Below are 56237 nucleotides of genomic sequence, written 5' to 3'. Positions count from 1 at the left end.
AGGCCGGTCGCCACGCGTAGCATTCCTGCCATGAACACTGTGGCGTGCGTCGTGCAACCGGGGTTCGCCCCGTTCGAGTTCGGCGTGGCGTGCGAAGCCTTCGGGCTGGATCGCACCGACGATGGCATCCCCAAGTTCGACTTCCGGGTCGTCACGGCGGAGCCGGGCGCGATCCCGTCGAAGCTGGGCTTCTCGATCAACGTCGATGCGGACCTGGCGTTCGCCGACGAGGCGGACCTCGTGGTGATCTCGCCGGTGCCGCGGGAGTGGTGGCATCGCAGCGACCCGCGCGTGCTCGATGTCGTGCGCCGAGCGGTCGCGCGCGGCGCGTGGGTGCTCAGCGTCTGCAGCGGCTCGTTCGTGCTGGCCGATGCCGGCGTGCTGGACGGGCGGCGCGCGACGACGCACTGGATGTACGCCGACGACATGGCGCGCATGTACCCGCTCGTCGAGGTCGACCCGGACGTGCTCTACGTGCAGGACGGGCGCATCATCACCAGCGCCGGCACGGCGGCGGGGTTGGATGCCTGTCTGCATCTGCTGCGGCAGGAGCTCGGGGCAGAGATGACCAACACGATCGCGCGCCGCATGGTGGTGCCGCCCCAGCGCGACGGTGGTCAGGCCCAGTTCATCTCCCGGCCGCTGCCGGTGGCCGCCGGTGACTCGCTGGCGCCGGTGAGCGACTGGATGGTGGCGAACCTGCGCGAGGACCTCACGGTCGAGCAGCTCGCCGCCCGCGCGCACATGTCGCCGCGCACCTTCGCCCGCCGCTTCAAGGCCGACTTCGGAGCGACCCCTGCCGCGTGGCTGGGCCGACAGCGGCTGATCCACGCGCAGCGGCTGCTGGAGAAGACCGACTTCGGCCTGGACCGCATCGCCGACGAGTCGGGGTTCGGGTCGGCCGCGGTGCTGCGGCAGAACTTCGCCCGCACCCTGGGTATGACGCCGACGGCGTATCGCCGGCGGTTCAGCTGTGCGCGCTCCGAGGCTGCGCCCGCCGCCTGAGCCGCGCGTCCGCGGCGGGCCGGTGCCCCGTTGCCGTTGCCGTTGCCGGGGCCCTTGCGCTGCCGTTGCCGTTGCCGGTGCCGGGGCCCCGTTGCCGTTGCCGGGGCAAGGGGATCTGCCCGGATGCGGTGATTTCTCGGCATCCGGCTCCTCGTTCCGGCAGATCTCCTTTTTTCGGGCGACCGAGGGGATACATTTCGGGCGACCGAGGGATGCCGGTTCGCCCGCCTCCCCTCGACCTATCGACCCCCGGATGATAAACTTGAGTCACGCAGGCTCAAGTTTGGGCCCCACGGATTTCAGGAGAACGAATGAACGCGACGCAACAGCCCGGTCAGGAGGAGCAGCAGAGCGCCCTCGAGCAGTTCGGCATCAACCTCACCGACCGCGCCCGCCAGGGCAAGCTCGACCCGGTCATCGGCCGTGACAGCGAGATCCGCCGCATCAGCCAGGTGCTCACCCGCCGCACGAAGAACAACCCCGTGCTCATCGGCGAGCCCGGCGTCGGCAAGACCGCCGTCGTGGAGGGGCTCGCCCAGCGAATCGTCGCCGGTGACGTCGCCGACTCGCTCAAGGGCAAGGAGCTCGTCGCCCTCGACATCTCCGCGCTCGTGGCCGGGGCGATGTACCGCGGCCAGTTCGAGGAGCGCCTCAAGAGCGTGCTCAAGGAGATCACCGAGTCCGAGGGTCGCGTCATCACCTTCATCGACGAGCTGCACGTGCTGATGGGCGCCGGCGGCGGGGAAGGCTCCGTCGCGGCATCCAACATGCTCAAGCCCATGCTCGCCCGCGGCGAGCTGCGCCTCATCGGCGCCACGACGCTCAACGAGTACCGGGAGTTCATCGAGAAGGATGCCGCGCTCGAGCGCCGTTTCCAGCAGGTGTACGTCGGCGAGCCGAGCGTCGAGGACACCATCGCGATCCTCCGCGGCCTCAAGGAGCGCTACGAGGCGCACCACAAGGTGGCCATCGCGGATGCCGCGCTGGTGGCGGCGGCATCGCTGTCGAACCGGTACATCCCCTCGCGACAGCTGCCGGACAAGGCGATCGACCTGATCGACGAGGCCGCGTCGCGCCTGCGCATGGAGATCGACTCCGCCCCGCTCGAGATCGACGAGCTCCGTCGGCATGTCGACCGGTTGGGGCTTGAGGAGCTGGCGCTGAAGAAGGAGAAGGATGCCGCCTCGAAGGAGCGCCTCGCGGCCCTGCGCGAAACCCTCGCCGCCGAGCGTGAGAAGCTCGCCGAGCTGCAGGCGCGGTGGGAGCGCGAGCGTGCCTCGCTCAACCGCGTCGGCGACCTCAAGACCCGGCTGGACGCCGCCCGCGTCGAGGCCGAGCGCGCACAGCGCGAGGGGAACCTCGAGCGTGCGTCGCGGCTGCTGTACGCCGAGATCCCGGCGCTCGAGCGTCAGGTGATGGAGGCCGAGCGCGCCGAAGGTGCCGAGGGCGAGCGCATGGTCGGCGACCAGGTGACCGACGAGGACATCGCCGCCGTCATCTCGGCGTGGACCGGCATTCCGCTCGGCCGCCTGCTGCAGGGCGAGACCGAGAAGCTGCTGCACCTCGAGCGGGAGCTGGGCAAGCGCATCATCGGTCAGCGGGATGCCGTCAAGGCGGTGTCCGACGCCGTACGTCGCTCGCGCGCAGGCATCAGCGACCCGAACCGGCCGACCGGGTCGTTCCTGTTCCTGGGTCCCACCGGTGTGGGAAAGACGGAGCTCGCCAAGGCGCTGGCGGAGTTCCTCTTCGACGACGAGCACGCCATGGTGCGCATCGACATGTCGGAGTACGGCGAGAAGCACTCCGTCTCGCGGCTGGTCGGTGCCCCTCCCGGGTACATCGGCTACGAGCAGGGCGGGCAGCTGACCGAAGCGGTGCGCCGGCGCCCGTACTCGGTGGTGCTGCTGGACGAGGTGGAGAAGGCGCACCCCGAGGTCTTCGACGTGCTGCTGCAGGTGATGGACGACGGGCGCCTGACCGACGGCCAGGGACGCACGGTCGACTTCAAGAACGTGATCCTCATCCTCACCTCGAACCTCGGCTCGCCGATCCTCATCGACCCGACCCTGTCGTTCGAACAGAAGAAGGAGCAGGTGCTGGCGCTCGTGCGCCAGGCGTTCCGGCCCGAGTTCGTCAACCGTCTCGACGACGTCGTGGTGTTCCAGGCGCTGACCGAGGACGACCTGTCGCAGATCGTCGAGCTGTCGGTCGACGCGCTGCAGCGCCGCCTGAAGGACCGCCGCCTGACCCTCGCCGTCACCCCCGACGCCCGGGCCTGGCTCGCCGAACGGGGCTACGACCCGCTGTTCGGGGCGCGGCCGCTGCGCCGGCTCATCCAGTCCGAGATCCAGGACCGCCTGGCGATGGCGATCCTCGGCGGCGGGGTGCGCGACGGCGACCTGGTGCGCGTGGACGTCGCCGCGGACGGCTCGTCTCTCGTGTTGACCAGTGCGGGGCCGGCGGACACGCCCACCGCTGACGACGACGTGATCGAGGCCGAGCTGCTCGACGACTGACACGACGACCGGCACATCGGATGCCGCGCCTCCCGGCCAGGGCGGGCGCGGCATGCGGTCGTCGTCGTGAGAGCATCGACGGGTGATCACGCTTCGGGCGCTGTGGGGCGCCTCGCACCCCGGCCCCTCCGTCGTGGTCACGGTGCTCGCGGTGGCGCTCGGAGTCGCTGCGGGACTGGAGCCGTGGCGCATCGCGGTGCTCGGGCTCGCGGTGCTGTGCGGACAGCTCTCGGTGGGGATCTCGAACGACGCGATCGACCGGGACCGCGACCGCGAGGTGGGGCGCACCGACAAGCCCCTCGTGCGGGGCGACGTCTCAGCCCGCACGGCATGGACCGTGGCGGTCGTGGCGGTCGTGGCGGCGCTGGTGCTCTCGGCCCTGCTCGGCGTCGGCATGCTGGCCGCCCACGCCGTCGCGCTCGCGTCGGCCTGGGCCTACAACGCCGGCCTCAAGGCGACACCGCTGTCGATCGCCCCCTTCGTGCTGAGCTTCGGGATCTTCCCATCACTCGCCACGCTCTCCGCCCAGCCGCCCGCGGTCGCCGCCTGGTGGGCGTGGGTCGCCGGCGGCGCGCTCGGCGCCGCCGTGCACCTGACCAACGTGCTGCCCGACCTCGACGACGACCGCCGCACCGGCGTGCGCGGGCTCGCTCACCGCATGGGCGCGCGCCCGGCCGCGGCGCTCGCCGGCATCGCGGTGCTCGCCGGTGCCGGCGCGGTGCTGTGGGGAGCGGCGGATGCCGGGGCGCTCGGCCCGCTCTCGTGGATGCTGTTCGCCGCGGTCGCCGTGCTCGCCCTCGCGACGGTCGCGCGCGTGATCGTTCGGCCGCCCGACCGCACGGTGTTCCGCCTCGTGATGGCCGCCGCCCTGCTCCTCGCGGTGCAGCTGGTGACGTCGCCCCCCAGCCTGGTCCCCTGACCGCTGCCGAGTGAGTATTCGGTCTGCCGAGTGAGTATTCGTCGCGTCGAGTGAGTATTCGTCGCGTCGAGTGAGTATTCGTCGCGTCGAGTGAGTATTCGTCGCGCCGAGTGAGTATTCGCGGGCCCGGGTGAGAGCTGGCGGGCCGGAGCGTCTACTCGCGGGCTCGTGCGCCTGGGCCTGGCGTCAGCCGGCCGCGTCGAACCCCATGGCGTACGCGCGGGCGAACAGCGTTCCGCCCGCCGCCAGCGCGAGACGCATGGCGCGCGACCGGACAGCGTGCGCCGCAGCTCCGACAGGGCGCCCGAGCCCGGTGTTCGCGGACGCCAGCAGCGCCGCCCGCCCGGCCGATCGCACCCGGTCACGCTCCCACGCGGCCAGCTCGGGCTCCGGCGCCGCCCCCTCCCGCACCCAGCGCGCGAGCAGCGGCGCGAGGCCGGCGGCATCCAGCAGCCCCAGGTTCATGCCCTGCCCGCCGATGGGGCTCACCTCGTGCGCGGTGTCGCCGATCGCGAACAGCCGACCGCGACGCAGGTGGGGCGCCACCACGCGGCGGACGCGGAAGGATGCCGCAGCCGTGATCGCCGCCGCTCCCTCGTGCTCACCGCGGGCGGCCAGCGCCGCGCGCAGTCGCGCGAGGCGGGCTGCGTCGTCATCGTCCACGCCCGCGGCGCCCCCGGTGTCCCACGCCACGAATCGGCGACGGCCGTCGGGCAGCGGGAACGACTCGAGCACGCCGCGCTCGTCGAGGTGCACGACCGCCACGGCGGCGTCGTCGCGCGGGGGGACGGTGGCATCCGACATGAGGTAGCGGTCCGGGTATTCTCCGCCGCGCGGCATGCCGGGGCGGAACACCAGCCCCCGAGCACCGGCGCCGCCGGCGACGACGACGAGGGGCGCCGTCGTCTCGAGCGTGCTGTCGTCGTGGGTGGCCCGCACGCGCAGGCGTTCGCCGTCGACCTGGATGCCGCTGACCGCCATCCCGCGCACCGGCGCGGGAGCGCCGACCGCCAGCGCCGCCTCGGTCTCGGGCTGCGGGAGCGTCGCGACATACGGATGCCGCTGCTGCAGCCGGTCGAACCGCACGACGCCGAGCAGCGTCCCCCCGCCCCGCGCCTCGCCCCGGCGCACCTTCACGGCGCGCTCGAGGATGCGCTCGGTGGCGCCACCGGCTTCCAGCGCGGCGAGCACCGGCGCGTGCAGGCCGATCGCCCGTGTTCCGCCGCCGGCCGCCGTGCGCCGGTCCCACAGCGCCGCCTCGACGCCGTGCCGGGCGAGCTCGGCCGCGAGCAAGGTGCCGACGGGACCCGCACCGACGATGAGGACGTCAGGCATGGCCGGATCCGCGGGCGAGCAGGCGGAAGGGAGCCGGGCTGTCCACGTGCCAGACGCGCGCCGCACCCGCACCCGCGGCCGCGGGTTCAAGGGCCCGCTGCAGCTCATCCGGGCGGTAGCTGCGGCGGATCGACCGCAGCCCGTCGGTGTGAAGGAACGTGCCCGGAGCGAGCGGGGCGATCCCGACGGCGTAGAGACCGTACGCGAGGCGTCCGCGGGCGATGTCGGCGTGCAGCACCGGACCGCTCGAGAGCGCCAGCGAATCGGCCGCGAAACCGGCCAGTTCTTCGGGAGTGAGGTGGTGCAGCACGTGGTTGGAGACGACCGCGTCGAAGCGCTCTCCCTCGGCGCGGAGGGCCGTCGAATCGGTACAGCGGAACCGCACATCGTCGCGTTCCCTCGCGCGGGCGACGGCGTGTGCGCGGGTGTCGGGGTCGACGCCCAGCCACTGCACGCGCAGGCCGTCGCGCCGTGCGAGCCCGGCCAGCCGCCCGATGAGGTCGCCGCCCCCGCAGCCGAGATCCAGCACGCGCGCGGGCCGGCCGAGTCCCGCCAGGTGCGGGCGCAGATGCGCGCGGTAGATCCCGCCCCAGCCCGAGACGAGCCGGTTGACGGTGCCGAAACGGCGGAGCGTGGCATCCAATCGACCCGGATCGCACTGCGGGTCGTCCATGAGTTCCCGCAGGGCCGTGTCGCGCTGCCGAAGGCTCACGGGACTTCTGCCGTGCCGCGGGTGACGAGGGCCGACTCGACGGTGAGCCCGGGGCCGAACGCGAGGGTCGCGATGCGTCGGGCGTCGGGGGTGTCGCCGTCGCCGGTGCCGTTGAGGAACTCGCGAAGGATGAACAGGATGGTCGCGCTGGACATGTTGCCGTAGTCGCGCAGGATGCGCCGCGACACCTCCAGGGTGGATGCCGGCAGCTCCAAGCCCGACTCGACACGGTCCAGCACGCTGCGGCCGCCGGGGTGCACCGCCCAGGCATCCACGTCGTCGTCGCCGAGGAACCGGGCGACGACGCCGCGGATCTCGCGTCCGATGATGCGGGGGACTTCTGCGGACAGGACCATCTCGAATCCCTCGTCGCCGACGGTCCAGGCCATGTCGTGTTCGCCGTCGTCGGTCACCGCGGTGCCGAACCGTTCGAGCTCCAGCCACTGCGCGCCGCGCAGGCCTGGATCGGCGCTGACGACCGCGGCAGCGGCGCCGTCGGCGAACACCGATGACGAGACGATCTGCTGCGGGTCGTCGGAGACCCGGAAGTGCAGCGTGCACAGCTCGGCGCAGACGACCAGCACGACCGCCGCCGGATCACCGGCGCAGATGCGGGCTGCCGTGCGCAGGCCGGGAAGGGCGGCCGCACAGCCGACGAACCCGAGGTGGTATCGCTCGACCGTGACCGGCAGGCCGAGGTCGCGCACGAGGCGGTAGTCCGGCCCGGGCGCGAACACGCCGGTGCACGAGACGGTGACGACATGCGTCACCTGGTCGGGGGTGATGCCGGCGCCGCGGAGCGCGGCATCCGCCGCTGCGGCGAACAGGGGAGGGGCCTGCCGGATGTACTCGGCGTTGCGCGCGCCGGTCGACGGCGACAGGATGCGGCCGGTTTCGTCGATCACCGGGATGCCGGAGGGGGTCTCGGGGACCTCGCCCGAGAACTCGGCCAGCACCGTGTGGCGGCTTTCGATGCCGGATGCGTCGAACGCGGCGCCGATCAGGCGCTGGGTGAGGCGGCTGGCGCCGGGCTGGGCGACGAAGAGATCGCGCACATCCTGCTGCGCCAGCCGCGTCGGCGGGACCGCAGTGCCGATCGACAGGACGCTGGTGACCATGGTTCACGATAACCAGCCCGGGTCCCTGGGGGCCCGCACTGGTGCCTGCGGCGTCGGCCGTCTACAGTGTCCGCCGGTTCGGGCGCCGGCGTGCCTCGGATCCCGCGCTCCGCTCTCGAGTGAGTATTCGCGTTCTCGAGTGAGTATTCGCGTGCTCGAGTGAGTATTCGCGTTCTCGGTGTTCGTGGGAGGGCACGCGGATACGAGGGGCCAGGCGCGCGCCCCGGCCCCTCGCGGCGTGCACTCAGGCGTCGGCAGCCAGCAAGTCCGCCAGCGGCAGGCGCACGCGTGGGGCGTTCTCCCGCTCGCGCAGTGGCTCGGGAGCCGACGCGATGTCGCCGAGCGTGCCGACGGCCATGACGGTGACCGGAGCGAGGTCCGAGCCGAGGTCGAATGCCGCGGCCAGTGCATCGCGGTCGAATCCGCCCATCTGATGCGTGTGCAGGCCCGCGGCATGGGCCTGCACCGTGAAGTGCGCGGCTGCCTGGCCCGTGTCGTAGGCGCCCCAGGCGAGAGGCGTGCCGTCGTGGCTGGTGACGGCGGCGAAGACCACCAGTGCGGATGCCGCGCCGGCCCATGCCTGGTTGAAGCCCATCAGCGTCTCCAGGATTGCGGCGTGCTCGGGGGTGCCCCGCCGCGCGACGATGAACCGCCAGGGCTGCGAGTTGTTGGCCGACGGCGCCCAGCGTGCGGCTTCGAGCGCGCTGGCGAGGGCGGCTTCGTCGATGGGGGCCTCGGCGTCGAAGACGCGCGTGCTCCAGCGGGCGGCGAGGACGTCGAGGATGGGGACCTCGGTGATGGCGGTGCGGTCGAGCGTGTCGGTCATGTGATGGTTCCAGGGGGTCTCGGGTTACGTCAGGGACGCCGTCGGCCCTCTCCCTTCAACGATAAGCGGCCCGCGGAACCGGTTCAGACGCGGGCCCCTGGCGGTCGCCCCGCGAATACTCACTCGGCACCGCGAATACTCACTCGGCACCGCGAATACTCACTCGGCACCGCGAATACTCACTCGGCACCGCGAATACTCACTCGGCGCGCAGGCGCTACGGTGACGGGCATGACCATCGCGACCGCAGACCTCTACGACCAGCGCGGCGACGAACTCGACTCCGTCGCCCTCCAATTCCACGACTTCGGCGGCCATACCGCGTTCGACGGCCCGGTTCGCACCATCCGGTGCCACCGCGACAACGCGCTCGTGAAGCAGACGCTCGCGACCCCCGGCGACGGCGCCGTGCTCGTGATCGACGGAGCCGGCTCCCTCGAGTCGGCGCTCGTGGGCGACCGCATCGCGGCATCCGCCGTCGAGAACGGCTGGGCGGGCCTCATCGTGCACGGTGCAGTGCGCGACCGCGAGGCGCTCGCCGCACTTCCCATCGGCATCAAAGCCCTCGGGTCGAACCCCCGCACGAGCGCCAAGGCGGGCGTCGGCGAGATCGACGTGCACGTGACCATCGCCGGCATCGTCTTCGCCACCGGAAAGCACGTCTGGGCCGACGCCGACGGCGTGCTCGTGGAGCGCTGAGGCTCTCGACATCCGCGCGCAGCGGGAGCATGCTGTCGGCATCACACGACAGGGGGACCCATGCTCGCCGACGTGCGCACCTTCAGCAGCTTCTCGGTCGATGACATCGACGCCGCGCTGACCTTCTACCGCGACACCCTCGGCCTCGACGCCGAGATCACGGCCATGGGGATCGTGCAGCTGAACCTCGCCGGCGGAGCGCGTGCCATCGCCTACCCGAAGCAGGACCACCGGCCGGCGGACTTCACGGTGCTGAACTTCGTCGTCGACGACGTGGATGCCGCGGTCGACGACCTCCGCTCCCGCGGCGTCGAGACGAAGATCTACACCGATCCCGACTTCGGCACCGACGAGCGGGGCATCTCGCGGGGCAACGGCGGGCCGGCGATCGCGTGGTTCCGCGATCCCGCCGGCAACGTGCTGAGCGTGCTGCAGGACGTGTGACGCCACGGATGCCGCGACGTCGACCGTCCGGCCGGGATCGCGGCACCGCGGGGACGTCAGGGTGCGAGTGCTGCAGCAGCTCGTTCCACGGCGCGGGGGACGGCCGCCGTGCCGCCCACGACGATGATGCGCGGGGGCTGGAGCCGGGTGATGGCGGCGGCCGTCGGCGCGGGGAGGTAGTCGGGACGCACGAGGAGGACGGGGCTCGCGGATGCGCCCGCGACCGCTGCGGCGGACAGCGCGTCGGCGAAGTCCAGCCCGCTGGCGAGATAGATCGTCCCGCCCGGTGTGGCAGTCGCCGCGGCGACGGCTTCAGCGGTCGCGAAACGGTCGTCGCCGGCCAGGCGCACCACCTCGTCGGCGTACGCCGCGAGTTCAGCGCGGACGCTGTCGTCCACGGCGGCGGGGCCTCCCACGATGACGATTCGCTGCGGGGCGAGCCGCGCGAGTTCTTCGGCCACCACCTCGGGCAGCTCTGAGCGCCCGGTCAAGAGCACGGGGGCGTCGGCGGCGCCCGCGGCGGCCGCGGCGCTCAGGGCGTCGGCAAAGTCGCCGCCTGCGGCGATGTAGGCGTCGGTGGTGCCGGCCGCGAATGTCGACGATGAGACCATCGCCGATGTGTGGAAGCGCGTTTCCCCGTCGAGTCGGACGACGGGCCCAGCGGTGAGCGCGGCCGCCCTCTCGGCCACGGTGTCGTGGATCGCCGCGGTGCCACCCACGATCACGATCTGCTTCGGCTTCAGCCGCTGCAGCTCTGCGGCGATCGCGGCCGGGATGTCGTGGGGCTCGGTGAGCAGCACCGGAGCGCCGGACGCTCCGGCGGCGGCCGCGGCCGAGAGGGCGTCGGGGAACACCTGGCCGCTCGCGAGGTAGACGATGTCGATGCCGGGGGCGTACGTGGCGGCGGAGACGGCGGCGGACGTCTCGTAGCGTGACGCACCCGCCTGGCGCACGACGGGCGTGGGGATTGTGATCCAGCCGCTGCTGACGGTCGCAGGCCAGTGGCCGGCACGGGTTCCCGTCACGGCCACCGTGATGTTCGCCCCGCGGTCGTCCTTCGTCACCTGGTAGCTCTGCCCCGTGGCCCCCGGAATGGAGGCGCCATCGCGTCGCCACTGGTATTGCAGCGTCGCGGCCGGCTGCCAGGTGCCGGCGGATGCCGTCAGCACCCCGCCCACACCCGAGGATCCGCCGATCGTCGGTACCGGTGTCGAAGTGAAGCGCGCGGGCGCAGGCGTGGTCGAGGTCAGGCAGCATCCGTAGTTGTTGATGACGGTCCGTCCTGACAGGTCCTCCCAGCGGCCCTGGTAGGTGGCAGAGCCGTTACGCACCCGGTAGTTTCCGAAGCGCATGCCGTCCACGGGGTAGTAGGGGCGCTGAACGCCGGCGCCGGGCTGGGGCGGGTCGCCGAAGAGGATCGACAGGTGCACGTGAGGCCCGGTCGAGGACCCGCCGCAGGGGAGGGTGGACGCCGCCTCGCCGAGGTACGTGCCGACCGGGACCCACTGGCCGATGAGGTGTTCCTGGGCATTCGCGAGGTGGTAGTACTCCGAGCGCCAGCCGCCGCCGTGGTCGACGCCCAGGAACCACCCGGCGGGGCAGGTGACACGGTAGACGCGTCCGTCGGCGATGGACACGACGCGCTTGTTCGCGCTGGAGCCGGGGGAGAAGTCCACGGCGCCCCATGCGGCGCCGTCGCTGTCGCGGTGCGGCCCACCGGCCGACCAGCGGACACCGCCTTCGAACGGCAGGTGCCACTCGGGCACCGCCATCGCCCGCATGAGGTTCTGCTGCGGCATCGGCAGCGGCTCGTCCCACGGCTCGACGGTCAGCGGCATGGTCGGCCCGTGCGAGGTGTGATCCTCGGGGTCGGTGTGCTCGTCGGGAGTCGGCGTCTCGTCGCCGTGCGGCTCGGGCGCCGGGGCGGGAGTCGTCGGCGCGGGCGCCGGGGCAGGAGTCGTCGTCTCGGGTTCCGGGGCCGTGGGCTGCTCTGTCGCGTCGGGCGTCGGCGTGGGTTCCGAGGTCTGCGTGGGGCCGGGGATGCCGTCGTCCGAGACTGTCGTCGGCATCGGCATGGCGGAGAGCATCGGCTCGGGGGAAGCCGAGGCCGGAGGAGCCACCATGCCGAGACCCAGCGTCACCACCGCGATCGCTGCCGACCTTTGAATCCACGCACGCATGCGCAACCGCCTCTCACCAGGTTCCCTCACCGTATCGCGGGGCCATCGCGGAGCGAGTGGGTTGCGCCGCCTCTGCGGGCTGTGCAACGAAAGCAGGCGCCTGAAACGACGGATGCCGCGACCCGGCCGGTCGGCCGAGATCGCGGCATCCGCTTCCGCTTCGGAACGGGCCGAGGGTGTCAGCCCTTCAGCGCCTCCTTGAGGTGCACGCGGGCGCCCATCCGCAGGATCGAGTTCTCGTAGATCTTCGCGCCCACCCAGATCGCGCCGACGCACGTGACGAGCAGGATCGCCAGCGAGACGAGGGGCTCCCACCACTGCGCGTCGCCGAAGAAGATGCGCACCGGCATCCCGACCGGGGCCGAGAACGGCACGTACGACATGATCGTCATGACGGTGGGGTTGTCGTTGAAGAAGATCGCCACGAAGTACGGCACCATGACGAGCAGGGTCAGCGGCGTGGTGGTCGAGCCGATGTCCTCCTGGCGGGAGACCATCGCGGCAGCCGCGGCGAACAGCGACGCCAGCAGGACGAAGCCGAAGAGGAAGAACACCGCGAACCACACCAGCGGTGCGCCCAGGCCCGACAGCAGCTCGGCCTGTCCCGTGACCGTGAGTCCGATCACCGCGACGGCGGCCAGGCCGATGATCTGCCCCATCGCGAGCACCGTGTTGCCGATCACCTTGCCCGCCAGCAGCGCCCGGGTGGGGACGGCCGAGATCAGCAGCTCCACGACGCGCGTCGCCTTCTCCTCCACCACGCTCTGCGAGATGGTCGAGCCGAAGGTGGTCGCGGCCATGAGGAACACCGCTCCGAAGAGGAGCGAGATGATGTAGCGCATCAGGCCGTCGTCGTCGGCGGGCTCGGTCTGCAGCAGCTCCACCGGCGGCGACACGCTCAGGGCCGACATCAGAGTGGAGGGCACGGCGTCGTCTCCGACGACCGTGAAGTCGAATCCACCCTCGCCGCCGGGGATGAGGGCCGCGTCGACCTCGCCGTCGCGGACGAGCTCGCGGGCCTTGTCCGCCGAGCCCACTTCGGTGATGTCGAGCATGCCGTCCAGGGGCGCGACGATCTGCGCGGTCTCGCCGGTCACGGCCACGGGAGTGCGGCTGTCCTGCTGAGCGGTGAACCCGCCCCACAGCACGCCGGCGAGGGCGATGACGAACAGGATGCCGGTGGAGATCAGAAACGCCTTGCTGCGCAGCTTCGATCCGATCTCGCGCTCGGCGACGAGCCAGGTGCTCTGGACGAAGGAGGGGGCGGTGTTCACTGGATGACCTCCTTGAAGATCTGGGCGAGGGACGGATGCCGCGGGGCGAAGCTGGCCACGTCGCCGGCGGCGACCGCGCGGCGCAGCACCGTCTGCACGGTGTCGTCGGAATCGGCGTCGAAGAGGGCGTAACCGCCGTCGAACTCCAGCACCGTGATGCCGGGCTCGTCGCGCAGCCATCCCGCGTCGCCGGCGGAGACCAGCTCGAACCGGCGGGTGGAGTGCGCGGCGCGCAGGTCGTCGCGAGAGCCCGCAGCGCGGATCGTGCCGCCGGCGATGATCACGAGGTCGTCGCAGAGGCGCTCGACCACGTCGAGCTGGTGCGAGGAGAACAGCACCGCGGCGCCCTGGGCGGCGCGGGCCTGCAGCACGCTGGCGACGACGTCGACGGCGAGGGGGTCCAGGCCCGAGAACGGCTCGTCGAGGATCAGCACCTGCGGGTCGTGCACGAGGGCGGCGGCGATCTGCGCGCGCTGCTGGTTGCCGAGCGACAGGGTCTCGACGTTGTCGTTCAGGCGCTCGCCGAGGCCCAGCTCCTCGAGCAGGGCGGTCGCGCGGGTCGTGGCATCCGCCTTCGAGAACCCGTGCAGACGGGCGAGGTAGACGATGTGCTCGAGCACCTTCATCTTCGGGTAGAGGCCGCGCTCCTCGGGCATGTAGCCGAAGCGACGGCGGTCGGCCGCAGTGACGGGCGTACCGTTGAGGGTGACCGTGCCGGCATCCTTCGCCAGTACGCCCAGGATGATGCGCATCGTCGTGGTCTTGCCGGCGCCGTTGCCGCCGACGAAGCCGGTCAGCCGCCCGGGGGCGACGGTGAACCCGACGTCGTCGAGCACACGGCGTCCGCCGTAGCTCTTGGTGATCCCGGTCAGTTCGAGCATGAAGCTCCTCCTCAGTCGATACCTCGACGCTACGCATCCTGTCGATCGGCGACCTCCCCCCACGGGTGGGTTCTGCGGTGTGGACGCGGGCCGGGGTCTCCCCCCTGCGGGGGAGGAGGCGGCCCGGGCTGGGCAGAGATGTATGCGTCGGAATAGATATGGCGGGGCCCCGGTTGGTCTGTGCGAGGGTCGCGGACATGCGGCGACCACGGAGAAGACTCAGGAGACATCCCATGACCGATCGCACCATCGGCTACATCGTCGGCAGCCTCTCGTCGACGTCGATCAACCGCCGCCTCGCCACCGCGCTGGAGCGTCTGGCGCCCGAGGGCGCCACGCTCGTGGAGATCCCGATCGCCGACCTGCCGTTCTTCTCCGTTGACATCGAGAACGACATGCCGCCGGCGGCGCGCGAGTTCAAGGACGCCATCGACCGCGTCGACGGCGTGATCATCGTCACCCCCGAGTACAGCCGTTCGATCCCCGGCGTGCTGAAGAACGCGCTGGACTGGGCGGCCCGTCCCTACGGTCAGGGCTCGTTCGACGGCAAGCCCACCGCCGTCATCGGCACCTCGGGCGGCGGCATCGCCACCGCAGCCGCGCAGCAGCACCTGAAGGCGATCCTCAGCCACTTCAACGCGCCGACGCTCGGTCAGCCGGAGGGCTACGTGCAGTCCGTGCCGGGCTTGTTCACCGACAACGGCGAGGTCACCAACGACGAGACGGCGGCGTTCCTCGCCGCGTACCTGCAGGCGTTCATGGCCCTCATCGAGCGCTACGCCCCGGTGCCCGTAGCGGTCTGACGCAGGGGGCGAAGCCCCGGCCCCGGCACCGGCACCGGGTGCGGGCCGGGGCGTGGGCGTGGGCGGGCGCGGCCGTTCAGACGAGCCCGTGCGTGTGGGCGTAGACCACCGCCGCGACGCGGTCGCGGGCCCCGAGCTTCTGCAGCACGTTCGACACGTGGGTCTTCACCGTCGCCTCGCCGATGTAGAGCTGCTGCGCGATCTCGGCGTTGCTCTGCGCACGCGCCAGCAGCCGCAGCACCTCCGTCTCGCGATCGGTGAGGTCGATGTGCACCCCGGATGCCGTCGGCGCGGTGGCCGACGGATCGGTCTCCCGCTCGCGGCCGGCGCCGTCGGACACGGCTGCCGGCGCCACGCCTCCGGAGGCGAAGCGCTCGATCACCCGCCGTGTCACCTCCGGCGCGAGCAGCGCATCGCCTGCGGCGGCGACGCGCACCGCGGTCACGAGCTCCTCCGGTCCGGCGTTCTTCAGCAGGAACCCGCTGGCTCCCGCCGCGAGCGCCTGGAACAGGTAGTCGTCCCGGTCGAAGGTCGTCACGATCACGACGGCGGCCGAGACGGCGGGGTCGGCGACGATGCGCCGCGTCGCCTCGATGCCGTCCATGTCGGGCATCTGCACGTCCATGCAGATGACGTCCGGCACAAGCGCGGATGCCGCGGCCACCGCCTCGACCCCGGTCGCCGCCTCGCCGACGACGTCGATGCCCGCGGCATCCAGGATCATCCGGAACCCGGCCCGCATGACCGCGTGGTCGTCGACGAGCAGCACGCGGGTCGCGGCGCCGCTCACGCGGGCACCGCCGCGCGGAGCGGAATCCGCGCCCGCACGATGAAGCCGCCGCGCGGGCGTGGCCCGGCTTCGAGCGTGCCGCCCGAGGCCGCCGCCCGCTCCCGCATGCCCACGAGACCCAGCCCCGGCCGGTCGGCGCGCACGCGCCCGGTGTTGGTGATCTCGAGTTCGACGGCATCCGCGTCGTAGCGCAGCCGTACATCGGCGGTCGCGCCCGGACCGGCGTGGCGGCGGGCGTTGGTGAGGGCCTCCTGCGCGATGCGGTAGAGGTTCACCTGCGTGAGCTCCGACGGCTCGACGGGCTGGCCGATGACCGTGAAGGTCGTGGGCAGGCCGTTGTCGTTGGCGTGCGCGACGATGTCGGCGAGCGCCGACAGCCGCACGGTCGAGTCGGCCGGCGCGGCCGCGGCATCCGGGGTGCGGAGCGTCTCGAGCAGCTGGCGCAGTTCCTCCAGTGCTGATCGAGCGGATGCCTCCACGCCGCCGAGGGCGGTGCGCGCGGCGGCGGGGTCGCGCTGGAGCACCATCCGCGCGGCGCCGGCCTGCACGCCCATCGCCGAGACGTGGTGGGCGACGACGTCGTGCAGCTCGCGGGCGATGCGCACCCGGTCGAGGGCGACGGCCTGGGCGGCGGTGAGCTCCCGCTCGCGCTCGAGTTCGGCGGTGCGCTCCTCGAGGGCCGTCCACGCCAGCGCCGTCGCGTACGCGCGGTCGCCCAGGTAGTAGGCGCCGCCGAAATAGAAGACGTTGATCACGAACTGGATCACCATGTACGCCGCCATCGGCGAGAAGGCGCCTGCGGTCGATGGGCCGTCGCCGGAGGGATCGGTGGCCGTCTGGAACATGGTCACCAGCAGCCAGACGAACATTGCGACCACGACGACCACGCGCACGACGGTCGCCCGGCGGCGGTCGTCGACCCAGGCGCCGACGGTGTACATCGCCACGAACAGCGAGACCTGGCCGACGTAGAGGTCGGGGATGTGGAAGGTCGCCCCGGCGAAGAAGGCGATCGCGACGACGATCAGGACGATTTCGGGGTGGCGGCGGCGCAGCGCCAGCGGCATCGTCACGCCCGCCGAGTACACCAGCGCCCAGCCGAGCCCCGGGGTTTCGTCGCCGAAGAAACCCGCGACCTGTCCGAGCCACGAACTGATCACGGCACCCACGAGCAGGCCTACGGCGAGCCACACGTCGGTGCGCAGCTCGGCTGCGGTCGGTGGATGCCGGCGGGTCGGGGCGGCGGGCGGGGTCGTGCTCATCGTTCCAACGTACGGGGACCGCGCCGTCGCGGCATCCCCCGCACGACGGACCCCGCCGCCGAGTGAGTATTCGCGCCCTCGAGTGAGTATTCGCGGCGCCGAGTGAGTATTCGCGCCCACGACGGGGGCTCTTGACAAGTTCGCTTGCTTTTAACAAGCTACCGGCATCCGCCCTCGCGGCGGCCTGCAAGGGAGCACGCCATGACCGACATCTTCGTCAATCTGCCCACGGCCGATCTCGACCGCTGCAAGGCCTTCTACACCGCGCTGGGGGCGACGATCAATCCGCTGTTCAGCGACGAGAACGCCGTCTGCGTCTCCTGGGGCGACGGCGTCTACTTCATGATGCTGACGCGGGAGTTCTTCGCGACCTTCACCGACAAGCCGGTCGCCGATCCGGCCACGACCGCGCAGGTGATGGTGGCGCTCGCCCGGCCCTCGAACGACGACGTGGATGCCGTGATGGCCACGGGCCTGGCGGCCGGAGGCACCGAGCCCCGCGAGCCGGAGGACCTCGGGTTCATGTACTCGCGGGACCTGGAGGACCCCGACGGCAACGTGCTGAGTTTCTTCTACATGGACCCCGTCGCCTCGGAGCAGGGCCCGGGCGCGTTCGCCGATCAGGCGCAGTCGTAGGTGGCCGCCCGAAGCTACGGCCAGTACTGCGGTGTCACCACCGCCGTCGAGCTGATCGGCGAGCGGTGGGCGTTGCTGATCGTCCGTGACCTGCTGGTGGGGCCGCGCCGGTACACCGATCTCAAGGCCGGTCTGCCCCGGATTCCGACGAACATCCTCGCGGCGCGTCTGAAAGAGCTGCAGGACGCCGGGGTGGTGCGCCGGGTTCCGCTGTCGCACCGGGGGCTCGTGTACGACCTCACCCCGTACGGCCGCGAGCTCGAGCCCATCGTGCTGGCGCTCGGGCGCTGGGGGTTCGCGGCGATGGGAGAGCCCGAGCCCGACGACGTCGTCACCGCAGATTCCCTGACGATGGCGCTGCGCACCGCGTTCCGTCCGGATGCCGCCGCCGCCCTGCCGGCGACCGGATACGACTTGCACGTGGGTGATGTCGGCCTGCGTGCGCGCGTCGATGGCGTCGCGCTCGCAGTACGGCGCCTGGATGCCGGTGTGGCAGGGGGTGCAGGAGACGCGGGCCTCGCAGCGACGGCGGATGCCGGGGCCGACGAGCCTGCGGCGGATGCCGTCATCGTCGCGGGACCGGGCATCCGCGGCATCATCTCCGGCGAACTCGCCCCCGCCGACGCGCTCGCCCGCGGAGTCGTGCGTGTGCCGCGCGGCGACGCGGCGCTGCTGGGCCGCTTCGCCACGACCTTCCATATCGCCCCCGCTGCCGCGGCGGCCTGACCGAGAGGACTCCCGATGGCGGGCCTCATCCACATCGATCTGTTCAGCAGCCTCGACGGCGTCGCGCAGTCCCCCGGAACCCGCGCTGAGGATCCGGACGGCGGTTTCGCTTACGGCGGCTGGCAGGCGCCGGTCGACGACGCCGCAGTGGGGGAGCGCGTGATGGCCGGCATCCGCCGGATGGACGCCCTGCTGCTCGGCCGGCGCACGTACGACATCTTCGCCGGGTACTGGCCGCAGTACGAGGGGCCCGCGGCCGAGATCGCCGAGCGGTTCACCGCGATCCCGAAGTACGTCGCTTCGCGCGGAACACCCTCGCTGCCGTGGGCGAACTCGCACCTGATCGGGGCGGATCTGGCGGCCGAGGTCGCGGCGCTGCGCGAGCGGCACGAGGAGGTGCACGTGGTCGGCAGCATCGCCTTCGCCCGCAGCCTGGTGCGCGCGGGCCTCTTCGACGTGCTGAACCTGTGGGTCTACCCGCTCGTGCTCGGGCCCGGCAAGCGGCTGTTTCCGCCGGACGGGCCGGCCTTCGGGCTCACGTTGCTGGAGGAGCCGATCGCGGGCCCCGCCGGCGCTCTCCTGCTGCGTTATGGCCCCGGCCCCGCGGTGACGACCGCCGACATGGGCTGACACCCGCTGCCGAGTGAGTATTCGCGTTGTCGAGTGAGTATTCGCGCTGCCGAGTGAGTATTCGCGCTGCCGAGTGAGTATTCGCGTTGTCGAGTGAGTATTCGCGCTGGCGCGTCAGCCGAAGATCATCGGGCGGTCGTCGTCGTCCTCGGGGGAGGTCACGTCGAGATCGACGACGACAGGCACGTGATCGCTGGGGATCTCGCCCTTGCGCTCGTCGCGGTGGATGGACGCCCCGGTGACCCGGTCGGCGAAGGCGTGGGAACCGAGGATGAAGTCGATGCGCATGCCCTGGTTACGGGGGAAGCGCAGCTGCTTGTAATCCCAGTAGGTGAATCCGGTCGGAACAAGCGGGCGTACGACGTCGATCATGCCGGCTTCTTCGATGGCGTGGAACGCCGCGCGCTCAGGCGCCGAGACGTGTGTCGAGATCCCCTCGACGACCGCGGGGTCGCCGTTGTCGGCATCCGTCGGAGCGATGTTGAAGTCACCGACCATTGCGAGGGCGAGATCGGGGTTCTCCGCGAGGGAATCCCGCGCGTGCTGGGCGAGGGCGCCGAGCCAGTCGAGCTTGTAGACGTAGTGCGGGTCGTCGAGGGAGCGGCCGTTGGGGACGTAGAGGCTCCAGACTCGGATGCCGCCGATCGTGGCGCCGAGGGCGCGGGCCTCGAGTGGGGCATCGGGGCCCTCATGCCCCTTGGCGAAACCGGGCATGCCCGGGAAGGAGGTCTGGACATCTTCGATCGGCTCACGGCTCGCAATCGCGACGCCGTTCCACTGGTTGAGCCCGTGGGCGACGACGTGATAACCGGCATCCTCGAAGGCCTCGTAGGGGAACTGCTCGGGCTTGCACTTGATCTCCTGCATCGCCAGTACATCGATGCCCTCGCGGACCGCGAAGTCGACGGTGCGCACGACGCGCGCGCGGATGGAGTTGACGTTCCAGGTGGCAAGCCGCATGTCACCCAGCCTACTTTCGCCGTCGAGTGAGTATTCGCGCCGTCGAGTGAGTATTCGCGCCGCCGAGTGAGTATTCGCGTCGCCGAGTGAGTATTCGCGTCGCCGAGTGAGTATTCGGCCCGCACGCACACGAGGCGTGGCAGGGTGATCCCATGCGCATCGCCGTCACCGGAGCCTCCGGAAAACTGGGTCGTACCGTCGTCCGCGTCCTCCGGGATGCCGGGCACACCGTGATCGGCCTCGACATGGTCGGGGAACGCGGCCCGGGCTTCGTGCGGGTCGACCTCACGGACTTCGGGCAGGTGATCGACGCCATCGCCGGCGTGAACGATCAGCACGACGGCGTCGACGCGCTGGTTCACCTCGCGGCGATCCCGGCACCAGGGATCACCAGCGACGTCGCGACCTTCCACAACAACATCGCCGCGACGTTCAACGTGTTCTGGGCTGCGGTGCGCCTGGGCGTCCAGAAGATCGTCTACGCCTCGAGCGAGACGGTGCAAGGGCTGCCGTTCGACGTGCCGCCGCCGTACATCCCGGTCGACGAGGACTATCCCGCCCGGCCGGAGTCGGTGTACTCGCTCGTCAAGCACCTCGAGGAGCAGCTGGCGATCGAGCTCGTGCGGTGGCATCCTGCGCTCTCGATTACGGCGCTGCGCTTCTCCAACGTCATGGATCCCGCGGATTACGCGGAGTTCCCCTCTTTCGACGCGGATGCCACGCTGCGCAAGTGGAACCTCTGGTCCTACATCGACGCACGCGACGGCGCTCAGGCGGTGCTCCGGGCGCTCGAAGTGGCGCCCGCCGGGTTCGACCGCTTCCTCATCGCGGCGGCGGACACCGTCATGTCGCGTCCGGCCGCGGAGCTGGTCGCGGAGGTCTTTCCGGATGTGCCGGTGCGCGGGGAACTGCCGCCGCACGCGAGCCTGTTCTCCACAGAGAAAGCACGCCAGCTGCTCGGTTACGAGCCGCAGCACTCCTGGCGCGACGAGGCGTAGCTGCACGCGCGAATACTCACTCGGCGCCGCGAGTACTCACTCGGCCCCGCGAATACTCACTCGGCCCCGCGAATACTCACTCGCCCCCGCGAGAACTCACTCGGCCCCGCGAATACTCACTCGGCACCCCGACCCCGAGTACTCACTCGGCGGCGCGGAGGATGTCCTCGACCCGCTCCTTCGCGTCGCCGAAGAGCATCTGGGTGTTCTCGCGATAGAACAGCGGATTCTGCACGCCGGCGTACCCGGCGGCCATCGACCGCTTGAACACGATCACGTTCTCCGCCTCCCACACCCGCAGCACCGGCATCCCCGCGATCGGCGACGACGGGTCCTCCGCCGCGGAAGGGTTCACCGTGTCGTTCGCCCCGATCACCAGCACCACCGAGGTCGCGGCGAAATCGTCGTTGATCTCGTCCATCTCCAGCACGATGTCGTACGGCACCTTCGCCTCGGCCAGCAGCACGTTCATGTGCCCGGGCAGCCGCCCCGCGACCGGGTGGATGCCGAAGCGCACGTCCACGCCGCGTTCGCGCAGTCGCCGGGCGAGGTCGGCCACCGGGTACTGCGCCTGCGCGACGGCCATGCCGTATCCGGGCGTGATCACGACCGACGACGCCTCGCGCAGCATGTCCGCCACCGTCGCGGCATCCACTTCGCGGTACTCGCCGTGGTCCACCTCTCCCGCGACGGGCACCTCGATGCCGAAGCCGCCTGCGATCACCGACAGGAACGACCGGTTCATCGCCTTGCACATGATGTACGACAGGTAGGCACCCGACGACCCCACCAGCGCCCCCGTGACGATCAGCAGGTCGTTGTTCAGGAGGAACCCCGCCGCCGCGGCCGCCCAGCCCGAGTAGCTGTTGAGCATCGACACCACGACGGGCATGTCGCCCCCGCCGATGGATGCCACCAGGTGCCACCCCAGCGCGAGCGCCAGCACGGTGACCGCCACCAGCAGCCAGATCGACGGCGTGATCACGTACCAGACGGTCAGCGCGACGAAGGCGACCAGGGCGCCGACGTTGAGGATGTTCTTGCCCGGCAGCATGAGCGGGCGCGACGACATGCGCGCCGAGAGCTTCAAGAACGCCACGATCGACCCGGTGAAGGTCACCCCGCCGATGAAGACGCCGATGAACACCTCGGCGTGGTGGATGTCGCGCAGCGCTCCGGTCAGCCCGGGGTCGTGGAGAGCGCCGTTCCATCCCACGAGCACCGCCGCCAGACCCACGAACGAGTGCAGCAGCGCGATGAGCTCCGGCATGCCGGTCATCTCGACCACGCGCGCCCGCCACAGTCCCACCGCCGCGCCGATCAGCACGGCCGCGGCCAAGAGCACCAGCCCGAACGTCGCCTGCGGGTCGCCCCACGCGTTCTGCACCGACACCCAGGCGGTCGCCGCGAGCGCGATGGCCATGCCGGCGATGCCGTACCCGACGCCCGACCGGGCTGTTTCGTGGGTGCTCAGTCCGCGCAGGCTCAGCACGAACAGCAGGGCCGCGACGATGTAGGCGGCGGTGGCCACGGACGCGGCGGTCATCGGTCGCCCTTCGAGAACATGGCGAGCATGCGGCGCGTGACCGCGAACCCCCCGAAGATGTTGACGGATGCCAGGAGCACCGCGACCGCGGCCAAAATCTGCACCGCCGGGTCGGGGGTGGTCACCTGCAGCATGGCGCCGACGATGATGATGCCCGAGATCGCGTTGGTGACGCTCATGAGCGGCGTGTGCAGCGCGTGGTGCACCTTGCCGATCACGTAGAACCCGACGATCACCGACAGCACCAGCACCGTCAGGTGCTGCGGCAACGGCGCCGGGGCGACCGCCGACACCACGAAGAGGGCAGCGATGCCGAGGGCGATCAGCCCGGTGCGGCCCGCAGGCGACAGGGTGCGCTTCGGTGCCGCCGGGGCCGTGCTAACCGCCGGGGTGGATGCCGCGGCCGGCGCCGCCGACACCGGCACCGGCGGTGGCGGCCAGGTCGACCGCCCGTCGCGGACGACCGTGATCGAGCGCTGCACGACGTCGTCGAAATCGAGGACCAGTCTCCCGTCCTTGCCGGGGGTGAGCAGGGCCAGCAGGTTCACGAGGTTGGTGCCGTACAGCTGCGACGCCTGCGCGGGAAGCCGGGATGCCAGGTCGGAGTAGCCGAGGATGATCACCCCGTTGTCGGTGACCACGCGTTCCCCGTCGATCGTGCCCTCGACGTTCCCGCCCTGGGCGGCGGCCATGTCCACGATCACGCTGCCGGGCTTCATGCTCGCGACATCCGCTGCGGTGAGCAGGCGCGGCGCCGGACGCCCCGGGATCAGCGCGGTCGTGATGACGACGTCGACCTCCCGCGCCTGCGCCGAGTACAGCGCGGCCGCGGCGCGGTCATAGGCCTCGCTGGTCGCCTTCGCGTAGCCGTCGCCGGATTCCATCACCTCGTCCACGACCACCGGCAGGTACTCGCCGCCGATGGAGCGCACCTGGTCGGCGACCTCGGGCCGCGGGTCGGTGGCCCGCACGATCGCCCCCAGCGACGATGCCGCGCCGATGGCCGCCAGCCCCGCCACCCCCGCGCCGGCGACCAGCACCTTCGCGGGCGGGACCTTGCCGGCGGCGGTCACCTGGCCGGTGAAGAAGCGTCCGAACTCGTGCGCCGCCTCGACCACCGCGCGATAGCCCGAGATGTTGGCCATCGAGCTGAGCGCGTCCATCGACTGCGCGCGCGAGATGCGGGGCACGGCGTCGAGGGCGAGTGCCGTGATGCCGCGCGTCTGCAGCGACTCCCGCACGTCGGGGCGGAGCGCGGGGGCCAAGAGGCAGACGATCGTGGCGCCGTCGGCGAGCAGCTCGACCTCCGCCGGCGTCGGCGGGTTGACCTTGAGCACGACGTCGGACGCCCACGCCTCGTCGCGGCCATCGATCTGCGCGCCGGCGTCGCGATACGCGGCATCCGGGAATGACGAGGCGGCACCGGCCCCTTCCTCGACGACGACGTCGTAGCCCAGCGCGATGAGCTTCGCGACGGTGGTCGGAGTGGCGGCGACCCGGGTCTCGGGAGCGGCCTCGGCGACGATGCCCACGCGCGTCATTCGGGCTCCTGTGCTCGAGGCGGATCTCTCGCGACGCCGCCGGGTCGGGACTGTCGATCCCGACTATAGGACGCCTCGCCCACACCGGCGCCGCACGGCAACGTGCAAAATCGGTGCTCGGGTGCGCGCCGGCATCCGGGCATCGCGAATACTCACTCGGCACTCCGAATACTCACTCGGCACTCCGAATACTCACTCGGCACCGCGAATACTCACTCGGCGGCGTCCGTAGACTCGAGGGCATGACCGTCGCCTCCACGCCCGCCCTCGAAGCCGACCGCCAGGCGCTCATCGCGCTGATCAAGGACGAGGCCGTGTTCCACGGGGACTTCACGCTGTCTTCGGGCAAGAAGGCGACCTACTACGTCGACATGCGCAAGCTCACGCTCGACCACCGCGCCGCGCCCGCGATCGGACGCATCATGCTCGACCTCGTGCGCGACGTCGACGGGGTCGTCGCCGTGGGCGGGCTGACCCTCGGGGCCGACCCCATCGCCAACGCGATCATGCACGAGTCGGTGCACGCCGGCACCCCGCTCGACGCCTTCGTCGTGCGCAAGGAGCCGAAGGACCATGGCCGCGGCCGCCAGGTCGAGGGGGCCGACGTCGCCGGAAAGCGGGTCGTCGTGGTCGAGGACACTTCCACGACGGGGCAGTCGGCGCTCAAGGCCGTCGAGGCCCTGCGCCGCGAGGGCGCGGAGCCCGTCGCCGTCGCCGTGATCGTCGACCGCAAGACCGGCGCGCAGGATGCCGTCGAGGCCGCCGGCCTGCAGTGGCTCGCCGCGATCGACCTCGACGACCTGGGCCTGCAGCCGCAGTAGCGACCGCGCCCCGCGCGGCATCCCCCGTTTCTTCGGGGATCTGCACGATCTCGGACGCGAATCCCCGTTTCGCTCCGAAGAACCGTCGTTCTCCGAAATTGTGGCGAGGGGATGCCGCATCGCCCCGCCCCGGCGGACCGATCCCGCCGCGACAGGCCGCGTCACCCCTGGAACACCGGCAGCTGCGACGCCAGGGCGAGCAGCAGCCCGAGGAACGTCAGGATGACGAGCGTCCGGCGGTTCGTCGTCGCACCGGCGGCGGATGCCTGGCGGGACGACCGCACGAACAGCACGAGCGCCACCAGCAGCACGACGAGCCCCGACACCGCCAGCGCGACGGCCACGTCAGTCCTCCCGGCCCCGCCCGCGCACGTACTGCACGACGACGATCACGAGCGTCGTCGCGGTCATCGCCGCCACCGACACCAGGAGCAGGGTCTGTTCGAACTCGTTCAGGGTCGTCTTCCTTCCGCCGCGTCGGCCACGATCTTCGCGATGCGCGCCGCCTTCGTCTCGGTGCGCTTGGCCATCGCCACCGCAGTCAGTCCCATCTTGCGCGCCGACGGCGGGAAGGCATCCCACTTCGCCCGAGCGACCGGCACCGCGTCGAGCGCCGCGGTCAGCTCGGGCGGCTCGATGCCGGCCTCGGGGCCGTCGAGCAGCTCCCACGCGCCGCTCGCCTTCGCCTCGGCGATGACCCGCCGTCCCGCCTCGGCCATCTCGCCCGAGGCCTCGAGCTCCGCCACCCGGGCCTTGTTCGTCGCCGCCCAGCCGCTGCCGGGACGGCGGGGCGCGTACCACTGCCCGATCGTCTCGGCGTCGTGGGGCTTCACCGTGCCGTCGATCCAGCCGAAGCACAGCGCCTGACGCACGGCATCGCCGTAGTCCACCAGTTCCAGCACGACCCCCGCCCGCGGGCGCAGCAGCCACACCCCCCGCGACGACGCGTGGTGGCGTTCCAGCCACGCGCGCCAGGTGGCGGCATCCGCCGCCCGCAGCACCTCGGCCTCGTCGAAGGCCCCCATCACAGCACCTCGGGCAGCTCGGTCTCGATCGGCTCGGTGACGAGGTCGGCGACGGAGTCGAGGATCTCGTCGGGGCGGAACGGGTAGCGCTCGATCTCGGCGCGGTCGCTGATGCCGGTGAGCACGAGCACCGAGTGCAGGCCCGCCTCGATCGCCGCGATGACGTCGGTGTCCATGCGGTCGCCGATCATGCCGGTGGACTCGGAGTGCGCGCCGATGCGGTTGAGGGCCGAGCGGAACATCATCGGGTTGGGCTTGCCGACCACGTAGGGCTCCCGACCGGTGGCCTTGGTGATGAGCGCCGCGAACGCTCCGGTGGCGGGGACGACGCCGTACGGGGTCGGGCCGGTGGCATCGGGGTTCGTGACGATGAACCGGGCCCCGTTGTTGATGAACCGGATCGCCCGGGTGATCGCCTCGAACGAGTACTGGCGCGTCTCACCGACCACGACGTAGTCCGGCTGCGTCTCGGTCATGATGTAGCCGGCTTCGTGCAGGGCGGTGGTCAGCCCTGCCTCGCCGATGACGTAGGCGGTGCCGCCGGGCAGCTGCGAGCGCAGGAACTCCGCCGTCGCCAGCGCCGAGGTCCAGATGCTCTCCTCGGGCACGTCGAGCCCCGAGGCGCGGAGCCGTGCGCTGAGATCGCGCGGCGTGAAGATCGGGTTGTTCGTCAGCACCAGGAACGGGGTGCCGGTGTCGCGCCACTGTGCCAGCAGTTCGGCGGCTCCCGGAATCGGACGGTTCTCGTGCACGAGTACGCCGTCCATGTCGGTCAGCCAGCAGTCGATGTCGGCACGGGTCCGCATGGGGCCAGCCTAACGGCGCGGGTGGCTCTAATGTCGGAAGGGTGCCGCGACGCGACGATGACTGGGACCCCGAGCGCCTTCCCGACCTCGGGGGCCGCCGCTACCTGATCACCGGCTCCAACAAAGGGCTGGGGTTCTTCGCCGCGCTCCAGCTGGCGACCGCGGGAGCCCACGTCGTCATGACCGGGCGCAATCCCAACCGGCTCGCCGCCGCCCGCGGCGCGCTCATGCGACAGCTGGGGGATGCCGGCCCCGGCACCGTGGAGACTCTGCTGCTGGACACCAGCAACCTCGGCTCGGTGCGCGCTGCCGCCGCCACCGCACGCGGGCGGCGGGGCTTGGACGGGCTGCTGCTGAACGCCGGCATCGTGCATCCGCCCAAGACCCGTGAACTGACCGCCGACGGTCACGAGGTGGTGCTCGCCACCAACGTGCTGGGTCACTTCGCCCTGGCCGGTGAGCTGCTGACATCACTGGCGGCGGCCGGCGGACGCATGGTGTGGGTCGGGAGCATGGCGACGTCGCTGTGGTCGTACGACCCCGAGGACCCCGAGCTCGAGAAGGGCTACACCGGCTGGCGGGCCTACGTGCAGTCGAAGGTCATGACCGCCGCCGTGGGCTTCGAAGCCGCGCGTCGGCTGGCCGCCGCGGGTGTGGCGGTGGAGAGCGTCGTCGCCCACCCCGGATACTCCACGAGCGGCCGCACCCGTGGCATCCAGGGGGTCAACGAGCCCAGCCGCGGCAAACGGTTCACCGCGAACCTGCAGGCGGCGGTCGCGCAGTCCAAGGAGCGGGGTGCCTGGCCGCTCGTGCGGGCGCTCGTCGACCCCGCCGCCGAGAACGGGTCGTTCTGGGGTCCCGGGCTCGTCGCCCGCGGCGCGCCCCGCACGGCGACCTCGTCGAAGATCACGCGCGACCCCGAGCGGGCGGCGCGCCTGTGGGAGTTCTGCGAAGAGGCCACCCGCGTGGCGTGGCCGCTCGAGCAGGCAGCGCGGACCCGGCGGCGGGTGCGCGGCTGACGCGGGTCAGGCGGTGACCCAGATCGCCTCCGCCGCACCGGCGGGCAGCGCGATCGCGGGGGCTCCGTCGATCGAGACGGTGCCGTCGCCGACCACGGTGAGCGTGTGCCCCACGTCGAGGCCGGCCTCCTCGCACGCGCGCAGCAACGCCGGGTCCCGGTCGCTCACCCGCAGCACGCGGCCGGTGTGCCCCGCGTCGGCGCGCGCGAGCAGCACGAAGGGCTCGCGGTGCACCGTGCCGTCGGCATCCGGAATGGCATCGCCGTGCGGATCGAACCGGGGGTGGCCGAGGCGGGCGGCGATGCCCTCCAGCAGCCGGTCGCTGATGGTGTGCTCGAGCACTTCCGCCTCGTCGTGCACCTCGTCCCAGGCGTAGCCGAACTCGCGCACGAGCCACGTCTCGACCAGGCGGTGTCGGCGGATGACGGCGGCCGCCCGGCGCATCCCCTCGTCGGTGAGCTGCACGGGGCCGTACGGGCGGTGGGTGACCAGGCCCTGCGCGGCGAGCTTCTGCACCATCTCGGTGACGCTCGAGGGAGCCAGCCCCAGCTCGGATGCCAGTCGCGACGGCGTCACCGGATCGCCCTGCCACTCGGTGTGGTGGTAGATCGTCTTCAGGTAATCGTCGGCGACGGGACGGGACGCGGGCACCGATCCAGGCTACCGGGGCCCGGTCATGACCCCGTGAGGACGAGCCACAGCAGCAGGGCGTTCAGCGCGATGAGGAACACCGACGACGCCACGCCCGCGACGGTCGTCCACGGCCGGTTGCGGTAGGCGCCCAGCACGTCGCGGCGGGCGGTCAGTGCCACCAGCGGCACGAGGGCGAACGGGATGCCGAAGGAGAGGACGACCTGGCTGAGGATGAGGGCGAGCGTCGGGTCGACGCCGAGGGCGAGGACGACCAGCGCCGGAATGAGGGTCACCAGGCGCCGGAGGAGCAGGGGGATGCGCACCCGCAGCAGGCCGTGCATGATCTCGGCTCCGGCGTAGGCGCCGACGGCGGTGCTCGCCAGGCCGCTGGCCAGCAGGCCGACGGCGAACAGGGTGGCCACCACCGGCCCGATGCCGTCACGCAGCGCTGCGTACGCGCCCTCGAGGCTGTCCGTCCCCGGCGCGCCCGAAAGGGCGGCGGCCGCCAGCAGCAGGATGCAGAGGTTCACGGTGCCCGCGACGGCCATGGCGATGGTGACGTCCCACCGGGTGGCGCGCAGCAGCCGCGGGATCGAGATGCCGCGGCGGGCTTCGAGGGTCTCGGCCGCGCCCTCGGTGGCGGGGGCGAACCGGTCGCGGCTGAGGGCGGAGTGGGCGTAGATCGCGTGCGGCATGATCGTCGCACCGAGGATCGACGCGGCCAGCAGCACCGAATCGGTTCCCTCGAAACGGGGCAGCAGTCCACCGACGATCCCGGCGGGATCCGGCGGCGCGACGAAGACCCCGAAGACGAAGCCGACGGCGATGATCACCACCAGGCCTGCGATGACGAACTCGAAGATGCGGGGGCCGCGGCGAGCCTGCAGCAGCAGCAGCGCCAGCGAGACGACGCCGGTGATCGCCCCGCCCCACACCAGCGGAATGCCGAACAGCAGGTGCAGCGCGACGGCACCCCCGATGACCTCGGCGATGTCGGTGGCCATCGCGACGAGCTCGGCCTGCACCCAGTAGGCGCGCCGGCCCCAGCGGGTGCGTATGCGCCGGCCGAGCACCTCCGGCAGGCTCTCGCCGGTGACGACGCCGAGCTTGGCCGAGAGGTACTGGATGAGCCACGCCATGACGTTGCCCACGACCACGACCCACACCAGCAGATAGCCGTAGCGGGCTCCCGCCGTCATGTTGCTGGCGACGTTGCCCGGATCGAGGTACGCGACACCCGCGACGATCGCCGGGCCCATCAGCCAGGTGAGGCGGCGGGAGTCGGCGGCCCGGCGAGGCGCTGTCGGCGGCGCGTCGAGCGCGGCAGATTTCGGCATGCCGAAAAGTTAGCAGAGGTTTCGGCGCGCCGAAAAGAGGTCGGTGCGGGCGGAATTCCTGCTGTGCGCGAACGGGCGGGGGGCCGGGCCTGCGGCGCGGTGGGGCGGAATTCCGACTGCGCGGCGGTGGCTAGCCTGGTTCGATGACCGATCCCGCGGAATCCGATCGAGCCGCCGAGCCCGAGGCGGGAACCCGAGCCGCACCTGAGGCCGATGCCGAGCCCACGCTGCCCTACGGGGTGGGGCCGTGGCCCGGCGGTCCGGACGCCTGGCCCGACGACCCGCGATACGACCCCGAACTGCTGGCGCACGGCGACCGGCGCAACGTCGTCGACCACTACCGGTACTGGACGATGGCCGCGATCGTCGCCGACCTCGACGCGAAGCGGCATCCGTTCCACGTCGCGATCGAGAACTGGCAGCACGACATGAACATCGGCTCCATCGTTCGCAGCGCCAACGCGTTCGCTGCGGCCGAGGTGCACATCGTGGGTAAGCGCCGGTGGAACCGCCGTGGCGCCATGGTGACCGACCGCTACCAGCACGTGCGCCATCACGAGGACGTCGCGGCGTTCGCCGCGTGGGCGGCAGAGGCGGGCCTGCCGATCGTGGCGGTCGACAACGTGCCGGGATCGGTGCCCGTGGACCGCGCCGAACTGCCCGCGCGGTGCGTGCTGCTCTTCGGTCAGGAGGGTCCGGGGCTGTCGCCCGAGGCGCTCGCGGCCGCCGCCTCGACCGTCGAGATCGCCCAGTACGGCTCCACCCGCTCGATCAACGCCAGCGCCGCCGCCGCTGTCGTGATGTATGAGTGGTGCCGCCGCTGGGCGTGAGGGTCAGGCGCCCGCGGTGACCCACTCGGGGCGGCGCACGCGCCACGTGAGGGTGGCGAGCCGGGCGAGCATGTAGACGCCGAAGAAGCTCGCCGCCAGCCACGCAAGTCCCCCCGCGCCGACGGGGTGCAGCACAGCCACGAGCACCAGCGCCGGGACGAAGGGCACCAGGTTGAGGCCGCCCGCGATGGCGAGGTAGCGCACGTCTCCCGCTCCCATCAGCACCCCGTCGAGCACGAAGACGATGCCGCAGATCGGCTGCGCCACGGCCAGCACCAGCAGGGCCGGCTGCACGAGCGCCGCCACCTCGGCTTCCCCGGTGAAGACCAGCCCGATGACCCCCGACGCCGCTGCGACGAGGGCGCCCACCAGCACGCCGAAGCAGGCGCCCCAGGCGAGCGTGCGTTGCAGCACCCGTCGCACGCCGCGCTCGTCGCCGGCGCCGAGGTGCTTGCCGATCAGGGCCTGCGCGGCGATCGCGAGCGCGTCGAGGGCGAACGCGGCGGTGGAGAAGATGGTGAACGCGATCTGCCAGCCGGCGAGCTCGTCGGTGCCGAGCATCGTCGCCACCCCGACGGTCGCCAGCAGCGCCGCCCGCAGCGACACGGTGCGCAGGAACAGCCATGCGCCCGAGCGCGCCGAACCGCGCACGCCTTCGCGCTGGGGCAGGACGGATGCCGCATGGCGGCGGGCCAACCGCCGCACCACCAGCGCGTACGCGCCCACCATGCCCCACTGGGCCACGACCGTGCCGGCAGCGGAACCCGCGATGCCCCAACCCAACCCGTAGATGAACAGCCAGTTCAGCAGCGCGTTCGCCGCGAACCCGAGTCCCGCGATCCACAGCGGGGTGACGGTGTCCTGCATGCCGCGCAGCAGCCCGGTGGCGGCGAAGACGATGAGCATGGCCGGCAGGCCCCACATCGAGATGCCGAGGTAGATCTCCGCCTGCTCGGACACCTCCGGCGTCGCGCCGAACAGTCCGACGATGGTCGGCGTCGCCAGCGACCCGGCGAGGGCGAGCATCGCCCCGAGGCCCAGCGCCAGCCACAGGCCGTCGATGCCCGCGCGGACCGCCGAGGCCATCTCGCCCGCACCGAACCGGCGGGCGACGGCCGGGGTGGTGGCGTACGCGAGGAACACCATCAGCCCCACGATCGTCTGCAGCACCGCGCCGGCGATGCCGAGGCCAGCCAGGGGGACGATGCCGAGGTGCCCGACGAGCGCGGCATCCACGATCAGGAACATCGGTTCGGCGATGAGGGCGCCGAGCGCCGGCACGGCCAGGCGCAGGATGTCGCGGTTGAGTGGATCGCGCGAAGTCACCCGACGAGCCTAGGGCCGCGGGAGGGCGGCATCCGCCTCGGCCGACGTCGGTGACGGCACCTATCCTGGGAGCATGACCGATGCCCTCCGTTCCGGTCTCGCGCTCGACGAACTGAGCCCCGAGATCCGCCCCCAGGACGACCTCTTCCGCCATGTGAACGGCGCGTGGCTGGAGCGCACCGCGATCCCCGACGACAAGGCGCGCTGGGGCTCGTTCCATCTCATCGCCGAGCAGGCGGAGAAGGACGTCCGCGCGATCATCGAGGAGGCGCAGCGGGCCGAGCCCGGCAGCGAGACCCGCAAGGTCGGCGACCTGTACACGAGCTTCATGGACACCGAGCGCATCTCGGCCCTCGGCGCCGAGCCGCTGCGCCCGCAGCTGCAGCAGGTCGACGCCATCTCGTCGATCCCCGAGCTGCTGGCGACGGTCGGACGCCTCGAGCGTGACGGCGTCGGCGGATTCCTGGGGATCTACGTCGAGCCCGACCCCGGCAGCCCGGTGCGGTACGTGCCGTTCGTGCTGCAGAGCGGGCTGTCGCTGCCCGACGAGAGCTACTACCGGCTCGAGAACTTCGCCGAGACCCGCGCCGCCCACCGCGCGCACATCCACCGGGTCCTGGAGCTCGCCGGCGTGGCGGATGCCGCACACCAGGCCGATCGCGTCGTGGCGCTCGAGACCGAGCTCGCTTCGCACCACTGGGACAAGGTGCGCAGCCGCGATGCCGTCGCCACCTACAACCTCATGAGCTGGGCCGATGTGCAGGCGCTGGTCGGCGTCGACCTGGAGCCGTGGCTCGACGCGCTCGCGCCGGGGCGCAGCGAGGCGTTCGCCGAGCTCAACGTCAACCAGCCCTCCTACCTCGAGGGCCTCGGCGCGCTGCTGAGCGAGGACCGCCTGGAGGACTGGAAGGCGTGGCTGCGACTGCAGATCGTCCACAGCGCGGCGCCCTTCCTCTCGGACGAGTTCGTCGAGGAGAACTTCTCGTTCTACGGCACGCAGCTCACCGGCGTGCCGGTGAACCGCGAGCGCTGGAAGCGCGGCGTGGGCCTGGTCGAGGCGGCTCTCGGCGAAGCGGTCGGCAAGGTGTACGTCGAACGCCACTTCCCGCCGCAGGCGAAGGTGGCCATGGACGAGCTGGTCGCCAACCTGGTCGAGGCCTACCGGCAGTCGATCTCGGGCCTGGAGTGGATGAGCCCCGAGACGCGCGAGCGGGCCCTCGCCAAGCTCGACGCCTTCACGCCGAAGATCGGCTACCCCGTGAAGTGGAAGGACTATGGCACGCTCGAGATCGATGCGACCGACCTGCTCGGCAACGTCCGCCGTGCGCACGTGTGGGAGCACGACCGTCAGATCTCCCGCGTCGGCCAGCCGATCGACCGCGACGAGTGGTTCATGACGCCGCAGACGGTCAACGCGTACTACAACCCGCTGATGAACGAGATCGTGTTCCCGGCGGCGATCCTGCAGTACCCCTTCTTCGACGCGGAGCGGGATGCCGCGGCCAACTACGGCGGCATCGGCGCGGTGATCGGTCACGAGATCGGCCACGGCTTCGACGACCAGGGCAGCCGCTTCGACGGCGACGGGTCGCTGCGCGACTGGTGGACCGACGCCGACCGCACCGCGTTCGAGGAGCGCACGAAGAACCTCATCGCCCAGTACGACCAGCTGGTGCCGCAGGGCCTTTCGGCCGAGCACCACGTCAACGGTGCGCTCACGATCGGCGAGAACATCGGCGACCTCGGCGGTCTCGGCATCGCGCTGCGGGCCTACGAGCTGTCACTGGAGGGCGCCGAGTCACCCGAGATCGACGGGTACACCGGCATCCAGCGCCTGCTGCTGAGCTGGGCGCAGATCTGGCAGCAGAAGGGGAGGGATGCCGAGACGATCCGTCTGCTGACGATCGACCCGCACTCGCCCAACGAGTTCCGCTGCAACCAGATCGTGCGCAACATCGACGCGTTCTACGACGCCTTCGACGTCACCGAGGGCGACCGGCTGTGGCTGGCGCCCGAGGAGCGCGTGACCATCTGGTGACCGTCCCCGCGCTCACGCCGGCGTGACCGTCGGCGTGAGCGCATCACCTCTCTTCCGGAAGGATCCGCGTGGGTACCCCCGACCCGCAGCGCAGCAGCCAGCAGCAGCCGCACCTTCGGGGTGCGCACCGGCGGCCGCGCCGTCCGGCCGCCGATCGCCGGTCGTTCCCCGCGACCTGGCGGGCGCTGGACGAGCTCGCCGCGTCCGGAGCGCGGGTGTCGGTGCGCGTGGCCGACCTCGACAGCGGCGAGGCGCTGCTGTCGGGTGACGACCACCGCACCCTGCCGATCGCCGGTCTGGGCGTGGTCCCGCTGCTGGTCGAGACGGCCGCAGCGTTCGAGGACGGCAGGCTGGACCCGCTCGAGATCGTCGACCGCCAGCAGCTTCCGGCGGTGGGGGTGGCAGGGGTGTGGCAGCACCTGAAGGCGCCGGCGCTGCCCCTGGCCGACCTCGCCGTGCTCGCCGCGGCGACCGGCGACGCGCTCGCCGCGAACGCGCTGCTCGAACGGGTCGGCCTGCCGGCGGTGCGGGCACGGCTGGAGTCGCTGGGGCTGGAGCACACCGCGCTCATGGACGGATTCCGCAACGAGCGCGGTCCCGATGACGCGCCGCAGGTGGCGCTCGGCACGGCGCGGGAGCTGGCAGGCCTCTTCGCCTCCCTCGTCAACGCCCAGGCCGTCTCGCCCGGCGTGAGCGCGCAGGTGTCGGAGTGGCTGAGCCTCAACGTGGATCTGACCCTCGTGGCATCCGCCACGGGACTCGACCCCTTCGCGCACGAGGACGACGCCCACGGGCTGCTGTTCGTCAACAAGACCGGTCGGGGCGATGGGATCCGGTCCGAGGCGGGCGTGCTCGCGGGCCCCCGCGCCGGCGTGGCATACGCCCTGCTCGTCGCGTTCGACGACCTGTCGATCGCGCACCGGCTGCGCGTGCACGAGGCCTTCCGCACGCTGGGCGTCGAGCTGATGGAGTACGTGTACTGAGTCGGCGCCGACGAGGTTCCCCCGCGCCGGGCGGCGCGGCAGGATGTAGGCATGGAGCATCCCCTGATGTTCGATCCCGACGATCCGCAGTTGGAGCGGCTGCGGGCGGTGTGCTTGGCCTACCCGGGAGCGCAGGAGCGGATCAGTCACGGCCGCCCGAACTTCTTCACGGTGCGGACCTTCTGCTACTTCGGCGGGGGTGAGCGCCGCGGCGAGGGGGACCATGTGCGTCACGACGCGGCGATCCTGGTGCGGCCTGACCCCGATGACGCCCCGGCACTGCGCCAGGATGCCCGTTTCTTCGTGCCTGCGTATCTGGGCGCCTCCGGGTGGCTCGGGATCGACCTCGCCGATGCGGGCTGGGACGAGGTCAGCGAGCTCATCGACGCCTCGTTCCGGGTGACCGCGCCCGCCCGCCTGGTGCGGCAGCTGGACTAGCGGCAAGGTCGCGGGTCGCGGTGCCGCGGTGCCGCGGTGCCGCGACATCCGCCGAGAAACCACACGCCCGGCGAGACACCTCGCGTCGCGTGGTGTCTCGTCCCGGCCGTGGTGTCTCACCACGCCGCTCCACTCCATGCGCCAGAATGCGGGGATGCCGCTCTTCGACCACCTCAGCGTCGCCGTCGCCGACCTCGACCGCGCTGTCGCCGAGTTCGACCCCGTGCTGACGGCGCTGGGGCTCGCCCGTGAGACCGGCGACGGCAACGGGGCGGCCTGGTACGCCGAGGGCGAGACCGAGTTCATCCTCATGCCCGCCCGGGAGCCCGGGTCGGGCCCGCACCGGCACGGTCGCGTCGGGTGGCAGCACCTGGCCTTCGCCGTCGACTCGCGCGCCGAGGTCGACCGCATGCACCAGGTGGCGGTGGATGCCGGATGGTCGGTCGTGCGCGAGCCGAAGACCTACCCGCGCTTCAGCGACCGGTACTACGCATCGTTCGTGGAGAACGCCGACGGCATCCGCATCGAGTTCATGCACAACCCGCCGCAGCAGACGCAGTAGCCGGACCGGCGGGGCCCGCGCACGCCGCTCGCGTCAGAAGACGATCGTGTGGTTGCCGTGGCGGATCACGCGGTCCTGCGCGTGCCACAGCACCGCGCGTGAGAGCACCTGGCGCTCGACGTCGGCGCCCCGACGGGCGAGTTCGGCGGTCGTGTCGGCGTGGGTCACCCGGATCGTGTCCTGCTCGATGATCGGGCCCTCGTCGAGGTCGGTCGTGACGTAGTGGCTCGTGGCGCCGATGAGCTTGACGCCGCGCTCCTTGGCCTTCTTGTAGGGCTCCGCGCCGATGAAGGCGGGGAGGAAGGAGTGGTGGATGTTGATCACCGGCACCCCGAGCGCATCGAGGAAGTCCGCCGACAGGATCTGCATGTACCGCGCCAGCACGACGAAGTCGACGTTGCCCTTGAGCAGTTCGAGGATCTTCGCCTCGGACTCCGACTTGTCGGGACCCGGGGTGGACGGCACGTGGAAGAACGGCACGCCGAACGAGCGCACGTCCTCGGCGGAGGTCGTGTGGTTGGACACGACCATCGGGATGGTGACAGGCAGGTCGCCGCGCCGGTGGCGCCACAGCAGGTCGAGCAGGCAGTGGTCCTGCTTCGACGACAGGATCGCCATGCGCTTGGGCACCGACTGGTCGGTCAACGACCATTCCAGCTCGAAGTCCGCGAGGGTGCGGGCGACCTCGTCCTCGATCACCGGTCGGTCAGCGGCGAACCCGGGGCGGTGGAAGACGACGCGCTGGAAGTACGCGCCGCCCTCGGGGTTGTCGGAGTACTGATCGAACGCGACGATGTTGCCGCCGATGCGCGTGATCATGGCCGACACCGCGGCGACGATGCCCGGCTGGTCCTTGCCGTGCACGATGAGGCATGCGTGGGCGGGCGGCAGGTTCGGGGCGTGCACGGTCATCCTTCGATTCTGCCGTGTCCGGGTGGATGCCGCGTGCAGGCGGCATCCCACCCGGGGCGGTGCGGGTCATCGGACATGCTCGCCTGTCGCAAAATGTCGCCTGGGAGTGCCCGCAGCGACAATCTGCGACAGGTGAGCGTGCGGGGGCGGGGTGGGGATGCGGCGCGCACCGGCATCCGCGCGCACCGGCATCCGCGCGCTCCGGCAGCCAGGCGAGCAGCCCGGATCAGGCCCCGGCGGATGCCCGGCGCGCGCCCTCGCCGAGCGACGCCAGCTTGGCCCATGCGATGTCGGGGTGGATGCGCCCGCCCAGACCGCAGTCGGTCGAGGCGATGACGCGGTCGGCGCCCACGATGTCGGCGAACCGGCCGATGCGCTGGGCGACGAGGTCCGGGTGCTCCACGACGTTCGTCGCGTGGCTGACGACGCCGGGCACGAGCACCAGGTCGTCCGGCACGGCGACCTCGCCCCACACGGTGTACTCGTGCTCGTGGCGGACGTTGCCGGCCTCGAACGACACTGACCCGACATTCGCCCCGAGCACCACGGGGAGGATGTGCCGCAGCTCGATGTCTGTCGTGTGCGGCCCGTGCCAGGATCCCCAGCACAGGTGCAGACGCACCTGCTCCTTCGGGAGCCCCGCGATCGCGTGGTTGATCGCGTCGATGCGGATCTTCGTGAACGCCTGGTAGTCGGCGATCGAGGGCTCGGGGTTGATCTGGTCGAAGTTCTCCGCGAGCGAGGGGTCGTCCAGCTGCAGGATGAGGCCGGCATCCACAATCGCCCGGTACTCCTCGCGGAGGGCCTCGGCCCACGCCCAGATGTGCTCCTCCTCGGTGGCGTAGTAGTCGTTGCGCACCCGCGCCGCCGAGCCCGGGGCGATCGCGGTGAGGAAGCCCTGCTCGCCGTCGCGCAGCGACGCCTTCAGGTGGCGGATGTCGGATGCCACGGCGTCCTGGCCGCGGTACGTGATGGGGCCGGTCGTCGTGGGGAAGCCGGTGGCGTTGCGCCCGACCTCGACGGCCTCGGCGTACACCGCGGGGAACAGCTGCCGGTCGCGGCGGTCGAGGAAGGACGTCAGCCGGATGTTCCCGGGCTCCGAGCGCACCGGCGGCTCGTTGAACGCGTTGACGTCGGTCAGCGACAGGCCGCCGGCGCGCTGGAACGAGTACGACCACCACGCCCCGTAGTCGACAGCGTTGGACATCGCCTTTCCGAACTCACCGTCTCCGACGAGCGTGATGCCGGCCTGGCGCTGCCGTTCGACCACGTCGGCGACGGCCTGCGCCGTCAGCTCCTCGAACTCGGGCGTGGTCTGCAGCGTGAAGCCGTCGTCGGCGAACGTGCGCGCGGCGTTGGCGTCGATGAGAGCCTGCGTGCGGGGCAGGCTGCCTGCGGTGGTGGTGCGGATCGCGGACATGGGTGTGCTCCTCCTGATGTCGGGATGCCGGGATGGTCACGGCGGCGGCACGGCTCTTGCAGACCCCGCGATGGGCGGCGCTGCTCAAGGCGGAGGCTTCCGGTTCTCGAGCCGCCCTCACTCTAGGACGACGCCCGCGACGCCGCCGGAGTGTGACGGGCTGTGACGCGGACGGCCGTCGATCAGCGGAGGGGGTCGGACGGAGGAGCCGTCGTGCCCCGCACGACGAGGCGCGTCGGCAGCGTCACATGCAGCTCTTCGCGCGTCTCACCCGCCAGGAGGGCGGCGACGAACTCGGCCGCGACCGCCCCGAGGCGACGCATGGGCTGGGCGACGGTGGTGAGCGCGGGGTGCACGCGAGACGCTTCGGGCACGTCGTCGAAGCCGACCACCGACAGGTCCTGCGGAACGCGCAGCCCCAGCTCGCCGGCGACCTCGATCACCGCGAGGGCCGAGAGGTCGTTGGCGGCGAACACCGCCGTGGGGCGCTGCCGCTGTTGCAGCATGGCGCGGGCCTGGTCGCGCACGGTTTCGGGCTGGTAGAGCCCGACGCGCACGAGCGACGGATCGGCAGGGATGCCGGCCTCGCGCAGCCCCGCCCGGTAGCCGGCGTCGCGCGCTTCGGATGAGCGCAGGTCGGGTCGACCCGCAATGAACCCGATGCGCCGGTGGCCGAGCTGCACGAGGTACTGCATCGCGTGCAGCGCCCCGCCGTAGCTGTCCGACTCGACCGTCGGCAGGTCGGCGCGGCCGCTGTGCGGGTCGACGGCCACGATCGGGACCTCGCTGGTGACGCCGATGACGGTGGGCGTCACCATGATCGCCCCGTCGATGAGCGTTCCGCTCAGCCGGCTGAGCGAACGTCGCTCCCAGCCGGCGCTGCCGCCCTGGCGCGAGCCGCTGTACGCGAGCAGGTCGTAGCGCGAGTCGCGCAGCGCCGACCCGACGCCCTTGAGCACCTCGGCGCTGAACGGCTCGAAGTCGGCCACCAGCACGCCGATCACCCCGGTTCGGTGCGACCGCATGCTGCTGGCCACGAGCGACGACTCGTAGCCCAGTCGCTCGACCACGTCGAGCACGCGCGCGACGGTGTCTTCGGCGACTCCGTACCTGCCGTTGACGGCTTTGGACACGGTCGACACCGAGACGCCGGCGGCAGCGGCGACGTCGTGGATCGTGGCTCGACGGGACATCGCCCTGATACTACGCATGAAAAAGGATTTCGAAAACGTTTGACAGGGTTTCGAGGTGCGGCGAGACTTGCCTCCAACCCGGATCATGATGATGCGGGTTGCGCCCACTCAAAGAGGAGAATCACATGATTGCGAAGAGGACGCTCGCAGCCGCAGCAGCTGTCACAGCCGGTGTGCTCGCGCTGGCCGGCTGTTCCGGCGGCGGTGGCGGAGGTGCCGGCGAAGACGGCGACGTCGAGATGACGCTCTGGCACAACTCGACCACCGGTCCCGGCAAGGAGTTCTGGGACCAGACCGCCGCCGCCTTCTCGGAGGAGAACCCCGGCGTCACCATCAAGGTGCAGGTCGTGCAGAACGAAGAGCTCGACGGCAAGCTGCAGACCGCGCTGAACTCGGGTGACGCGCCGGACCTGTTCCTGCAGCGCGGCGGCGGCAAGCTCGCGGCCATGGTCGCGGCCGGCCAGATCAAGGACATCACGGACGCGATCTCCGACACGGCCGTCGAGGAGATCCCGGACACCACCCTGGACAACCTGCGCGTCGACGACAAGCTCTACGGCATGCCCGTCGCTGTGCTTCCCGGCGGCATGTTCTACAGCCAGCAGGTCTTCGACGCGGCCGGCATCACCGAGGCACCCGCCACGATCGACGAGATGGTCGCCGCGACCGAGGCCCTCAAGGCCAGCGGTGTGGAGCCCATCGCGCTCGGCGGCAAGAACGCGTGGCCCGCAGCGCACTGGTACTACTTCTTCGCCCTGCGCGCCTGCAGCCCCGACACCATGGCCACCGCGGCCGAGGAGATGGACTTCAGCGACGAGTGCTGGCTGGATGCCGCACAGAACCTCGCCGACTTCGCCGAGACCGAGCCCTTCAACCAGGGCTTCCTCACGACCGAGGCCCAGCAGGGCGCCGGTTCGTCGGCGGGCCTCATCGCCAACCGCCTCGCGGGCATGGAGCTCATGGGCGCCTGGAACCCGGGCGTGATCGCCGGACTCACCCCGGACGAGAAGCCGCTGTCCGACCTGTCCTGGTTCCCCTTCCCGGAGGTGCCCGGCGGTGAAGGCGAGCCCGGCGCGATCCTCGGTGGCATCGACGGCTACTCCTGCTACGTGGATGCGCCCGACGCCTGTGTCGACTTCCTGAACTACCTGGCCACTGCCGAGGTGCAGGAGGCGTACTACGACGCCTTCGACGCCCCGCCGGTGAACACCGTGGCCCAGGAGGCCGTCACCGAGCCCTACCTGATCCAGATCATCGAGGCCTACAACGAGGCCCCGTTCGTCTCGCAGTGGCTCGACACCATCTACGGCCTGAACGTCGGCAACGCGCTGAACGTGGCGGTCGTGGACATGCTGGCCGGCAACAGCGGTCCCGAGCAGCTCGTCGATGCGGTCAACGCGGCCGCAGCAAAGGGCTAGGAAGCAGCAGATGTCTGTTCGCGAGAACTCGTCGACGGAGAGTGCATCCGCCGAGCTCGCGCGGCGCGGCGGGGGCGACACCCAGGTGTCGCCCCCGCCCGTGCGGCGGCGGCGCAAGGGGCTCGGCTGGGCCGGGCGTCTGGAGGTCGCGATCCTCGTGGGGCCGGCTCTGCTGGTCTTCCTCGGCTTCGTCATCTTCCCCGTCGTCGCCGCCGCCTACTACGGCTTCTTCCGGTGGCAGGGCTACGGCCCGCCCACCGACTTCGTGGGGTTCAACAACTACCTGCTGATCCTGCAGGACCCCGCCTTCCACGCGGCCCTCAGCCACAACGCGTTCATCGTGGTGATGTCGCTCGTGCTGCAGGGGCCGGCGGCGCTGCTGGTCGCGCTGCTGCTGAACCGCCGCATGCGCGGTCAGTCGATCATCCGCGTGCTGATCTTCGTCCCCTACGTCATCGCCGAGGTCGTCGTCGGAGTCGGCTGGAGCCTCATGCTGCAGCAGCGCGGCGCGCTCAACGGCTTCCTCGAGAACGTCGGTCTCGGCGGGCTCGAGCAGGACTGGCTCGCCAACCCCGACATCGCCATCTGGACCCTGATGGCGATCATCACCTGGAAGTACTTCGGCTTCGCGGTCATCCTCTTCCTCGCCGGGCTCCAGGGCATCCCCGAGGAGCTGTCCGAGGCGGCCGCGATCGACGGCGCCTCGTTCTGGCAGACGCAGTGGCGCATCACCGTGCCGCTGCTGGGGCCGACGCTGCGCATCTGGGCGTTCCTGTCGATCATCGGCTCGCTGCAGCTGTTCGACCTCGTCTACATCATCTGGGGCCAGTACGTCGCCTCGACCGCAGGCACGTCCACGATGGCGACCTACATGGTCTCCGAGGGCCGCAACTCCGGGAACTACGGCTACGGCAGCGCCGTGGCGGTCGTCCTGTTCCTCATCTCACTGGTCGTCGCGCTGATCTACCAGCGCTTCGTCCTGCGCCGCGACACCGCAGGCGCCCTCACGGGAGGTAAGCGTCGATGACCGCGACAGCACTCATCACCACCACCCCGCCCGACGAGCCGCTGCTCAAGATGGGGCGCCAGCCGAAGGAGAAGCTCCCCTGGGGCAGCCCGGTGGTCTACTTCATCGCCCTCGTGGTCATCGCCGTCATCCTCGTGCCGGTGGCGTACATCATCCTCGGCGGGTTCCGCACCAACGCGCAGATCACCGCCGACCCGTCGGGACTGCCGAGCCCCTGGAACTTCGGGAACTACCTCGACGTGCTCAGCGGGTCGATGTTCTGGCGCCAGGTGCTCAACTCGGCCATCGCGGCCCTGTCGACCACGGCGGGCGCGGTCATCCTCGGCCTCATGGCCAGCTACGTGCTCGCGCGCTACCGCTTCCGCGGACGCGGAGCCCTGTACGCCATGTTCGCCGCCGGCCTGATGTTCCCCATCACCGTCGCCATCACCCCGCTGTACATCGTGGTGCGCGATCTGGGCCTCATGAACTCGCTGCCGGGCATCATCCTGCCGCAGATCGCCTTCGCCCTGCCGACGACGATCATCATCCTGGTGCCGTTCCTCAAGGCCATCCCGGACGAGATCGAAGAGGCCGCCTTCATCGACGGCGCCAGCCGCATCGGGTTCTTCTGGCGCATGGTGATCCCGCTCGCCCTGCCGGGTGTCATCACCACCGGCATCCTCGCGTTCATCGGCAGCTGGAACAGCTATCTGCTGCCGCTGTTCATCCTCAACAACGAGGCGACCTACACTCTGCCCCTCGGCGTGCAGGCGTTCTCGTCGCAGTACTCCGTGGATACGGCTCGCGTGCTCGCGTTCACGTCGCTGTCGATGATCCCCGCCCTCGTCTTCTTCAGCCTGTTCGAGCGCCGCATCGTCGGCGGTCTGACCGGCGCCGTCAAGGGCTGACGTTCCCCAAATTAGGAGTACCCCCGTGGACACCCCCGTTTCGGCGCGCGTGCGCGCCCTGCTCGAGAGCATGACCCTCGAGGAGAAGCTCGCTCAGCTCGTCGGCTACTGGGTCGACCAGGGCGACGAGGTCGTCGCGCCGATGGCCGGCGAGATGGCCACCAGCACGCGCTACGACGAGGCGGCCCGCCACGGCCTCGGTCACCTGACCCGGGTCTACGGCACGCGGCCGGTCGACCCGATCGAGCGGGCGCAGTGGCTGTGGGCCGAGCAGCGTCGCCTGCAGCAGGAGACCCGGCTGGGGATCCCGGCCATCGTGCACGAAGAGAGCCTCACCGGGCTCGCTGCGTGGAAGGCGGCGACCTTCCCGACTCCGCTCGCGTGGGGTGCGGCCTTCGACCCGGAGATCGTCGAGCGCATGGGCCGCCTCATCGGCGACTCGATGCGCGAGCTCGGCATCCACCAGACGCTGGCGCCCGTGCTCGATGTCATCCGCGATCCGCGCTGGGGGCGCGTGGACGAGTGCATCGCAGAGGATCCGTTCGTGGTCGGCACCATCGGCACCGCGTACATCCGCGGCATGCAGGATGCCGGCGTGCACGCGACGCTCAAGCACTTCGTGGGGTACTCCGCGTCGCAGGCCGGGCGCAACCACGCCCCGGTGCACGTGGGCGAGCGTGAGCTGCGCGACGTGTTCCTGCCGCCGTTCGAGATGGCCGTGCGCGAGGGCGGGGTGCGCTCGGTGATGAACTCGTACGCCGAGATCGACGGGATGCCGGTGGCGGCGGACCCGCGGCTGCTCACCGACCTGCTGCGCGGCGAATGGGGATTCGACGGCGTCGTGGTGTCGGACTACTTCGCCGTCGCGTTCCTGCACACCATGCACGCCATCGCCGCCGACCGCGGCGAGGCGGCGGCCCTCGCTCTCGAAGCGGGCATCGACGTCGAGCTGCCCACGGGCGACGCGTACCTCGAGCCGCTGGCCGAGCGGGTGCGCGCGGGCCTGTTCGACGAGGCGCTGGTCGACCGCTCCGTGCTGCGCGTGCTCGCGCAGAAGGAGGAGCTGGGGCTCCTCGACGCGACGTTCGACGCCCCGCCGACAACGGTCGACCTCGACTCGCCCGCGCACCGCGAGGTGGCGCTGCAACTCGCCGAGCAGTCGGTCGTGCTGCTGGCCAACGACGGCGTGCTGCCGCTGGCGGCCCCCGGTCGCATCGCGGTGATCGGCCCGAACGCCGACGATTCGCGGGCGCTGTTCGGCTGCTACTCCTTCGTCAACCACGTGCTCGCCCATCACCCCGGCACCCCCGTGGGCTTCGAGGCCCCGACCGTGCGCGAGATGCTGGCCCGCGAGTTCGGTGCCGCGGAGATCACCTTCGCCGTCGGCAGCGACGTCGAGGGCGACGACCGGTCCGGGTTCGCGGATGCCGTCGCCTCGGCATCCGGTGCCGATGTCGCCATCGTCGTGGTCGGCGATCGTGCCGGGCTCTTCGGCCGCGGCACCGTGGGCGAGGGCAACGACGTCGAGAGCCTCGACCTGCCGGGAGTGCAGCGGGAGCTGGTCGAAGCCGTCGTCGCCACCGGCACCCCGGTGGTGATGGTGCTGCTCACGGGGCGGCCGTACGTGCTCGACTGGGCGCTGGACGGCTCGGTCTCGGCCGTCGTGCAGGCGTTCTTCCCCGGTGAGGAGGGCGCCCGGGCGCTCGCCGGCATCGTGTCGGGACGGGTGGCCCCGTCGGGCCGCCTGCCGATCTCGCTGCCGCGTGGCGGCGGTGCGCAGCCGTACAGCTACCTGCACCCCATCCTCGGCGGACCCAACGACATCACGAGCGCAGACAGCACGCCGCTGCGGCCGTTCGGCTTCGGGCTCACCTACACGACGTTCGCCCACGAGGGTCTGTCGGTCGATGCCGAGGTCCCCACCGACGGCGACATCGTCGCCACGGTGCGCGTGCGCAACACCGGCGACCGTGCCGGTGTCGACGTCGTGCAGCTGTACGGGCGCGACGTGTACGCCAGCGTCACCCGTCCGGTGGCGCAGCTGCTGGCCTACCGGCGCGTCGCGCTGCAGCCCGGGGAAGAAGCGCTGGTCACCTTCCGCGTGCCCGCAGCGCAGCTCGCGTTCACCGGCCGTGACATGCGCCGCATCGTCGAGCCGGGCGAGATCCGGCTGTGGGTCGGACGCGACTGCGAGACGCAGGAGGCGACGGCGACCATGACGTTCACCGGCGCGGTGCGCGAAGTCGCCGTGCAGGAGGCCGGCCGCGTGAGCGTCGATGTGCAGGTGGCCGAGTCCCGGCCGGCGATCGCAGAGGCGGTCTGATGGTCGGGGCCGACCGGCCTCTGCGCGTCGCCCTCATCGGAACGGGCTTCATGGGGCGCATGCACGCGCACGCCTGGCGCACCGCCCACCGCTTCTTCGACCTGCCCGTCACGCCGGAGCTGACCCTGCTGGTCGGACGCGACCCGGAGCGCACCGCGGCGGCGGCCGACACCTTCGGCTTCGCGGAGTCGACGGGCGACTGGCGTCAGGCCATCGAGCGCGACGACATCGACGTGGTGGACATCTGCACGCCCGGTGACACCCACGCCGAGATCGCGCTGGCGGCGCTGGCGGCCGGCAAGCATGTGCTCTGCGAGAAGCCGCTGGCCAACGACGTCGCCGAGGCCGACCTCATGGTCGCCGCCGCCGAGCGCGCCGGCGCCGAGGGCGTTGTCAGCATGTGCGGGTTCAGCTACCGCCGCACCCCCGCGCTCGCGCTCGCGCGCCGGCTGATCGAGGACGGCCGCATCGGGCAGGTGCGCCACGTGCGCGCCCAGTACCTGCAGGACTGGCTGAGCGACCCCGATGCCCCCTTCACGTGGCGGCTCGACAAGGACCGTGCCGGCTCCGGCACCCTCGGGGACATCGGCGCCCACAGCATCGACACCGCACAGTGGCTGACCGGCGACGCCATCGTGGGCGTCTCGGCCATGATGCGCACCTTCGTCGAGACCCGCCCGGTGCTCGACCAGCAGGTGGGGCTCGGCGGACGCGCCCAGGCGGACGCTCCCCGGCAGGCCGTCACCGTCGATGACGCCGCGGCATTCACGGCCCGGTTCGCCGGCGGCGCGATGGGGGTGTTCGAGGCGACGCGCCTGGCGACCGGGCACCGCAACTCCAATCGCATCGAGATCAACGGCGACCGCGGCTCGATCGCGTTCGACTTCCGCGCGATGAACGAGCTCGACTTCTACGATGCCTCCGACCCCGTGGGCGAGCAGGGGTTCCGCCGCATCCAGGCGAACGAGCCCGAGCATCCCTACGCCGACGCCTGGTGGCCGGCCGGACACGGGCTCGGGTACGAGCACCTGTTCACCCACCAGATCGTCGACCTCGTGCGGGCGATCGCCGGGGGCCCTCCGGTCTCTCCCAGCTTCGCCGACGCGGCCCGCGTGCAGCGGGTGCTCGCCGCGGTGGAGCGCAGCGCCGCGCAGGACAGTCTGTATGTCACCGTCGAAGGAGAGAACCCGTGACCGCACGCAAGGCACTCGTCGTCCGGGGCGGGTGGGAGGGGCACCACCCGGTCGAGGCGACCGACCTCTTCCTCCCCTTCCTCGAGCAGAGCGGCTTCGACGTGCGCGTCGAGGACTCCAACGAGATCTACGCCGATGACGAGGTCATGGCATCCATCGACCTCATCTTGCAGTCCGTGACCATGTCCGAGATCTCCCGCGAGGCGTTCACCGGTCTGAAGGCGGCTGTGGAGCGCGGCACGGGCCTTGCCGGCTGGCACGGCGGCATCGCCGACTCGTACCGCAACAACTCCGACTACCTGCAGCTCATCGGCGGGCAGTTCGCCACCCACCCCTCCAAGCACCCCGACCAGTGCTCGGGCGACCAGTCCGACAACTACCTGCCCTACACCGTCGAGCTCACCGACCTGGGCCGCGGCCACGAGATCATGGCGGGGCTCGACGACTTCTCGCTGAACACCGAGCAGTACTGGGTGCTGCACGACGACCTGATCGACGTTCTGGCGACGACGACCCACCCGGTGCAGCCGTACCACCCCTGGCACCGACCCATCACGTCCCCGGCCGTATGGACGCGGCTCTGGGGCAAGGGGCGCATCTTCGTGGCCACGCCCGGGCACAGCCTGGACGTGCTGCAGGACGACAACGTCCGCACCATCATCGAGAGGGGCATGCTGTGGGCCAGCCGCGCGGAATCGGCATAATCGGGCTCGGCGTCATCTCCCGGCAGTACCTCGAGACCCTTGCCGGGCTCGAGAGCGTGCGCATCGTCGCCGCGGCAGACCTCGACGCCGACCGCGCCGCGGCGGTGGCCGCCGAGGTCCCCGGATGCCGGGCGCTCACCGTCGACGAACTGCTGGCAGACCCCGCCGTCGACACCGTCATCAACCTCACCATCCCCGCAGCGCACGCCGACATCGCGCTCGCCGCGCTCGCCCACGGCAAGGACGTCTACGGCGAGAAGCCGCTCGCGGCCACGCTCACCCAGGCCAAGGCGATGATGGATGCCGCCGGCGATCGCTGGGTCGGCGGCGCACCCGACACCGTGCTCGGCACCGGCATCCAGACCGCCCGCGCCGCGGTCGAGGCAGGCGACATCGGCCGCCCCGTCTCGGCGGTGGCGACCTGGGTCTCGGGCGGCCACGAGTCGTGGCATCCGCACCCCGACTTCTACTACCGCGACGGCGGGGGACCGCTGTTCGACATGGGGCCGTACTACCTCACATCGCTGGTGCACCTGCTGGGCCCGGTCGTCCGCGTCAGCGGCGCATCGTCACGCACCCGCGACACGCGACGGATCGGCTCGGGTCCCCGCGCCGGCGAGATCATCCCGGTCGAGATCGACACGCACGTCACCGGGGTGCTCGAGCATGGGGGCGGCGCGCTGTCGACGGTGACCTTCAGCTTCGACGCCGTGGGGTCGACCGCGGCGCCGATCGAGGTGCACGGCGAGGAGGGGTCGCTCAGCGTCCCCGATCCGAACACGTTCGCGGGCGAGGTGCGGCTGCGCCGCCGCGGCGAGGGCGAGTGGACCACCCTGCCCGATGCCGGCGGCTACGTCGACGCCGGGCGCGGCATCGGCGTCATCGATCATGTGCGCGACGGCGAGGGGCGCGCGAGCGGAGAGCTTGCCCTGCATGTGCTGGAGATCATGACGGCCCTCATCGACTCCGCCCACAGCGGGGAGCGCGTGGCGCTCACCACGACGGCGCGTCGGCCGTCGCCGGTTCCGCTCACTCCGCAGGAGGAATGGCGCCGCTGAGGTCGACGCCACCGACCCCTGCGCTCAGCGCACGCCCTTCATGAGCCGCAGCACCGGGCGGGCGAAGACGAGCAGCAGCACGCCGACGCCGATCGCGATGAACCCGAGGATGGAGAAGTACGGCACCTCGTTGTCGGGGTCGTAGTACTCCGCGAGCAGCCCCGAGATCGCGGTCCCCAGCGCGACCGACAGGAAGAACAGCGCGACCATCTGGGTGTGGAAGCGCGCCGGGGCGAGCTTCGTCGTCACCGAGAGGCCCACCGGCGACAGCAGCAGCTCGGCGATGGTGAACACCAGCAGGATGCCGACGATCGCCAGCAGCGGCGTCGAGGCGGCGCCGCCGCCCGCGAACGGGAGGAACAGCAGGAACGCCGCGCCCATGATCATGACACCCAGGCCGAACTTCACCGGTGTCGACGGCTGGCGTGTGCCGAGCTTCGTCCACAGCCACGCGAAGACGCCCGACAGCACGATGATGAAGATCGGGTTGATCGACTGCACCCACGACACCGGCATCTCCCAGCCGAAGAGGTCTCGGTTCAGCTTCACATCGGCGTAGATCGTCACGACGGTGAACTGCTGCTGATAGAGCGACCAGAAGGCCACCGATGTGATGAACAGCGGGACGAAGGCCCATACCCGGCTGCGCTCGACGGCGTCGATGTGCCGGCTGGAGAGGATCACGACGAAGTAGGCGATCGTCGCCGCGACCGTCGTGATGATGACGATGAGCGACAGGTTCTCGGGGCGGATCACCCCGGTGAGCACGAGCACGACGATGAGCACCACGCCCGCCACCGCGATGCCGCCGACCAGCGCGTAGCGGTTGCGGGGGAGGGGGTTCGCGACGTGGCGGGACCCCGCAGGGAGCGACTTGCGGCCGAACGAGTACTGCAGCAGTCCCAGGGCCATGCCCACGGCGGCCAGGCCGAAGCCCCAGTGGAAGCCCAGCGACTTCTGCAGCAGCCCCGTGAGCAGGGGGCCGGCCAGCGCGCCCAGGTTGATGCCGAGGTAGAACAGCGAGAAGCCGGCATCCCGTCGCGGGTCGTCCTGCCGGTACAGGGTTCCCACCACGCTCGTGGCGTTGGCCTTGAGGCCCCCCGATCCCAGCGCGATGAGGATGAGGCCGACGCCCACCCCGAGGAACCCGGGGATGAGGGCGAGGGCGACGTGGCCGGCGACGATGACGATCGCGCTGTAGAAGAGCACCCGCTCCGAGCCGAGGATGCGGTCGGCGATCCATGCTCCGAGGATCGTCGAAAGATAGACCGAACCGCCGTAGGCTCCCACGATGCCGGCGGCCACGGCGCGGTCGAGCCCGAGCCCGCCGTCGGTGGTGGAGTAGTAGAGGTAGATGAGCAGGATGCCCTGCATGCCGTAGAAGCTGAACCGCTCCCACATCTCCACGCCGAAGATGTGCGCCAGCGACCAGGGCTGCCCGAAAAAGCGGGTGTCGCGGTCGCCGGCGTCGTCGGCGGCGGTCTCGATGGGGCCCGTGGGAGGTCCGACGGGGACCTGGGCCGGCTCGTTCGCGCTCATTGGCCCAGGGTAGACCTCACTGCGGCAGAGAGGGATGGGGTTCGCGTGCAGGGCGCTGCGGGATGAACAGAGCGAGCACCAGGGCGATCACGGCCGCGGCGCCTCCGAGCACGAACGCCACGTCGAACGCCGCCGCCGTCGGCACCTGCACGCCGCCCTGCGTGACCGACAGGCTCGCCAGCACCGCGCCGATGATGGCGGCGGCCGTGCTGGTGCCGAGCGAACGGAACAGCGCGTTCAAGCCGTTGGATGCCCCGGTCTCGTTCTGGGGGACGCTGCGCATGATGAGCATCGGCATGCTGGCGTACCCGAATCCGATGCCCACGCCCACCAGGAGGTTGGCCACCAGGATGTGCCACACCTCGGAGGAGAACAGCAGCGTGAACCCATACGCGGTGATGAGGGCGATCGCGCCGAGGATGAGCAGCAGACGCGGGCCGACCGTGCGCGCCACGCGCCCCGAGTAGGGCGAGAGGACCATCATCACCAGGCCCGCCGGCGCGATCACAAGGCTGGCGTTCAGCAGCGACAGGCCGAAACCTGCCGGGGCAGGCAGCTCCAGCAGCTGCGGGAAGGCCACATTCGAGGCGAAGAGGGAGAACCCCATCGCGAGAGAGGCGATGTTGGTGAGCAGCACCGGGCGACGAGCAGCCACCCGCAGGTCGAGCAGGGGCTCGGCGATGCGCAGCTCGTACCAGCCCCAGACCAGCAGCACCGCGAGCCCGCCCAGCCCGCACGCGAGCACCGCCGGCGACGTCCAGCCCCACTCGTTGCCGCGCGAGACTGCCAGCAGCACGCCGGTGAGGCCCACCGCGAGGCCCGACGCGCCGACATAGTCGAAGCGTCCCGCCGTGCGCAGCACGCTGACCGGCACGATCCACAGCACGAGGACGAAGACCGCGACCCCCATGCCGGCGGCCAGCCAGAACAGGGCGTGCCAGTCGCTGTACTGGGTCACCAAGGCGCTCAGCGGCATGCCGAGAGCACCGCCCACGCCCATCGTCGCGCTGATGAGGGCGATTGCGGCATCCACCCGGTCTTCGTGCAGCACATCGCGCAGGATCGAGATCGCCAGCGGCACGACGCCGGTGACCGCGCCCTGCAGGGCGCGTCCGACGATCACCCCGATGATCTCAGTGGACAGCGCCGCGACGACCGAGCCGAGCACCAGCACGCCCAGCAGCACCAGCACGATGCGGCGCTTGCCGTACATGTCGCCCAGGCGTCCCGCGATCGGCGTGACGACGGCCGCTGCCAGCAGCGTCGCCGTGACCACCCACGCGGTGTCCTCGCGGCTGGCGTTCAGCAGCTCGGGCAGCTTCGCCTGGATCGGCACCACGAGGGTGAACATGAACGAGGACGCAAGGCCCGCGAGGGCCAGCACCGCCACGATCGCGCCCTGGCGGGGCATGCGGGTCAGGCGTCTGCGTGCATCCTCGTCCCGGCCCATCGTTCCAGGCTATCGCCGGCCCGGCGGCCGGTGGGTCGTAGGGTGTCGACATGGCCGACTTCGATCAGCTGACCGCGCCTGCCGGCATCGGGATCCGCTCCCTTGAGACCGTGGAGCAGGTGTTCGCCGCGGCTGCCGTGCTCTCGGAGGTCTGGGGCGGCGATCGCGACGCCATGCCGCCGAACCTGCTGCGCGCCCTCGCGCACTCGGGCAACTACGCCGTCGGCCTCTACGACGGCGAACGGATCGTCGGAGCATCAGTGGCGTTCTTCGCGGCCCCCGCCGAGCGCTCGATGCACTCCCACGTCACCGGTGTGCTCGCGGAGTACCAGGGGCGCGGGCTCGGCCGGCTGCTCAAGCAGCATCAGCGCACGTGGGCCTTCGCGCACGACGTCGGCCACATCACCTGGACCTTCGACCCGCTGGTGGCCCGCAACGCGTACTTCAACCTCGTCGTGCTGGGCGCGCGGGTCACCGAGTACCTCGTCGACCAGTACGGCCCCATGGACGACGGTGTGAACCGGGGCGACGAGACGGACCGGCTGATGGCGTCGTGGGCGCTCGCCGCACCGGCGCCCACCCCGGAACCCGGCGACGTGGTGGCGACGGTCGCGGTGCCCCGCGACATCGAGGGGCTCCGCCGCGCCGTGCCCGTCGAGGCCGCAGCCTGGCGGCGCCGCGTGCGCCAGCAGTTCGCCGAGCAGGCGGCATCCGGGCTCGTCGTCGGCGGATTCGACCCCGACCGCGGGTACCTCTTCGTGCGGGGGTGAGGTGCGCGCGGGCGGCGCCGTTTGCCCCACCGCGCCGCGGCGTGGACCGGTTCTTCGGAGAAATCCGGTTCTTCGGGGCCGATCGGCTGTTTCGATCCGAAGTAGTGCCGATCTCCGACGATGTGGCGGGCAGATGCCGCGTGGGGCCGACGCCGGCACCCGCCCCGCTAGCGTGGGGCGCGTGATCCCCTCCGACTGGACCCCGCACCGCCGCGACGACGGCGAGCTGATCGGATGGATCCGTCCCGACGGCGGCGGCTGGCTCGCGGTGGATCTGCTCGGCCGCGAGATCACGGCGGCGACGGAGTGGCTCGACGCCGAGGCCGCGCTCGAGGACCGCGGTATCGGCTGGCTGGCAGACCCGTGGATGCTCGAAGGCGAGGCGCCGCAGCCGGTGCGGGTGCGCATGGTCGAGGTCACGCCCGAGCACGTCGTGGTGAAGGTCGACGATTATGGCGATGTGAGCCGCCACTCGCAGCACATCGAACTGCCCTGGCCGGCTCCGGCCCGGCTGCGCCAGCCGCAGGCCGGCGACCCCGACGGATTCACCTTCACCGGCTGAGCCGCCGCCGCTAGCCTGTGCGCATGCCCATCGCCACGCCCTCGGCACCCGTCGCCCTCGAGGGCATCGAGCTGCGCGTGCTGCGGATGCCGCTCGTCTCGCCCTTCACCACCTCGTTCGGCACCGAGACCGAGCGGGAGGTGATCGTCGTGCGGGCGCTCACGGCGGACGGCGAGGGCTGGGGCGAGATCGTCACGCAGGCGGCTCCGCTGTACTCGAGCGAGTACACGCAGGGGGCGTGGGACGTGACGCTGCGGTGGCTTGCGCCGGCGCTGCTGGACGCGCACGTTCTCGCGCCGGAGCAGGTCGCCGGCATCCTCGAGCCCTTCAAGGGACACCGCATGGCCAAGGCGGGGCTGGAGCTTGCGGTGCTCGACGCAAGCCTTCGGGCGGAGGGGCGGGCGCTGGGGGAGTACCTCGGCGCGGTGCGCGACCGCGTGCCCAGCGGGGTCTCCGTGGGGATCCAGCGCGACCCCGCCGCCCTCGTGGACGCAGTGGCGGAATACCTCGACGCCGGATACGTGCGCATCAAGATCAAGATCAAGCCCGGTCGGGACATCGCCGACACCGCGGCGGTGCGGGACGCCTTCGGCACGATCCCGCTGCAGGTGGACGCCAACTCGGCGTACACCCTGGCCGACGTCGACACGCTCGTCGAGCTCGACCGCTTCGACCTGCTGCTGATCGAGCAGCCGCTTCAGGAAGACGACCTCGTCGACCACGCGGTGCTCGCCGAGCGCCTGCGCACCCCCCTCTGCCTCGACGAGTCGATCGTCTCGCTCAAGGCGGCGCAGGACGCGCGGGGGCTGGGCGCGGCATCCGTCATCAACATCAAGGCGGGGCGGGTGGGCGGCTACCTCGAGGCGGTCGCGATCCACGACCTCTGCCGCGGCGCCGACATCCCGGTGTGGTGCGGCGGCATGCTCGAGACAGGCATCGGCCGGGCCGCGAACGCGGCGCTCGCCGCCCTGCCGGGGTTCACGCTGCCCGGAGACGTGTCGGCGTCGGACCGGTTCTACCCGCGCGACATCGTCACCGCGCCGATCGTGCTCGAAGACGGCCACGTGCGGCTGCCGACAGGCCCGGGTATCGGGATCGAGATCGACCCGGTGGCGCTGGAGGATTTCACCGTCGCCCGCGAGACCCTGCGGCGGTAGGCAGGCGCGCGCCGTGTGCACCACGTCGGCGATCCGTGCGCGAACGGCCCGCATACGGCGGTTTCGGCGCCCGGTGATGGCGATCTGGCGACATCGTGCACGCGGTGCGGCGAGCACCCTCGCGATCGGGGTGGTTTTGGCGCTCGCCGCGTGTGCTTCCGAGCCGGAGGCGCTTCCCGCCGGGGTGACCGTGACGCTGCAGCAGCTGCGTTCGGACGTCGCCGAGCGCACCGCCCAGGTGCGGGTGGCGAACGCGTCGGACGACGACCTGCGCATCGCGCGCATCGAGCTGCGGGACGATTGGTTCACGGGCGCCGTCGTCCGCGAGCGGGACAGCACCGTCCGGGCGGGCCGCACGGTGGACCTGCGCATCGCGCTGCCGCCGTCGGCGTGCGAGGGAGAACCGGATGCCGCGGAGCGCCGCAGCACGCTCGTCATCGCGACCCGCGACGGCGCCGAATACCGCGTGGCCGCGGCCGACCCGCTCGGGTTCATCACGGACCTGCACGCGCGGGAGTGCCTCGCCCACGACGTGGCGGCCGTGGCGGCGCTGTCGTGGGGCGGGTTCACGCCGTCCCCGCCCGGGTCGCCCGCGACGCTGCGCCTCGACGTCGCGCCCGCCGGCGGGGCGGAGTCGCTGCGGATCGTGGAGGTGCGCCCGACGAACCTGTTGCAGTTCGGTGCCGACAGCAGCGAACCCCTCCGGGTGGGTCTGGAGGTCGACGGCACCGGCGAGGCGGCATCCGTCGCCGTCCCGCTGGTGCCCTTGCGCTGCGACGCGCACGCGGTGCAGGAGGACAAGCGCGGCACCGTGTTCACCATCGGCGTCGAGACCGCCGCGGGGGAGGGGCTGATCGAGGTGCCCGTGGATGAAGAGGAGCGGGCACGCATGCTGACGTGGGTGGCCGACTGGTGCGGGTTCGGGTGAGAGGGCTCCGCCGGCACGGCGCGACGCGCGACTGCCCATAGGGTGTGGAGATGAGCACCGTCGCTCCCGAGGACCCCGCTGCCGCCGCGCGCGGCATCTCCCGCCGCACCCAGTCGCACATCTACCGCGCCGGCATCAGCGGCCAGACGCCCCGCGTGCCGGTGGACCCGCTGCAGCTGGAAACGGCCGCGCGCCGCGCGCTGAGCGCCGAGGCTTTCGCCTACCTCGCCGGCGGCGCGGGCGCCGAGCGCACTATGGCCGCCAACCGGGCCGCCTTCGACGCCTGGGAGGTATGGCCGCGGCCCCTCCGCGACGTGTCCAGCCGTGATCTGTCGGTCGATTTCCTCGGGCGTCGCCGCGAGACGCCCCTGCTGCTGGCACCGCTCGGGGTGATGGAGCTCGCCCACGCCGACGCCGATCTCGCGGTCGCGCGCGCCGCGGCATCCGCAGGGGTCCCCTACACGCTCAGCAATCAGGCCTCGTATGCGATGGAGCGGGTGTGGGATGCCGCGCCCGACGGCGACCGGCTCTTCCAGCTGTACTGGTCGGCCTCGGACGAACTCAACCGCTCCCTGATCGGGCGGGCCGAGGCATCCGGGTGCGAGGCGATCGTGATCACCCTCGACACGCATCTGCTGGGGTGGCGCACCCGCGACCTCGACCTCGCGTACCTGCCGTTCACGCGCGGGCTCGGCATCGCGCAGTACACCGCCGACCCCGTCTTCCGTGGGCTCGTTCGCGAGCGCGTGCGCAGCGCCGCGCTGAACGGCGCGGACGAGGCGGCGTCCGGTGACAAGCTGCGCATGACGCCGCGGACGGTGGTCGCCGGCGTGGGGATCGCGCGGCGGGGCGCGGCGCTGACCGGATCCACGCGCCTGCGCGAGAACCTGCGATCGCCGCTGCCGCGCGCGGCGATCGAGGCGTTCCTCGACGTGTTCTCGACTCCGGCACTCACGTGGGACGCCCTCGCCCGCGCCCGCGAGTGGACGTCGCTGCCGATCATCCTCAAGGGCATCGTGCATCCCGACGACGCCGCCCGCGCGGTGGACGCGGGGATGGATGGGGTCTGGGTCTCCAACCACGGCGGCCGGCAGATCGACCGGTCGGTGCCGACGCTCGCAGTGCTGCCGGCGATCGCGGAGCGCGTCGCCGGACGCGTTCCGGTCGTGTTCGACTCGGGGGTCCGCAGCGGTGCGGACGTGTTCATCGCGCTGGCCCTGGGGGCCACCGCGGTGGGACTCGGCCGCCCCTACGCGTACGGTCTCGGCATCGCGGGCGAGGCCGGCGTCGCCGAGGTGGTGCGCAACGTGCTCGCCGAGCTCGACATCACCCTCGGCCTCTCCGGTCACACCTCCGTCGGCGACCTGACCCCGGCCGCCCTCCGCCGCGCCGACCCGAGCGCCGCCGTAGGCTGACACCGTGACCATGCCGCCCCCGCCCCCGCCCCCGCAGTCGCAGCCGCCGTACGGCGCACCGTACGGGCCCGTCCCGCTCGGCCCCGCCGACGAGAAGATGTGGGCGACCTTCATCCACGTGGGCGGCATCTTCTTCGGATTCGTCCCCGCGCTGATCGGATACCTGGCGCTGCGCGACCGCGGCCCGTTCGTGCGTGCCCACGCGGCGACGGCGCTGAACTTCCAGCTGACGGTGCTGATCGCCATGATCGCCGGCATGGTGCTGCTGTTCGTGCTGGTCGGCGCCTTCGTGCTGCTCGCGGCGGCCGTCGTCGACCTCATCTTCTCGATCATCGCCGCCATCAAGGCCAGCCAGGGGCAGTGGTACCGCTACCCGCTGACGATCACGTTCGTGCGCTGAGGCCCGGCGACTAGAATCGACGGATGCCGCGGCCTCGCGGCATCCGCGATATCGCGCCCGCACCCCGACCATTTGGAGCCACCTGTGGCCGAGCAGTCCCGCCTCGACAAAGTCATCGCCCTCGCCCGCCACCGCGGGTTCGTGTTCCAGGCCGGTGAGATCTACGGCGGGTCCCGCTCCGCGTGGGACTACGGCCCCCTCGGGACGGAGCTGAAGGAGAACATCCGCCGCCAGTGGTGGCAGACGTTCGTCCGCGGCC

The 56237-nt window shown here is 71.3% G+C and carries 54 protein-coding genes (1 of these 54 running past the window's edge); 31 read left to right on the top strand and 23 right to left on the bottom strand.

Annotation, left to right across the window (positions count from 1 at the left end; genetic code table 11):
* The first annotated feature begins 30 nt into the window (after nt 1-30).
* The 3 genes from QNO14_RS14350 to QNO14_RS14340 all read left to right on the top strand — a co-directional run bounded on the left by QNO14_RS14350 (nt 31) and on the right by QNO14_RS14340 (nt 4440).
* Nucleotides 31-1005, top strand: coding sequence for a GlxA family transcriptional regulator (locus tag QNO14_RS14350; protein WP_257494463.1), 975 nt, complete (start codon nt 31-33; stop codon nt 1003-1005).
* Nucleotides 1006-1316: 311 nt separating this feature from the next.
* On the top strand, nt 1317-3521 hold the full coding sequence (locus tag QNO14_RS14345; protein WP_257506462.1) for an ATP-dependent Clp protease ATP-binding subunit: 2205 nt from the start codon (nt 1317-1319) through the stop codon (nt 3519-3521).
* 82 nt (nt 3522-3603) lie between these two features.
* The gene (locus QNO14_RS14340; RefSeq protein ID WP_257506463.1) at nt 3604-4440 is read left to right on the top strand and encodes a UbiA family prenyltransferase; all 837 of its coding nucleotides are present in this window, start codon (nt 3604-3606) and stop codon (nt 4438-4440) included.
* Nucleotides 4441-4626: 186 nt separating this feature from the next.
* Here the strand turns inward: QNO14_RS14340 and QNO14_RS14335 are convergent, their stop codons facing one another.
* The 4 genes from QNO14_RS14335 to QNO14_RS14320 form a co-directional block, all read right to left on the bottom strand.
* On the bottom strand, nt 4627-5775 hold the full coding sequence (locus QNO14_RS14335) for an FAD-dependent oxidoreductase (RefSeq protein ID WP_257506464.1): 1149 nt from the start codon (nt 5773-5775) through the stop codon (nt 4627-4629).
* Nucleotides 5768-6487 (bottom strand): methyltransferase domain-containing protein, encoded by a 720-nt coding sequence (locus QNO14_RS14330; protein WP_257506465.1) that lies wholly within the window; start codon nt 6485-6487, stop codon nt 5768-5770. Before QNO14_RS14330 ends, QNO14_RS14335 begins: the two co-directional genes overlap by 8 nt.
* Entirely contained in the window at nt 6484-7605 is a 1122-nt protein-coding gene (locus QNO14_RS14325; RefSeq protein ID WP_257506466.1) for a type III polyketide synthase, read from the bottom strand. Before QNO14_RS14325 ends, QNO14_RS14330 begins: the two co-directional genes overlap by 4 nt.
* A gap of 244 nt (nt 7606-7849) precedes the next feature.
* Complete coding sequence (locus tag QNO14_RS14320) at nt 7850-8431, bottom strand: nitroreductase family protein (protein ID WP_257506467.1); 582 nt, start codon at nt 8429-8431, stop codon at nt 7850-7852.
* 231 nt (nt 8432-8662) lie between these two features.
* On the opposite strand from QNO14_RS14320, the gene rraA reads away from it, so the two are divergent.
* Together rraA and QNO14_RS14310 are read left to right on the top strand one after the other, a co-directional pair.
* Nucleotides 8663-9130 carry a ribonuclease E activity regulator RraA gene (gene rraA / locus QNO14_RS14315; RefSeq protein WP_257494456.1) on the top strand — a complete coding sequence of 156 codons (468 nt, stop codon included), beginning with the start codon at nt 8663-8665 and terminating at the stop codon, nt 9128-9130.
* Nucleotides 9131-9190: 60 nt separating this feature from the next.
* Entirely contained in the window at nt 9191-9574 is a 384-nt protein-coding gene (locus QNO14_RS14310) for a VOC family protein (protein WP_257506468.1), read from the top strand.
* Between the two features lie 56 nt (nt 9575-9630).
* Here the strand turns inward: QNO14_RS14310 and QNO14_RS14305 are convergent, their stop codons facing one another.
* From QNO14_RS14305 to QNO14_RS14295, 3 genes are all read right to left on the bottom strand, one after another.
* Nucleotides 9631-11754: a cell wall-binding repeat-containing protein gene (locus QNO14_RS14305; RefSeq protein WP_257506469.1), complete on the bottom strand. Its 2124-nt coding sequence runs from the start codon at nt 11752-11754 to the stop codon at nt 9631-9633.
* 179 nt (nt 11755-11933) lie between these two features.
* Nucleotides 11934-13028: an ABC transporter permease gene (locus QNO14_RS14300; RefSeq protein WP_257506470.1), complete on the bottom strand. Its 1095-nt coding sequence runs from the start codon at nt 13026-13028 to the stop codon at nt 11934-11936.
* Nucleotides 13025-13909: an ABC transporter ATP-binding protein gene (locus tag QNO14_RS14295; protein ID WP_257494452.1), complete on the bottom strand. Its 885-nt coding sequence runs from the start codon at nt 13907-13909 to the stop codon at nt 13025-13027. Before QNO14_RS14295 ends, QNO14_RS14300 begins: the two co-directional genes overlap by 4 nt.
* A 233-nt stretch (nt 13910-14142) precedes the next feature.
* Here QNO14_RS14295 and QNO14_RS14290 point away from each other — a divergent pair, with 233 nt between their 5' ends.
* Entirely contained in the window at nt 14143-14712 is a 570-nt protein-coding gene (locus QNO14_RS14290) for an NADPH-dependent FMN reductase (protein ID WP_257494451.1), read from the top strand.
* Nucleotides 14713-14788: 76 nt separating this feature from the next.
* Here QNO14_RS14290 and QNO14_RS14285 read toward each other — a convergent pair whose 3' ends face one another.
* Both QNO14_RS14285 and QNO14_RS14280 read right to left on the bottom strand, forming a co-directional pair.
* The gene (locus QNO14_RS14285) at nt 14789-15454 is read right to left on the bottom strand and encodes a response regulator (RefSeq protein ID WP_374113992.1); all 666 of its coding nucleotides are present in this window, start codon (nt 15452-15454) and stop codon (nt 14789-14791) included.
* Between the two features lie 44 nt (nt 15455-15498).
* Complete coding sequence (locus QNO14_RS14280; protein ID WP_257506472.1) at nt 15499-16764, bottom strand: sensor histidine kinase; 1266 nt, start codon at nt 16762-16764, stop codon at nt 15499-15501.
* 201 nt (nt 16765-16965) lie between these two features.
* Between QNO14_RS14280 and QNO14_RS14275 the strand changes: the two genes are divergently transcribed.
* Genes QNO14_RS14275 through QNO14_RS14265 form a run of 3 tightly spaced genes read left to right on the top strand, consistent with a single transcriptional unit; the run spans nt 16966 to nt 18756 of the window.
* On the top strand, nt 16966-17400 hold the full coding sequence (locus QNO14_RS14275; RefSeq protein ID WP_257494448.1) for a VOC family protein: 435 nt from the start codon (nt 16966-16968) through the stop codon (nt 17398-17400).
* The gene (locus QNO14_RS14270; protein ID WP_257506473.1) at nt 17401-18126 is read left to right on the top strand and encodes a winged helix-turn-helix transcriptional regulator; all 726 of its coding nucleotides are present in this window, start codon (nt 17401-17403) and stop codon (nt 18124-18126) included. It begins immediately after the preceding gene.
* 15 nt (nt 18127-18141) lie between these two features.
* Nucleotides 18142-18756 carry a dihydrofolate reductase family protein gene (locus QNO14_RS14265; RefSeq protein WP_257506474.1) on the top strand — a complete coding sequence of 205 codons (615 nt, stop codon included), beginning with the start codon at nt 18142-18144 and terminating at the stop codon, nt 18754-18756.
* A 114-nt stretch (nt 18757-18870) separates the two neighbouring features.
* Here the strand turns inward: QNO14_RS14265 and QNO14_RS14260 are convergent, their stop codons facing one another.
* Complete coding sequence (locus QNO14_RS14260; RefSeq protein WP_257494445.1) at nt 18871-19716, bottom strand: exodeoxyribonuclease III; 846 nt, start codon at nt 19714-19716, stop codon at nt 18871-18873.
* A gap of 152 nt (nt 19717-19868) precedes the next feature.
* On the opposite strand from QNO14_RS14260, the gene QNO14_RS14255 reads away from it, so the two are divergent.
* The gene (locus QNO14_RS14255) at nt 19869-20714 is read left to right on the top strand and encodes an NAD-dependent epimerase/dehydratase family protein (protein WP_257506475.1); all 846 of its coding nucleotides are present in this window, start codon (nt 19869-19871) and stop codon (nt 20712-20714) included.
* Between the two features lie 142 nt (nt 20715-20856).
* Here QNO14_RS14255 and pntB read toward each other — a convergent pair whose 3' ends face one another.
* Both pntB and QNO14_RS14245 read right to left on the bottom strand, forming a co-directional pair.
* Nucleotides 20857-22260, bottom strand: a complete 1404-nt coding sequence (pntB, locus tag QNO14_RS14250; protein WP_257506476.1) for a Re/Si-specific NAD(P)(+) transhydrogenase subunit beta — start codon at nt 22258-22260, stop codon at nt 20857-20859.
* Nucleotides 22257-23801 (bottom strand): Re/Si-specific NAD(P)(+) transhydrogenase subunit alpha, encoded by a 1545-nt coding sequence (locus QNO14_RS14245; protein WP_257506477.1) that lies wholly within the window; start codon nt 23799-23801, stop codon nt 22257-22259. Before QNO14_RS14245 ends, pntB begins: the two co-directional genes overlap by 4 nt.
* 242 nt (nt 23802-24043) lie before the next feature.
* Here QNO14_RS14245 and pyrE point away from each other — a divergent pair, with 242 nt between their 5' ends.
* Nucleotides 24044-24622: an orotate phosphoribosyltransferase gene (gene pyrE, locus QNO14_RS14240; RefSeq protein WP_257494441.1), complete on the top strand. Its 579-nt coding sequence runs from the start codon at nt 24044-24046 to the stop codon at nt 24620-24622.
* Nucleotides 24623-24783: 161 nt separating this feature from the next.
* Here the strand turns inward: pyrE and QNO14_RS14235 are convergent, their stop codons facing one another.
* The 3 genes from QNO14_RS14235 to QNO14_RS14225 all read right to left on the bottom strand — a co-directional run bounded on the left by QNO14_RS14235 (nt 24784) and on the right by QNO14_RS14225 (nt 26453).
* Nucleotides 24784-24966, bottom strand: a complete 183-nt coding sequence (locus tag QNO14_RS14235; RefSeq protein WP_257506478.1) for a hypothetical protein — start codon at nt 24964-24966, stop codon at nt 24784-24786.
* A gap of 108 nt (nt 24967-25074) precedes the next feature.
* Nucleotides 25075-25647 carry a YdeI/OmpD-associated family protein gene (locus QNO14_RS14230; RefSeq protein WP_257506479.1) on the bottom strand — a complete coding sequence of 191 codons (573 nt, stop codon included), beginning with the start codon at nt 25645-25647 and terminating at the stop codon, nt 25075-25077.
* Complete coding sequence (locus QNO14_RS14225) at nt 25647-26453, bottom strand: HAD-IIA family hydrolase (RefSeq protein WP_257494438.1); 807 nt, start codon at nt 26451-26453, stop codon at nt 25647-25649. Before QNO14_RS14225 ends, QNO14_RS14230 begins: the two co-directional genes overlap by 1 nt.
* Before the next feature lie 41 nt (nt 26454-26494).
* Between QNO14_RS14225 and QNO14_RS14220 the strand changes: the two genes are divergently transcribed.
* Entirely contained in the window at nt 26495-27472 is a 978-nt protein-coding gene (locus tag QNO14_RS14220; RefSeq protein WP_257506480.1) for an SDR family NAD(P)-dependent oxidoreductase, read from the top strand.
* Between the two features lie 6 nt (nt 27473-27478).
* Here the strand turns inward: QNO14_RS14220 and QNO14_RS14215 are convergent, their stop codons facing one another.
* Both QNO14_RS14215 and QNO14_RS14210 read right to left on the bottom strand, forming a co-directional pair.
* Nucleotides 27479-28123, bottom strand: a complete 645-nt coding sequence (locus QNO14_RS14215) for a metal-dependent transcriptional regulator (protein WP_257494436.1) — start codon at nt 28121-28123, stop codon at nt 27479-27481.
* A gap of 23 nt (nt 28124-28146) precedes the next feature.
* Nucleotides 28147-29442, bottom strand: coding sequence for an Nramp family divalent metal transporter (locus QNO14_RS14210; protein ID WP_257506481.1), 1296 nt, complete (start codon nt 29440-29442; stop codon nt 28147-28149).
* A gap of 143 nt (nt 29443-29585) precedes the next feature.
* Between QNO14_RS14210 and QNO14_RS14205 the strand changes: the two genes are divergently transcribed.
* Entirely contained in the window at nt 29586-30272 is a 687-nt protein-coding gene (locus QNO14_RS14205) for a TrmH family RNA methyltransferase (RefSeq protein ID WP_257494434.1), read from the top strand.
* 3 nt (nt 30273-30275) lie between these two features.
* Here the strand turns inward: QNO14_RS14205 and QNO14_RS14200 are convergent, their stop codons facing one another.
* On the bottom strand, nt 30276-31598 hold the full coding sequence (locus tag QNO14_RS14200) for an MATE family efflux transporter (RefSeq protein WP_257494433.1): 1323 nt from the start codon (nt 31596-31598) through the stop codon (nt 30276-30278).
* Between the two features lie 73 nt (nt 31599-31671).
* Here QNO14_RS14200 and QNO14_RS14195 point away from each other — a divergent pair, with 73 nt between their 5' ends.
* The 4 genes from QNO14_RS14195 to QNO14_RS14180 all read left to right on the top strand — a co-directional run bounded on the left by QNO14_RS14195 (nt 31672) and on the right by QNO14_RS14180 (nt 35619).
* The gene (locus QNO14_RS14195) at nt 31672-33636 is read left to right on the top strand and encodes a M13 family metallopeptidase (RefSeq protein WP_257494432.1); all 1965 of its coding nucleotides are present in this window, start codon (nt 31672-31674) and stop codon (nt 33634-33636) included.
* 68 nt (nt 33637-33704) lie between these two features.
* On the top strand, nt 33705-34619 hold the full coding sequence (locus QNO14_RS14190) for a serine hydrolase (RefSeq protein ID WP_257494431.1): 915 nt from the start codon (nt 33705-33707) through the stop codon (nt 34617-34619).
* 51 nt (nt 34620-34670) lie between these two features.
* Complete coding sequence (locus tag QNO14_RS14185; protein ID WP_257506482.1) at nt 34671-35057, top strand: MmcQ/YjbR family DNA-binding protein; 387 nt, start codon at nt 34671-34673, stop codon at nt 35055-35057.
* Between the two features lie 154 nt (nt 35058-35211).
* Entirely contained in the window at nt 35212-35619 is a 408-nt protein-coding gene (locus QNO14_RS14180; RefSeq protein ID WP_257506483.1) for a VOC family protein, read from the top strand.
* Between the two features lie 33 nt (nt 35620-35652).
* Here QNO14_RS14180 and purU read toward each other — a convergent pair whose 3' ends face one another.
* The 3 genes from purU to QNO14_RS14165 all read right to left on the bottom strand — a co-directional run bounded on the left by purU (nt 35653) and on the right by QNO14_RS14165 (nt 39144).
* Nucleotides 35653-36531, bottom strand: a complete 879-nt coding sequence (gene purU, locus QNO14_RS14175) for a formyltetrahydrofolate deformylase (protein ID WP_257494428.1) — start codon at nt 36529-36531, stop codon at nt 35653-35655.
* A gap of 226 nt (nt 36532-36757) precedes the next feature.
* On the bottom strand, nt 36758-37951 hold the full coding sequence (locus tag QNO14_RS14170; RefSeq protein ID WP_257494427.1) for a cobalamin-independent methionine synthase II family protein: 1194 nt from the start codon (nt 37949-37951) through the stop codon (nt 36758-36760).
* Nucleotides 37952-38133: 182 nt separating this feature from the next.
* Entirely contained in the window at nt 38134-39144 is a 1011-nt protein-coding gene (locus QNO14_RS14165; RefSeq protein WP_257494426.1) for a LacI family DNA-binding transcriptional regulator, read from the bottom strand.
* 125 nt (nt 39145-39269) lie between these two features.
* Here QNO14_RS14165 and QNO14_RS14160 point away from each other — a divergent pair, with 125 nt between their 5' ends.
* From QNO14_RS14160 to QNO14_RS14130, 7 genes are all read left to right on the top strand, one after another.
* Nucleotides 39270-40562: an ABC transporter substrate-binding protein gene (locus QNO14_RS14160; RefSeq protein WP_257506484.1), complete on the top strand. Its 1293-nt coding sequence runs from the start codon at nt 39270-39272 to the stop codon at nt 40560-40562.
* A 10-nt stretch (nt 40563-40572) separates the two neighbouring features.
* On the top strand, nt 40573-41589 hold the full coding sequence (locus QNO14_RS14155) for a carbohydrate ABC transporter permease (protein ID WP_257506485.1): 1017 nt from the start codon (nt 40573-40575) through the stop codon (nt 41587-41589).
* Nucleotides 41586-42479, top strand: coding sequence for a carbohydrate ABC transporter permease (locus QNO14_RS14150; RefSeq protein WP_374113983.1), 894 nt, complete (start codon nt 41586-41588; stop codon nt 42477-42479). Before QNO14_RS14155 ends, QNO14_RS14150 begins: the two co-directional genes overlap by 4 nt.
* A 70-nt stretch (nt 42480-42549) precedes the next feature.
* A complete protein-coding gene (locus QNO14_RS14145) occupies nt 42550-44802 on the top strand; it encodes a beta-xylosidase/alpha-l-arabinosidase (RefSeq protein ID WP_257506550.1) in 2253 nt (750 codons plus the stop codon).
* Nucleotides 44802-45995 (top strand): Gfo/Idh/MocA family protein, encoded by a 1194-nt coding sequence (locus tag QNO14_RS14140; protein WP_257506486.1) that lies wholly within the window; start codon nt 44802-44804, stop codon nt 45993-45995. Before QNO14_RS14145 ends, QNO14_RS14140 begins: the two co-directional genes overlap by 1 nt.
* Entirely contained in the window at nt 45992-46699 is a 708-nt protein-coding gene (locus QNO14_RS14135) for a ThuA domain-containing protein (RefSeq protein WP_257494421.1), read from the top strand. The genes QNO14_RS14140 and QNO14_RS14135 overlap by 4 nt, the downstream gene beginning before the upstream one ends.
* The gene (locus tag QNO14_RS14130; RefSeq protein ID WP_257506487.1) at nt 46672-47757 is read left to right on the top strand and encodes a Gfo/Idh/MocA family protein; all 1086 of its coding nucleotides are present in this window, start codon (nt 46672-46674) and stop codon (nt 47755-47757) included. The genes QNO14_RS14135 and QNO14_RS14130 overlap by 28 nt, the downstream gene beginning before the upstream one ends.
* Nucleotides 47758-47781: 24 nt before the next feature.
* Here QNO14_RS14130 and QNO14_RS14125 read toward each other — a convergent pair whose 3' ends face one another.
* Both QNO14_RS14125 and QNO14_RS14120 read right to left on the bottom strand, forming a co-directional pair.
* Nucleotides 47782-49296, bottom strand: coding sequence for a peptide MFS transporter (locus tag QNO14_RS14125; protein ID WP_257494414.1), 1515 nt, complete (start codon nt 49294-49296; stop codon nt 47782-47784).
* Nucleotides 49297-49312: 16 nt separating this feature from the next.
* On the bottom strand, nt 49313-50707 hold the full coding sequence (locus tag QNO14_RS14120) for an MFS transporter (RefSeq protein ID WP_257506551.1): 1395 nt from the start codon (nt 50705-50707) through the stop codon (nt 49313-49315).
* An 89-nt stretch (nt 50708-50796) separates the two neighbouring features.
* Between QNO14_RS14120 and QNO14_RS14115 the strand changes: the two genes are divergently transcribed.
* The 7 genes from QNO14_RS14115 to QNO14_RS14085 form a co-directional block, all read left to right on the top strand.
* The gene (locus tag QNO14_RS14115) at nt 50797-51516 is read left to right on the top strand and encodes a GNAT family N-acetyltransferase (RefSeq protein WP_257506488.1); all 720 of its coding nucleotides are present in this window, start codon (nt 50797-50799) and stop codon (nt 51514-51516) included.
* Nucleotides 51517-51697: 181 nt separating this feature from the next.
* On the top strand, nt 51698-52078 hold the full coding sequence (locus QNO14_RS14110; RefSeq protein WP_308211037.1) for a hypothetical protein: 381 nt from the start codon (nt 51698-51700) through the stop codon (nt 52076-52078).
* 23 nt (nt 52079-52101) lie between these two features.
* The gene (gene menC / locus QNO14_RS14105) at nt 52102-53235 is read left to right on the top strand and encodes an o-succinylbenzoate synthase (protein ID WP_257506489.1); all 1134 of its coding nucleotides are present in this window, start codon (nt 52102-52104) and stop codon (nt 53233-53235) included.
* Nucleotides 53236-53311: 76 nt separating this feature from the next.
* The gene (locus QNO14_RS14100; RefSeq protein WP_257506490.1) at nt 53312-54163 is read left to right on the top strand and encodes a hypothetical protein; all 852 of its coding nucleotides are present in this window, start codon (nt 53312-53314) and stop codon (nt 54161-54163) included.
* A gap of 50 nt (nt 54164-54213) precedes the next feature.
* Entirely contained in the window at nt 54214-55578 is a 1365-nt protein-coding gene (locus QNO14_RS14095) for an alpha-hydroxy-acid oxidizing protein (protein ID WP_257506491.1), read from the top strand.
* Between the two features lie 10 nt (nt 55579-55588).
* Nucleotides 55589-55978 carry a DUF4870 domain-containing protein gene (locus tag QNO14_RS14090; protein ID WP_306814965.1) on the top strand — a complete coding sequence of 130 codons (390 nt, stop codon included), beginning with the start codon at nt 55589-55591 and terminating at the stop codon, nt 55976-55978.
* Between the two features lie 84 nt (nt 55979-56062).
* Nucleotides 56063-56237 carry the beginning of a glycine--tRNA ligase gene (locus QNO14_RS14085; protein WP_257494409.1) on the top strand. Its footprint extends 1214 nt past the window's final position, so the window shows 175 of its 1389 coding nt (coding positions 1-175); it begins with the start codon at nt 56063-56065; its stop codon lies off the right edge, out of view.

It is taken from the genome of Microbacterium sp. zg-Y625, assembly GCF_030246925.1.
Taxonomy (GTDB): Bacteria; Actinomycetota; Actinomycetes; order Actinomycetales; family Microbacteriaceae; genus Microbacterium; species Microbacterium jiangjiandongii.
The sequence above is the reverse complement of the archived record's forward strand: the minus strand, read 5'-3'. Positions and strand labels throughout refer to the sequence as shown.

Coding starts and splice junctions, on each gene's coding strand:
- menC (WP_257506489.1), top strand. CDS start 52,102: ATGCCCATCGCCACGCCCTCGGCACCCGTCGCCCTCGAGGGCATCGAG.
- QNO14_RS14095 (WP_257506491.1), top strand. CDS start 54,214: ATGAGCACCGTCGCTCCCGAGGACCCCGCTGCCGCCGCGCGCGGCATC.
- QNO14_RS14160 (WP_257506484.1), top strand. CDS start 39,270: ATGATTGCGAAGAGGACGCTCGCAGCCGCAGCAGCTGTCACAGCCGGT.
- QNO14_RS14195 (WP_257494432.1), top strand. CDS start 31,672: ATGACCGATGCCCTCCGTTCCGGTCTCGCGCTCGACGAACTGAGCCCC.
- QNO14_RS14120 (WP_257506551.1), bottom strand. CDS start 50,707: ATGCCCCGCCAGGGCGCGATCGTGGCGGTGCTGGCCCTCGCGGGCCTT.
- QNO14_RS14345 (WP_257506462.1), top strand. CDS start 1,317: ATGAACGCGACGCAACAGCCCGGTCAGGAGGAGCAGCAGAGCGCCCTC.
- QNO14_RS14275 (WP_257494448.1), top strand. CDS start 16,966: ATGACCGACATCTTCGTCAATCTGCCCACGGCCGATCTCGACCGCTGC.
- QNO14_RS14335 (WP_257506464.1), bottom strand. CDS start 5,775: ATGCCTGACGTCCTCATCGTCGGTGCGGGTCCCGTCGGCACCTTGCTC.
- QNO14_RS14180 (WP_257506483.1), top strand. CDS start 35,212: ATGCCGCTCTTCGACCACCTCAGCGTCGCCGTCGCCGACCTCGACCGC.
- QNO14_RS14305 (WP_257506469.1), bottom strand. CDS start 11,754: ATGCGTGCGTGGATTCAAAGGTCGGCAGCGATCGCGGTGGTGACGCTG.
- pyrE (WP_257494441.1), top strand. CDS start 24,044: ATGACCGTCGCCTCCACGCCCGCCCTCGAAGCCGACCGCCAGGCGCTC.
- QNO14_RS14115 (WP_257506488.1), top strand. CDS start 50,797: ATGGCCGACTTCGATCAGCTGACCGCGCCTGCCGGCATCGGGATCCGC.
- QNO14_RS14295 (WP_257494452.1), bottom strand. CDS start 13,909: ATGCTCGAACTGACCGGGATCACCAAGAGCTACGGCGGACGCCGTGTG.
- QNO14_RS14205 (WP_257494434.1), top strand. CDS start 29,586: ATGACCGATCCCGCGGAATCCGATCGAGCCGCCGAGCCCGAGGCGGGA.
- QNO14_RS14155 (WP_257506485.1), top strand. CDS start 40,573: ATGTCTGTTCGCGAGAACTCGTCGACGGAGAGTGCATCCGCCGAGCTC.
- QNO14_RS14185 (WP_257506482.1), top strand. CDS start 34,671: ATGGAGCATCCCCTGATGTTCGATCCCGACGATCCGCAGTTGGAGCGG.
- QNO14_RS14145 (WP_257506550.1), top strand. CDS start 42,550: ATGACCCTCGAGGAGAAGCTCGCTCAGCTCGTCGGCTACTGGGTCGAC.
- QNO14_RS14255 (WP_257506475.1), top strand. CDS start 19,869: ATGCGCATCGCCGTCACCGGAGCCTCCGGAAAACTGGGTCGTACCGTC.
- QNO14_RS14125 (WP_257494414.1), bottom strand. CDS start 49,296: ATGAGCGCGAACGAGCCGGCCCAGGTCCCCGTCGGACCTCCCACGGGC.
- QNO14_RS14260 (WP_257494445.1), bottom strand. CDS start 19,716: ATGCGGCTTGCCACCTGGAACGTCAACTCCATCCGCGCGCGCGTCGTG.
- purU (WP_257494428.1), bottom strand. CDS start 36,531: ATGACCGTGCACGCCCCGAACCTGCCGCCCGCCCACGCATGCCTCATC.
- QNO14_RS14290 (WP_257494451.1), top strand. CDS start 14,143: ATGACCGATCGCACCATCGGCTACATCGTCGGCAGCCTCTCGTCGACG.
- QNO14_RS14310 (WP_257506468.1), top strand. CDS start 9,191: ATGCTCGCCGACGTGCGCACCTTCAGCAGCTTCTCGGTCGATGACATC.
- QNO14_RS14210 (WP_257506481.1), bottom strand. CDS start 29,442: ATGCCGAAATCTGCCGCGCTCGACGCGCCGCCGACAGCGCCTCGCCGG.
- QNO14_RS14150 (WP_374113983.1), top strand. CDS start 41,586: ATGACCGCGACAGCACTCATCACCACCACCCCGCCCGACGAGCCGCTG.
- QNO14_RS14165 (WP_257494426.1), bottom strand. CDS start 39,144: ATGTCCCGTCGAGCCACGATCCACGACGTCGCCGCTGCCGCCGGCGTC.
- QNO14_RS14140 (WP_257506486.1), top strand. CDS start 44,802: ATGGTCGGGGCCGACCGGCCTCTGCGCGTCGCCCTCATCGGAACGGGC.
- pntB (WP_257506476.1), bottom strand. CDS start 22,260: ATGACCGCCGCGTCCGTGGCCACCGCCGCCTACATCGTCGCGGCCCTG.
- QNO14_RS14170 (WP_257494427.1), bottom strand. CDS start 37,951: ATGTCCGCGATCCGCACCACCACCGCAGGCAGCCTGCCCCGCACGCAG.
- rraA (WP_257494456.1), top strand. CDS start 8,663: ATGACCATCGCGACCGCAGACCTCTACGACCAGCGCGGCGACGAACTC.
- QNO14_RS14285 (WP_374113992.1), bottom strand. CDS start 15,454: ATGCGGGCCGGGTTCCGGATGATCCTGGATGCCGCGGGCATCGACGTC.
- QNO14_RS14350 (WP_257494463.1), top strand. CDS start 31: ATGAACACTGTGGCGTGCGTCGTGCAACCGGGGTTCGCCCCGTTCGAG.
- QNO14_RS14230 (WP_257506479.1), bottom strand. CDS start 25,647: ATGGGGGCCTTCGACGAGGCCGAGGTGCTGCGGGCGGCGGATGCCGCC.
- QNO14_RS14325 (WP_257506466.1), bottom strand. CDS start 7,605: ATGGTCACCAGCGTCCTGTCGATCGGCACTGCGGTCCCGCCGACGCGG.
- QNO14_RS14090 (WP_306814965.1), top strand. CDS start 55,589: ATGCCGCCCCCGCCCCCGCCCCCGCAGTCGCAGCCGCCGTACGGCGCA.
- QNO14_RS14265 (WP_257506474.1), top strand. CDS start 18,142: ATGGCGGGCCTCATCCACATCGATCTGTTCAGCAGCCTCGACGGCGTC.
- QNO14_RS14280 (WP_257506472.1), bottom strand. CDS start 16,764: ATGAGCACGACCCCGCCCGCCGCCCCGACCCGCCGGCATCCACCGACC.
- QNO14_RS14320 (WP_257506467.1), bottom strand. CDS start 8,431: ATGACCGACACGCTCGACCGCACCGCCATCACCGAGGTCCCCATCCTC.
- QNO14_RS14225 (WP_257494438.1), bottom strand. CDS start 26,453: ATGCGGACCCGTGCCGACATCGACTGCTGGCTGACCGACATGGACGGC.
- QNO14_RS14100 (WP_257506490.1), top strand. CDS start 53,312: ATGGCGATCTGGCGACATCGTGCACGCGGTGCGGCGAGCACCCTCGCG.
- QNO14_RS14245 (WP_257506477.1), bottom strand. CDS start 23,801: ATGACGCGCGTGGGCATCGTCGCCGAGGCCGCTCCCGAGACCCGGGTC.